The sequence below is a fragment of the Armatimonadota bacterium genome, assembly GCA_018268395.1.
Lineage (GTDB): Bacteria > Armatimonadota > Fimbriimonadia > Fimbriimonadales > Fimbriimonadaceae > JAEURO01.
The window spans coordinates 1-57,671 of record JAFDWQ010000006.1 but is presented as its reverse complement, the minus strand read 5'-3'; the positions used below and the strand labels follow the sequence as shown (position 1 = coordinate 57,671).

General features: G+C 62.5%; 47 protein-coding genes and 1 tRNA gene (1 of these 48 running past the window's edge). 20 read left to right on the top strand and 28 right to left on the bottom strand.

The window, feature by feature from the left end; all coding sequences use genetic code 11:
- Nucleotides 1-827 carry the 3' portion of a DUF1385 domain-containing protein gene (locus JST30_11880; protein MBS1715023.1) on the top strand. Its footprint begins 229 nt before the window's first position, so 827 of the gene's 1,056 nt are visible here — the last part of the coding sequence; the start codon falls outside the window, past its left edge; it ends in the stop codon at nt 825-827.
- A 4-nt stretch (nt 828-831) separates the two neighbouring features.
- Here JST30_11880 and JST30_11875 read toward each other — a convergent pair whose 3' ends face one another.
- Together JST30_11875 and JST30_11870 are read right to left on the bottom strand one after the other, a co-directional pair.
- Nucleotides 832-2,025, bottom strand: a complete 1,194-nt coding sequence (locus JST30_11875) for an ABC transporter permease (protein MBS1715022.1) — start codon at nt 2,023-2,025, stop codon at nt 832-834.
- Between the two features lie 45 nt (nt 2,026-2,070).
- Nucleotides 2,071-3,318 (bottom strand): AAA family ATPase, encoded by a 1,248-nt coding sequence (locus tag JST30_11870; GenBank protein ID MBS1715021.1) that lies wholly within the window; start codon nt 3,316-3,318, stop codon nt 2,071-2,073.
- Between the two features lie 118 nt (nt 3,319-3,436).
- Here JST30_11870 and JST30_11865 point away from each other — a divergent pair, with 118 nt between their 5' ends.
- The gene (locus JST30_11865; GenBank protein MBS1715020.1) at nt 3,437-4,153 is read left to right on the top strand and encodes a hypothetical protein; all 717 of its coding nucleotides are present in this window, start codon (nt 3,437-3,439) and stop codon (nt 4,151-4,153) included.
- Between the two features lie 4 nt (nt 4,154-4,157).
- Here JST30_11865 and JST30_11860 read toward each other — a convergent pair.
- The 14 genes from JST30_11860 to JST30_11795 form a co-directional block, all read right to left on the bottom strand.
- Nucleotides 4,158-4,233, bottom strand: a tRNA-Arg gene (locus tag JST30_11860).
- A 50-nt stretch (nt 4,234-4,283) separates the two neighbouring features.
- Complete coding sequence (gene nuoF / locus JST30_11855; GenBank protein MBS1715019.1) at nt 4,284-5,615, bottom strand: NADH-quinone oxidoreductase subunit NuoF; 1,332 nt, start codon at nt 5,613-5,615, stop codon at nt 4,284-4,286.
- 92 nt (nt 5,616-5,707) lie between these two features.
- Complete coding sequence (locus tag JST30_11850; GenBank protein MBS1715018.1) at nt 5,708-5,944, bottom strand: hypothetical protein; 237 nt, start codon at nt 5,942-5,944, stop codon at nt 5,708-5,710.
- 6 nt (nt 5,945-5,950) lie between these two features.
- Complete coding sequence (locus JST30_11845) at nt 5,951-6,847, bottom strand: prepilin-type N-terminal cleavage/methylation domain-containing protein (protein ID MBS1715017.1); 897 nt, start codon at nt 6,845-6,847, stop codon at nt 5,951-5,953.
- A gap of 132 nt (nt 6,848-6,979) precedes the next feature.
- Complete coding sequence (locus tag JST30_11840) at nt 6,980-7,579, bottom strand: NAD(P)H-dependent oxidoreductase subunit E (protein ID MBS1715016.1); 600 nt, start codon at nt 7,577-7,579, stop codon at nt 6,980-6,982.
- Nucleotides 7,580-7,598: 19 nt separating this feature from the next.
- Nucleotides 7,599-8,516, bottom strand: a complete 918-nt coding sequence (locus JST30_11835; GenBank protein MBS1715015.1) for a prepilin-type N-terminal cleavage/methylation domain-containing protein — start codon at nt 8,514-8,516, stop codon at nt 7,599-7,601.
- 35 nt (nt 8,517-8,551) lie between these two features.
- Nucleotides 8,552-9,769 (bottom strand): NADH dehydrogenase (quinone) subunit D, encoded by a 1,218-nt coding sequence (gene nuoD / locus JST30_11830; protein MBS1715014.1) that lies wholly within the window; start codon nt 9,767-9,769, stop codon nt 8,552-8,554.
- A 71-nt stretch (nt 9,770-9,840) separates the two neighbouring features.
- Nucleotides 9,841-10,536, bottom strand: a complete 696-nt coding sequence (locus JST30_11825; protein ID MBS1715013.1) for a hypothetical protein — start codon at nt 10,534-10,536, stop codon at nt 9,841-9,843.
- Nucleotides 10,533-10,712 carry a hypothetical protein gene (locus JST30_11820; GenBank protein ID MBS1715012.1) on the bottom strand — a complete coding sequence of 60 codons (180 nt, stop codon included), beginning with the start codon at nt 10,710-10,712 and terminating at the stop codon, nt 10,533-10,535. The genes JST30_11825 and JST30_11820 overlap by 4 nt, the downstream gene beginning before the upstream one ends.
- Before the next feature lie 99 nt (nt 10,713-10,811).
- Complete coding sequence (locus JST30_11815; GenBank protein ID MBS1715011.1) at nt 10,812-11,702, bottom strand: prepilin-type N-terminal cleavage/methylation domain-containing protein; 891 nt, start codon at nt 11,700-11,702, stop codon at nt 10,812-10,814.
- Between the two features lie 255 nt (nt 11,703-11,957).
- Entirely contained in the window at nt 11,958-12,851 is an 894-nt protein-coding gene (locus tag JST30_11810; protein ID MBS1715010.1) for a prepilin-type N-terminal cleavage/methylation domain-containing protein, read from the bottom strand.
- A gap of 378 nt (nt 12,852-13,229) precedes the next feature.
- Nucleotides 13,230-13,838 (bottom strand): NADH-quinone oxidoreductase subunit C, encoded by a 609-nt coding sequence (locus JST30_11805; GenBank protein MBS1715009.1) that lies wholly within the window; start codon nt 13,836-13,838, stop codon nt 13,230-13,232.
- A complete protein-coding gene (gene ndhC, locus JST30_11800) occupies nt 13,838-14,290 on the bottom strand; it encodes an NADH-quinone oxidoreductase subunit A (GenBank protein MBS1715008.1) in 453 nt (150 codons plus the stop codon). Before ndhC ends, JST30_11805 begins: the two co-directional genes overlap by 1 nt.
- Before the next feature lie 39 nt (nt 14,291-14,329).
- Nucleotides 14,330-15,202, bottom strand: coding sequence for a hypothetical protein (locus tag JST30_11795; GenBank protein MBS1715007.1), 873 nt, complete (start codon nt 15,200-15,202; stop codon nt 14,330-14,332).
- A gap of 116 nt (nt 15,203-15,318) precedes the next feature.
- Between JST30_11795 and trpD the strand changes: the two genes are divergently transcribed.
- The 3 genes from trpD to JST30_11780 are packed head-to-tail and all read left to right on the top strand — an operon-like array spanning nt 15,319 to nt 17,710.
- On the top strand, nt 15,319-16,329 hold the full coding sequence (gene trpD, locus JST30_11790) for an anthranilate phosphoribosyltransferase (GenBank protein MBS1715006.1): 1,011 nt from the start codon (nt 15,319-15,321) through the stop codon (nt 16,327-16,329).
- Nucleotides 16,326-17,108 carry an indole-3-glycerol phosphate synthase TrpC gene (trpC, locus tag JST30_11785; protein ID MBS1715005.1) on the top strand — a complete coding sequence of 261 codons (783 nt, stop codon included), beginning with the start codon at nt 16,326-16,328 and terminating at the stop codon, nt 17,106-17,108. The genes trpD and trpC overlap by 4 nt, the downstream gene beginning before the upstream one ends.
- Nucleotides 17,102-17,710, top strand: a complete 609-nt coding sequence (locus JST30_11780) for a phosphoribosylanthranilate isomerase (GenBank protein MBS1715004.1) — start codon at nt 17,102-17,104, stop codon at nt 17,708-17,710. The genes trpC and JST30_11780 overlap by 7 nt, the downstream gene beginning before the upstream one ends.
- Here JST30_11780 and JST30_11775 read toward each other — a convergent pair.
- Nucleotides 17,677-18,684 (bottom strand): Gfo/Idh/MocA family oxidoreductase, encoded by a 1,008-nt coding sequence (locus JST30_11775; GenBank protein MBS1715003.1) that lies wholly within the window; start codon nt 18,682-18,684, stop codon nt 17,677-17,679. The two genes, JST30_11780 and JST30_11775, sit on opposite strands and share 34 nt — an antisense overlap.
- 7 nt (nt 18,685-18,691) lie before the next feature.
- A complete protein-coding gene (locus JST30_11770; protein MBS1715002.1) occupies nt 18,692-21,757 on the bottom strand; it encodes a winged helix-turn-helix domain-containing protein in 3,066 nt (1,021 codons plus the stop codon).
- A gap of 97 nt (nt 21,758-21,854) precedes the next feature.
- On the opposite strand from JST30_11770, the gene JST30_11765 reads away from it, so the two are divergent.
- Complete coding sequence (locus JST30_11765; protein ID MBS1715001.1) at nt 21,855-23,207, top strand: extracellular solute-binding protein; 1,353 nt, start codon at nt 21,855-21,857, stop codon at nt 23,205-23,207.
- A gap of 9 nt (nt 23,208-23,216) precedes the next feature.
- On the opposite strand, the gene JST30_11760 is transcribed toward JST30_11765, so the two are convergent.
- Together JST30_11760 and JST30_11755 are read right to left on the bottom strand one after the other, a co-directional pair.
- Nucleotides 23,217-25,022, bottom strand: a complete 1,806-nt coding sequence (locus JST30_11760; protein MBS1715000.1) for a hypothetical protein — start codon at nt 25,020-25,022, stop codon at nt 23,217-23,219.
- Between the two features lie 7 nt (nt 25,023-25,029).
- On the bottom strand, nt 25,030-26,895 hold the full coding sequence (locus JST30_11755) for a WD40 repeat domain-containing protein (GenBank protein MBS1714999.1): 1,866 nt from the start codon (nt 26,893-26,895) through the stop codon (nt 25,030-25,032).
- A gap of 123 nt (nt 26,896-27,018) precedes the next feature.
- Between JST30_11755 and JST30_11750 the strand changes: the two genes are divergently transcribed.
- Complete coding sequence (locus JST30_11750) at nt 27,019-27,687, top strand: prolyl oligopeptidase family serine peptidase (protein ID MBS1714998.1); 669 nt, start codon at nt 27,019-27,021, stop codon at nt 27,685-27,687.
- A 42-nt stretch (nt 27,688-27,729) separates the two neighbouring features.
- Here the strand turns inward: JST30_11750 and JST30_11745 are convergent, their stop codons facing one another.
- From JST30_11745 to JST30_11735, 3 genes are all read right to left on the bottom strand, one after another.
- Nucleotides 27,730-28,137, bottom strand: a complete 408-nt coding sequence (locus JST30_11745) for a hypothetical protein (protein ID MBS1714997.1) — start codon at nt 28,135-28,137, stop codon at nt 27,730-27,732.
- A 359-nt stretch (nt 28,138-28,496) separates the two neighbouring features.
- Nucleotides 28,497-29,129 (bottom strand): PEP-CTERM sorting domain-containing protein, encoded by a 633-nt coding sequence (locus tag JST30_11740; protein ID MBS1714996.1) that lies wholly within the window; start codon nt 29,127-29,129, stop codon nt 28,497-28,499.
- Nucleotides 29,130-29,292: 163 nt separating this feature from the next.
- Nucleotides 29,293-32,040, bottom strand: coding sequence for a hypothetical protein (locus tag JST30_11735; GenBank protein ID MBS1714995.1), 2,748 nt, complete (start codon nt 32,038-32,040; stop codon nt 29,293-29,295).
- A gap of 36 nt (nt 32,041-32,076) precedes the next feature.
- Here JST30_11735 and JST30_11730 point away from each other — a divergent pair, with 36 nt between their 5' ends.
- The 6 genes from JST30_11730 to JST30_11705 all read left to right on the top strand — a co-directional run bounded on the left by JST30_11730 (nt 32,077) and on the right by JST30_11705 (nt 39,254).
- Nucleotides 32,077-34,263, top strand: a complete 2,187-nt coding sequence (locus JST30_11730; GenBank protein MBS1714994.1) for an alpha-galactosidase — start codon at nt 32,077-32,079, stop codon at nt 34,261-34,263.
- A 37-nt stretch (nt 34,264-34,300) separates the two neighbouring features.
- The gene (locus JST30_11725) at nt 34,301-35,185 is read left to right on the top strand and encodes a sugar ABC transporter permease (protein ID MBS1714993.1); all 885 of its coding nucleotides are present in this window, start codon (nt 34,301-34,303) and stop codon (nt 35,183-35,185) included.
- Nucleotides 35,182-36,000, top strand: a complete 819-nt coding sequence (locus tag JST30_11720) for a carbohydrate ABC transporter permease (protein MBS1714992.1) — start codon at nt 35,182-35,184, stop codon at nt 35,998-36,000. Before JST30_11725 ends, JST30_11720 begins: the two co-directional genes overlap by 4 nt.
- A gap of 581 nt (nt 36,001-36,581) precedes the next feature.
- Nucleotides 36,582-37,181, top strand: a complete 600-nt coding sequence (locus tag JST30_11715) for an ATP-dependent Clp protease proteolytic subunit (protein ID MBS1714991.1) — start codon at nt 36,582-36,584, stop codon at nt 37,179-37,181.
- A gap of 20 nt (nt 37,182-37,201) precedes the next feature.
- Nucleotides 37,202-38,533, top strand: a complete 1,332-nt coding sequence (clpX, locus tag JST30_11710) for an ATP-dependent Clp protease ATP-binding subunit ClpX (protein ID MBS1714990.1) — start codon at nt 37,202-37,204, stop codon at nt 38,531-38,533.
- A gap of 49 nt (nt 38,534-38,582) precedes the next feature.
- A complete protein-coding gene (locus JST30_11705; GenBank protein ID MBS1714989.1) occupies nt 38,583-39,254 on the top strand; it encodes a DUF1080 domain-containing protein in 672 nt (223 codons plus the stop codon).
- 36 nt (nt 39,255-39,290) lie between these two features.
- Here the strand turns inward: JST30_11705 and JST30_11700 are convergent, their stop codons facing one another.
- The 3 genes from JST30_11700 to JST30_11690 all read right to left on the bottom strand — a co-directional run bounded on the left by JST30_11700 (nt 39,291) and on the right by JST30_11690 (nt 42,462).
- The gene (locus JST30_11700) at nt 39,291-40,298 is read right to left on the bottom strand and encodes an ABC transporter substrate-binding protein (GenBank protein MBS1714988.1); all 1,008 of its coding nucleotides are present in this window, start codon (nt 40,296-40,298) and stop codon (nt 39,291-39,293) included.
- A 99-nt stretch (nt 40,299-40,397) separates the two neighbouring features.
- The gene (locus tag JST30_11695; protein MBS1714987.1) at nt 40,398-41,279 is read right to left on the bottom strand and encodes a hypothetical protein; all 882 of its coding nucleotides are present in this window, start codon (nt 41,277-41,279) and stop codon (nt 40,398-40,400) included.
- 181 nt (nt 41,280-41,460) lie between these two features.
- Nucleotides 41,461-42,462 (bottom strand): ABC transporter permease, encoded by a 1,002-nt coding sequence (locus JST30_11690; GenBank protein ID MBS1714986.1) that lies wholly within the window; start codon nt 42,460-42,462, stop codon nt 41,461-41,463.
- A gap of 89 nt (nt 42,463-42,551) precedes the next feature.
- Between JST30_11690 and JST30_11685 the strand changes: the two genes are divergently transcribed.
- The 3 genes from JST30_11685 to fdhF all read left to right on the top strand — a co-directional run bounded on the left by JST30_11685 (nt 42,552) and on the right by fdhF (nt 50,031).
- Nucleotides 42,552-45,560: a glycoside hydrolase gene (locus JST30_11685; GenBank protein MBS1714985.1), complete on the top strand. Its 3,009-nt coding sequence runs from the start codon at nt 42,552-42,554 to the stop codon at nt 45,558-45,560.
- Between the two features lie 153 nt (nt 45,561-45,713).
- Nucleotides 45,714-47,345 (top strand): formate--tetrahydrofolate ligase, encoded by a 1,632-nt coding sequence (locus JST30_11680; protein ID MBS1714984.1) that lies wholly within the window; start codon nt 45,714-45,716, stop codon nt 47,343-47,345.
- Nucleotides 47,346-47,355: 10 nt separating this feature from the next.
- A complete protein-coding gene (fdhF, locus tag JST30_11675; GenBank protein ID MBS1714983.1) occupies nt 47,356-50,031 on the top strand; it encodes a formate dehydrogenase subunit alpha in 2,676 nt (891 codons plus the stop codon).
- Here fdhF and JST30_11670 read toward each other — a convergent pair.
- On the bottom strand, nt 50,028-52,277 hold the full coding sequence (locus tag JST30_11670; protein MBS1714982.1) for an FdhF/YdeP family oxidoreductase: 2,250 nt from the start codon (nt 52,275-52,277) through the stop codon (nt 50,028-50,030). The two genes, fdhF and JST30_11670, sit on opposite strands and share 4 nt — an antisense overlap.
- Before the next feature lie 84 nt (nt 52,278-52,361).
- Here JST30_11670 and JST30_11665 point away from each other — a divergent pair, with 84 nt between their 5' ends.
- On the top strand, nt 52,362-54,146 hold the full coding sequence (locus JST30_11665; GenBank protein MBS1714981.1) for a CocE/NonD family hydrolase: 1,785 nt from the start codon (nt 52,362-52,364) through the stop codon (nt 54,144-54,146).
- Nucleotides 54,147-54,210: 64 nt separating this feature from the next.
- On the opposite strand, the gene JST30_11660 is transcribed toward JST30_11665, so the two are convergent.
- Nucleotides 54,211-55,425, bottom strand: coding sequence for a right-handed parallel beta-helix repeat-containing protein (locus JST30_11660; GenBank protein MBS1714980.1), 1,215 nt, complete (start codon nt 55,423-55,425; stop codon nt 54,211-54,213).
- Nucleotides 55,426-55,650: 225 nt separating this feature from the next.
- On the opposite strand from JST30_11660, the gene JST30_11655 reads away from it, so the two are divergent.
- The 3 genes from JST30_11655 (at nt 55,651) to JST30_11645 (ending at nt 57,623) form a co-directional block, all read left to right on the top strand.
- Entirely contained in the window at nt 55,651-56,280 is a 630-nt protein-coding gene (locus JST30_11655) for an SRPBCC family protein (GenBank protein MBS1714979.1), read from the top strand.
- A gap of 131 nt (nt 56,281-56,411) precedes the next feature.
- Nucleotides 56,412-57,074, top strand: a complete 663-nt coding sequence (locus tag JST30_11650; GenBank protein ID MBS1714978.1) for a DUF1080 domain-containing protein — start codon at nt 56,412-56,414, stop codon at nt 57,072-57,074.
- A 3-nt stretch (nt 57,075-57,077) separates the two neighbouring features.
- Nucleotides 57,078-57,623 (top strand): hypothetical protein, encoded by a 546-nt coding sequence (locus JST30_11645; protein MBS1714977.1) that lies wholly within the window; start codon nt 57,078-57,080, stop codon nt 57,621-57,623.
- Nucleotides 57,624-57,671: the final 48 nt, after the last annotated feature.

Sequence of the window (57,671 nt, the reverse complement as noted above, 5' to 3'; positions counted from 1 at the left end):
TCGACACGTCTGTCCTCGGATACAAAGCGATGAACTGGTCGGCCGACGTCCAGACCCGGGCCGACCTTTCCGACGGGACTCCGCAAGGCAAACCCGTTTCCAAGACCGTAGAAAACGCCCTCATCGTCGCTGCCGTCGTGGGAGGGCTCTTGCTTCAGTTCGTCATTTTCAGGGCGACGCCGGAGTTCATCGCCGAGTACCTGGTCCGATGGGCGACGAACCAACCCGACAAAAACCTGCACCTCACCGGCACGAACTATATCGCCGAGGTCATCAAGGTCGTCTTCTTCATCGGGTTCCTCGTCCTGATTTCAAGGTTCCCGACGACGATGGAGCTCTTCCGTTACCACGGGGCCGAGCACAAAGCGATCAACACGATCGAGCACAGGCAGGAGCTCACGCCAGAGAACTGTGCCGCCCAGACGCGGCTTCATCCTCGGTGCGGCACGAACTTCCTGATCATCATCACGGCCATCGCCTTTCTCGTGTTCCCTCTGATCCCGCGCGACCTGTTCGTACCGGCCGACTCGCCCTCATGGAAGATCGCCCTGAGCCGGGTACCCCTGCAACTGGTCGTGCTTCCCGTTCTGGCCGGCATCAGCTACGAAGTCATCCGCCTCGCCGGCAAGGCCCGCGACCAGAGATGGGTCAACGTGATCTTGAAGCCCGGCCTCATGACACAGCTCATCACGACCGCGGAGCCGGGGCCGAAACACATCGAAGTCGCGATCGCGTCGTTGAAGGCCGTCATCAAGGCCGAGGAATCCGGACACATGACGGTCTCGGACGACTACACGGGCGAAGAGCCCGGCGCCGAGATCGCCTGACGTCTCATTCGTTCCTTAGGGAGACCACGGGATCTTGCTTCGCCGCACGACCGGCGGGCAGGATCCCGAACAAGCAACCCAGCCCGAGTCCCATGGCGAAGGCGGTCAGGACGGTTCCCGGAGTCATCAAAGGCTTGATGTTCGTGAACGTGGCGAGGGCCCATACTGCGACCGCGCTGACGGCCAATCCGGAAAGGACGCCCGCGAGTCCGATCGTCGCCGCCTCGACCAGGAACTGCCAAAAAACGTCCGATCGCCGGGCACCGACGGCCATACGGACGCCGATCTCTTTCCGCCGTTCGTTGACCGACATCAGCATGACCGTCATGATCCCGACCCCACCGATGAAGAGGCCTATGCTGGTCAGGCCGACGACCAATGTTCCGAGGATGCCGATAACCTGATAGATCAGACCCAAGAGGTCCTCTTGGGTCAGGACACTGAACTGCTGCGGGTCGAGCGATCGGGCGAGCACCGACTCCACGCCCTTCACGAGAGCCTTGGGTTCAGCCTCCGGTGAGCTCGACATGACGATACGGTCGATCTGGACGTTCGGGCTTTGCTTCTTCAAAGCGCGATAAGGGATGTACGCGACGTTTTGAAAGCTCTGCATGGCGAACATGGACTGTCCGGCGAGCTTCTCCTTTGTCACGCCCACGATCTTGAACGGCCGTCCATTGATCTCGACGGACTTTCCGACGGCGGGGCCGGATCCGATCAACGTCTCTTTGGCGGCGCCTCCCAGTACGCACAGTGCGTTCTCTTCGTCGGGGTGGGTGAACGTCGCGCCCTCCGAAAGCTCGACGCGGTGGATCGAGAACCAGTCGGACGTGCACGCGATGACGAGGGGATAAGCGTCCTTCCCTTGATAGCGGACTCCGCCTCCCGCAAACGTGAGGATGCCCGCACGTTCGACGCCGGCGACGCTACGGACCTGACCGACAAGGTCCTCCGTGAACCAACTCTGGCCGCCCAGGTTGGGATTGAACCCGGAGGCCATGCTCACGTGTCCGGGGACGGCGACCAGGACGTTGACACCCAGATCGTCCACTTGCGACCGGACGTCCTTCTCGACGCCGAGTCCGATACTGACCAAAAGAAGGACGGCGATCGACGCGACCGCGACGCCAAGGGAGCTCAGGACGCCGCGTTGCCAGCTTTCCCTGAGCGACTGGAACGCCGCCGTCACGTTCGACATGGTTGACGTCTAGATTGCCGCCTCCTTCGGGCACGGTTGGGCCCGTTAGCCTAGCTTCGCTTTGGCTTCGAACTCAGCGACCCGAGGGTGGAGGACGATGTCCTCGGGCAGGACGGCCCTTGTCAAGGACAGACCTTCGATCGTCCGACAGCGGCTCAAAGCGACATAGACTTGACCGTGGGCGAAGGCCCGAGTGTCCAAGTCGACGACGGCGCTGTCCAGGGTCAGGCCCTGACACTTGTGAACGGTGACGGCCCAGGCCAAACGGAGCGGGATCTGCGTGTACGTCCCGACGACTTCCTTTCCGACGCGTTGCGAGTCGGCGTTCCAGGTGTAGCGGGTCTTTTCCCAGTTTTCCGCCTCGGCTTCGACCATGGAACCGTCATGGAGCCGTACGGTCACCGTGCCCTCGCCCAGTGCCGCGACGCTCCCCAACGTCCCGTTCGCCCACTCACGGCCGTTCTTGACGAACATGACTTGGGCTCCGGGCTTCAATTGCAGCAAGGGATCGGTGGGGAAGTCCCGCTCGAACGTCCCGGTCGCCTCGGCGCGGAACGTCCGGGCGGCGCCTGGAAGGGCGGCTAACCGACTGCGGTTGATCGCGTCGGCCTTAGCGTTCGTCGCGGTCAAGGTCACAGTGTTCGGATGGTCGAGGCCGGCGCCGACGCGATCGTTGAAGTACGACAGCTCCGACGTGGCTCCGGTCCTGACCTGCTCGAGCGCCCACAGGAACTCGGGGTCCTGTTGGCGGTAGACGGTTTCGAGCTGCCATACGTCGATCCCGGATTCCCGTAGGCACGGCGCGTCGAAGAAGAAGGGGCTCTCGAACCGGTCGGCGATCATGGCTTCGTCGCCGCCTCGGGTCACGACAGGCTCCAATTGGCGGATGTCGCCAAAGGCGACGATCGTTTTGCCCCCGAACGGAAGATCGAACCGGTCCGAATTGGCCCGAAGGGAAAAGTCGACCGCTTCCAAAACGTCGGCGCGGACCATCGAGACCTCGTCGATGACGAGGCACTGCATCTTTTCGATCAGCCGCCGTTTCGGATGCCCTCTGCGGAACACCGTCACGCACTCGGGGTCGCTGGTCAACGGGCCAAGCGGCAGTGCGAAAAAGCTGTGCAGGGTTTGGCCGCCGATCTGGACTGCGGCGAGCCCGGTCGGTGCCAGAACGACCGTGTGCAACGACGTTTCCTCGACGAACCTTCGCAGCAACGTCGACTTTCCGGTGCCTGCGCGGCCCGTCACGAAGACGAAACGGCCCTGAGGGCCTTGGGCGAGGTCGGTCAACACGGCCAGTTGTTCTGGACCGAGTTCGACCCCTAGTGCCGGAACGTGCGGTGTGATTCCCGTAATCCCTACAGTTTACTGGCGGGACCTGGGCCCGATGATCTTCGTAGGGAAGTCGCTTATGGGTCTCGTCCGCTCCGCCTTTGTCCTTGTTGCCGCCACGGTCGCGTGCCTTGCCGCCGCCCAGTACGGTCGGCCCAGCCGTCCGACGCTCGGGCGGGTCTTGACCGTCGGAGATTCGATCACCCAGGGCGCAGGCTCGGCCGGCGGGTACCGCGGCATCCTTGAACAACGGCTGCGGTCAGGGTCGTACGACTTCCGGTTCGTCGGTGCCAGGACGGACAATTCGACGGGGATGGTCTACCCGGCCCACGAAGGGCACGGCGGTTGGAACCTGACCGAACTCTTGAACGGACGGAAGAGCGAGCCTCAGGCAGGGAAGCTGGCCGATTGGCTGAGGAAGCACGATCCGAGCGTCGTCCTCCTGATGGCGGGAACGAACGACGACATTTGGGTCACCCGTACGGATTGGGTGCTCAAGTACAACCGATTGCTGAACGTGATCTACTCGTACGACCGAAGCATCAAAGTCGTGCTCGGGGCCGTTCCGAAGTCGGACAACGGTTATACGGGCAAAGCGTGGTCGGAAGCCGTGTGCTTCAGCGTCGTCAAGGACGTCGTGGCGGCTCGTAAGCGGGCCGGATATCCCATCGCCTTCGCCGATACGTATACGTCCTTCAACCCTTCCAGGGACTTGTCCGATCATTATCATCCGAACAAGTCGGGCTATCAGAAGATTTCGGACGCCTTCTACTTCGCGTTGACGAAGGGATTTTAGGAAGTGGCCCGGACGAAGGGATTCGAACCCCCGACTTCCTCCTCCGGAGGGAGGCGCTCTATCCACTGAGCTACGTCCGGGCGGGTCTCTATCTTACCCCGCACGGTTTACAGTTCAGGCCCCGGCCGCTTTATGCGGAGTATGCCGCTTGAAGGTGCCGTGGAGCCAGGGCTCGGGCTTCGGGGGAATCCACCATCGAACGTCCGTTCTTGATGTAGTACTCGAACTCCTCGGGGAAGACGCGGATCGCGGCGGCGACGGGCCACGCGGCTGCATCGCCCAGGCCGCAGAACGAGCGTCCGTCGATCTGCTTCGTAATGTCGACCAGCAGTTCGGCGTCACCAGGTTGGCCCTGACCGCGGACGATCCGGTCGAGGATCTGGAGCATCCACTTCGTCCCTTCGCGGCACGGGGTGCACTTGCCGCAACTTTCGTTAGCGTAGAACTGGGCGGTCCTCCAGGTGAAACCGACGATGCACGTGTGCTCGTTGAGGAACATGCAGCCGCCGGATCCGACCATGGATTTGACCTCCGCCATTTCTTCGTATCCAAGGACGGCTTTCTCGCACGCCTCGGCGTTGATGATCGGGACGCTGGATCCTCCGGGGACGCAGGCCTTGAGCTTGCCGCCCTTCATCCCACCTGCCAGTTCGAGCAGTTCCATCAGCGTCGTGCCGAATTCGATCTCGAAGTTGCCGGGCTTGGCGACGTGACCGCTGACCGAAAAGATCTTGGTTCCTCGAGAGTTCTTCGTCGACGCTCCGAGCGTGGCGTACCATTCACCGCCTTTGTCTAAGATGAATGGTGCACAGCTATACGTTTCGACGTTATTGATGATCGTCGGTTTGTCCCATAGGCCGGCAACGGTCGGTAGCGGTGCGTGGGGGAACTTGAGCCTTGGCATGCCCCGTTCGCCCATAAGGCTCGACATGAGGGCGCTTTCTTCACCGCACTCGTAGCTGCCGGCGCCCATATGGAGATAGAGGTCGAAGTCCAGGCCGCTTCCGAGGATGTTCTTTCCGAGATAGCCGTTGGCGTACGCCTCGTCGATGGCGGCCCTTAGCGCCTTGGCCGCGTCGACGAACTCGCCCCTGATGTAGATGTATCCGACGGCGGCCTGCGTCGCATGGGCCGCGATCGTCATGCCCTCGACGAGGAGGAACGGCGTCCGCTCCATCAGCTCCTTGTCCTTGAAAGTCCCCGGCTCACCTTCGTCAGCGTTGCAGACGAGGTAGTGCTCGCGGGTCTTGTCCTTTTCGATCCCGTTCCATTTGATCCACGTGGGGAATCCGGCTCCCCCGCGACCGCGAAGCCCGCTCGCTTTGACCTGGTCGATGACGGCTTGACGGTCGGACTTCAGGGCCTTCTTCAGGCCGGAGTATCCGCCTTTGGCCATGTACCCTCCGAGCGTGCGATAAGCGTCATCGTGAGCGTGCTCGAACAGGAGGCGGTATTCGGCCATTTCAGCCGTGCAGTCTACCTGGAGCCCCGTACGAAGAAAGGCGGCGGCTTCCTTTCGGAAGCCGCCGCCTCTGTTTCGCGCCGGACCGGGACTTACTTCTTGTCCCTCACGCCTTTCGGCATGATGTTGGATCCGCCGCCGCTGCCACCTGGCCCACCCATTTGGACGGTGTCGTTGATGGGGGCCACTTGGCCCTGGTCTACGCTCTGCTTCTTGATCTGATCGTTTTCCGTTTTCAGATCGCTCGACGAAGTCTCACCGGAACCGCACCCTGCGAGCAGCCCGGTCAGGGCTGCTGCAAGGCAAAGGGCTAACAGGTTTCTCAGCATGTGATCTTAGTTGTCCAGGTCCCAGATGTACTGAGCGCGGTCGAACACGTAGCCGCCCCAACCCGTCTTGACGTCACAGCCGCGAGCGACCTGAGACATCGAGAGGACCTTGGCGTGGCTGTCCGAGAAGCCGACGACGGCCTTACCGGCGTGATAGGGCCAAGCGCCGCCGAACTCGTTCCAACCCGTGGTGCCCGGGTTCCAGCCGCCCCACCACCAGCGACCCGTACAGCCGCCCTGGAGGGCCGGGAAGGTGTCCTTGATGACGCCCGTGTTCGGATCCTTGTACTGGCGGCACGGAGCGTCGAGGCCCCAGTTGCCACCGCCGACGACGGCGTTGCCAGAGCGGTCCCACAGCGAGTTGACGAACATCAGGGTGTTGCCCGGGTCGCCGACGGCGGTGTGGTTCGTACCGAACGCCTTGAACGGCAGGGTGACGCCGTTCTCAGGGCAGTTCGCGCCCATCACGCTGAAGTACTGCGTGTTGTAGCCGTAGTCGTTCTTGATCGCCAAGTTGAACAGGATCTGCTGCGTCTTGGTCGGCTCGGTCCAGGTGGTCGGGTCGAGCATGTCCTTGAGGATGCGCTCCTGTCGACCGATCGGGCTGTTCGGGTCGGCCCAGATGTCCTGGTTCTTCATGTACGGGTTGACGATCGTGCCGATCGCCTGGTCGCCCGCACGGACGTCGTACGTGTTGTTGTACTGGATGATCGGGCAGACGTCCTCGTTGTCCGTGAGGTACATGTGGACGGCCGTGTTGTACTGCTTCTGATTGCTGATGCTCGCCGTTTTCTTCGCCGCGATCTTAGCCTGGGCAAAGACCGGGAAGAGGATGGCCGCGAGAATCGCGATGATCGCGATTACGACCAGAAGCTCGATGAGAGTAAATGCATTGCGTCGCATGTTATGGGAGAAACCTCCTCAACCATAATGACACACAATACGGGCCAATTGTTTCATTTCCCGTATTTATACGGGGCTTGATTTCTCGTCGGCCGGGAACCTTAGGTTCGAATTGTCAGGTTTCCGAACTGCTTATCTGTCGAGGTGGACTTGGACGACGGAGTCCGCGAGTTGGACCACCGTCGAGTCTTCCCGACCCCTCAACTCGTCGAGCAGCGCGTCGACGGACTCCGGAGTCACCGGCCCGACATAACGGTCGCCGACCTGGAGGAGCGGGGCGCGGTCGCACGCGTCCAGGCACTCGACCTCATGGATCGTGAACACGCCGTCCGGGGTCGTCTCGCCCAGCTTGACGCCCAACCGGTCCTCGAGGTGGTCGACGATCCGGTAAGCCCCGCACAAATGGCAGGACAGGCAAGTGCAGACTTCGATGAGATGGCGTCCCGGCAGATGGTCGGTGTTGTACATCGAATAGAACGTGGCCACGCCCTCGACTTCTGCAAAACTGCGTCCGAGCCGGTGGGCGACCTCGGCGACGGCGGCCGGGGGCAGCCATCCGCCGTACTCGCGCTGGGCGATCCAGAGGCAGGGAAGGATGCAGCTCTTCAAGTCGGGATAGTGTCCCTTGAGCTTCTCGAGTTCCTCGCACGCCCGTTGGCCGAACTTCAGCTCCAGTTCCTCGGGCCTGGGGGCTTTCGGTCGTTCAGGGCTGAGCGTGACAACGTCGGACATCGCCCTTCGAGTGTACCGCTCAGTGGCAGAGGACGTCCTGACCGAAGTTGTAGTCGAATTCGGAGTCCGGACGGAAGAAACTCAAGTAGGCGTGGGAGGTCGGCGTGTCCTTGCACGTGTGGAAGGACTTCAACATCCCGTTCTTCCCGAAAGCCATTGTCGGGTGGTCGTACGACCGGACCATCTCGCCGGGTTTGGTCTCGGCGCCGCCCGGGTTCAAGGGTACGAATTTGACGTGGGCGTCGCACGCCACCATCGGCATGCCCCGTCCGACGACCCAACCCGTTTCGTTCTGAGGCATGTCGCCGCGCAGGTACCCATAGGTGTAGTCGCTGCGGTCACCGAACGTGTTCGCGCCTTTGAACGTGCAGGGCATCCGGCTACAGATCAGGAGCGGGTTCGTGTACACGTACCCCCGGATCTCTTCCTTCATGTTCCCGAACCAGACGAGCGTCAGCTTCGACGGGCTGGCGACGCCGGTCGCCGGATACGAGGCGAGGACCCCGTTCAAAGAGACCGAGCCGTTGAAGAAGGGCTGGGTGGCGTTCGCGTAGCGGGTGTCCTTGTACGACCAGACGTTCTGGCCGTTCAGGGTCATGACGGCATAGTTCTTCAAGTACGGTTGGACCGAATTGACCCAGGCGACGTTGTCCATGTCCCGGAACTGGCCGTTGAAGTCCCATCCCGCGGGAAGTCCGATCGACTCGTAATAGCGGACGACGCCGTTCGCCTGGACGCGTTGCATGATCGGGTAGGTGTCGTCCCAGTCCACCGTGTAGCCGACCGTCGCGAGCGCGACCTGCTTGACGTTGTTGATGCCCGTCGTCTTACGGGCGGCTTCTTTCGCTTGGACGAAAACGGGGAACAGGATCCCCGCCAGAATGGCGATGATCGCGATCACGACAAGGAGTTCGATCAGCGTGAAGGCGCGGCGCATCGCCTTCCATTATAGTCGACAGTGTCCAGAATCCCTCAGCGGTCGATTTCGCCGAGCACGATGTCGATCGAACCGATGATGGCGATCAGGTCGGCGATCAACTTGCCTTCGGCCAGCACTTCGAGCGCCTTCAGGTTCATAAAGCTGGACGGGCGTTCGTGCCACCGGTATGGCCTGTTCGTGCCGTCGCTGACGATGTAGAAGCCCAGTTCGCCTTTACTGCCTTCGACTCCGGCATAAGCTTCGCCGACCGGCGGGCGGTATCCCTCGGTCCACAGCTTGAAGTGGTGGATCACCGCTTCCATGGAACTGTCGAGCTCGGCCCTGGCGGGCGGCACGACCTTCCGGTCCGAAGAGTTCCAAGGCCCTTCGGGAAGGCCGTCGATCGCTTGAGTGATGATCTTGACCGACTCCTTCATTTCGGCGATGCGGACGAGGAAGCGGTCATAAACGTCCCCGACTTCGCCCACCGGGATCTGAAAGTCGAACTCGTCGTAGCAACAGTACGGACTGCTCTTACGGAGGTCCCACTCGACGCCGCTGGCCCGGGCGATCGGGCCCGAACAGCCCAGTTCCAAGGTCTCCTTTGCCGTGAGGATCCCGACGTTTTGGGTCCTCTCCTTCCAGATCGCGTTCTCGGCCAAGAGGTTCTCGACCACTTCCAGTTCGCTCAGGAAGCCGGCCAAGAACGTGCGGAGCCGGGTCTCGAACCCTTCCGGCGCGTCGCCCCTCAATCCGCCCGGCACGATCCAGGACGGCATCATCCGGACGCCGCTGAACATCTCGAACAGGTCGAGGATCAGCTCCCGTTGTTGCATGACGTAGAAGAAGGGCGTCATGGCGCCAAGGTCAAGGGCGTGAGTCCCCAACCAGACAAGGTGGCTCGCGACGCGGCTCAGTTCAGCGAGGACGACCCTGAGATAAGAGCCCCGGCGAGGGATTTCGATCCCCAAGAGTTTCTCGACGGCGAGGGCGTGAGCGAGGTTGTTGCCGTTCGCGTTGAGATAGTCCATGCGGTCGGTCATGACCACGCACTTCTGGTAGGTCTGGCTCTCCGCTTCCTTCTCCATCCCCGTGTGGAGGTAACCGATGACGTTTTTGGCCCTGACGATCGTTTCGCCTTCGAGTTCGAGGATCACGCGGAGCACGCCATGGGTGCTCGGGTGTTGGGGCCCCATGTTCACGATCATCGTGTTTTCGCCCGTCCGTTCGAACACGGTCTCGGTGCTGGGGATGAAGGTGTGGGTGCTCATCGGGCTTGCCAGATCGTACCCCCGCCCGGGGTCGAGGGGGGCGGGAGTCTTAAGCGCCGACGGGCCCGGCTTCAGTTGAAGTCCGACGTCTTCAGAGGTTCGGTCTTCGGCGAGTTGCCGAAAATGACGAACCGGGTCGGTGAACCGGGAAGGATGAAACCGGTGTTGGCTTCCATCGGGTTGAAGACTTGGGCCGTGGCCAAGGTCTTGCCGCCGGACACGAGCCGGAAGTTCGCTTCGAGGGTCATCGGTTCACCGGGCTGTGACAGTCCGCCCGGGACGACGCCGATGGTCATGCCGTTCTCGTCTTTGACCTCGAACCCTGCGGCTTTACCGGTGAGGTCGAAAACGACGAGTTTGTTCGAGCCTTTGGGAATGATCCTGGGTTCGCCGACGGCCGTCTTGAAAGCGACCTTTCCGCCTTGGTCGGTGACGACCACCGAGGTCCCCAGATCGGATTGGGCTTCGACTTCGCCGGTCAAGACTTCCGTGTCGCCCGATTTCAAGACGAACTTGTGCGCCTTCGGGCTGGTGCCGGAATAGCCAGAGGCTGCACCCGCCGCGACGGACCCTGACGACGGACGGTTGTCCATCCAGAGTTCGAGCGGCCTCGACGAAAAATTGACGAGCCGCACCCAACCCGGCTTGGGTCGGGCGCGGTTCTTGGCGATGATCGCCTCTTCCTGGGACGGCCCGCAGCCGCCTGCAGAAAGGGCCGCCACGACCGTCAGAAGGACCGACGGTGCGGACGTTCTGATCAGGTTCACTCCGGTGTTGCGGTCTTCGGCATGTCGCCGTTCGCGTTGCCTTGCGCTCCCGGCGGCAGCTTGGCGCCGGACGAACCCTTACCGGAGTCCGAAGCAGGCGGGGCGGTCGCTTGGTCGCAACCGATGACGACGAGGGTCAAGAAGCCGGCGAACGCCAGCAGGATGAGTCTCTTCATGAGGTTCCTTCGATAAGTTCCGTCTTTGGAATTGTGTCCTAAAACGGTCAGGCCCGGCAACCGAGACGGTCACCGAGCCCTCCCGCCTTCAACATTATATTAGTTGTTGAAGTTGTAGTCTGGGCGGAACAGCCAAGCGTGGCAACCGTCCCACCAGTAGAAGCCCGGGATGCCCGTGGCGTCATAGCCGGTGTAGGGGTCGGTCTTGTAGTCCGTGTCCTTCGGAGAGAGGACCGCGCCGAGGGTGCGGAACTTCGCGTGACCGTCGGTGAACGCCATGTTGGCGCCCTTGCCGTAGACCCAGAGCGAACCGCTGAGCGTGAACATCGCGCTCTGCTCGCCGTTCCGAGTGCTGGCGCAACCCGACTTCCACGGCACGTAGCTGCACGGCTTGTTGGCTTCGTTGCACTGCAGGGCCGGGTTCGAAAGGATCGCACCGTCCACGTTGGCCTTGCCGCGACCGGACCAGGCCATCGGCAGCATCGCAGGGTTCTGGACGCCGCTGGCGCCATAGGCCATGAGAAGGCCGTTGTACGTCATCGCGGTCGTACCCTTAGGAACGGTGCCCGGGGCGGCGTTGCTGACCGCACCGCCGGAGACGATCGGCAGGCCGGGGCCGCTGAACATCTGGATGTTCTTGGTATACGGCTGGATCGTGTTGGCCCAAGCGCTGGGGGAGGTGTACGCACGGATCGCGTACGAACCGTCGCCGCCTGCTCCCGAAGGCCAGTTGTGCGGGAAGTACTGGTTATAGTTCCAGGCCCACGGCTGGGCGTCGCCCCGCGGGCCGAAGCCGAGCGGGAACACGTCGTCGTTGTCAGGCAGGTATTGCATGAACGCAAGGGTGACCTGCTTGTGGTTGGACAAGTCCGCCGTCTTCTTCGCGGCCTCTTTGGCTTGGGCGAAGACAGGGAACAGGATGGCCGCAAGGATCGCGATGATCGCGATCACGACCAGAAGCTCGATGAGCGTAAACGCACGGCGTTTCATAATTGCTTCACTCACTTGAGGATTTTCAAGCGGGGTCGGATCCCGTGCGGTCTCCCGCGCGGAACGCGCCCTGTCTCACTTGATACCACAAAGATCGCTGGAACGCACCGATTGTTCCCGCGATTTGTCATAAAAACCGGGAACTCGGAGCGGTCAGCGCTCAATCAGGTTCAAAGCAAGGGAGCTTCGCCGTCGTATGAAGTTGTCCAGACCCGGCCGGAGCCCGAAAGCTCCGACCAGGCCCAGTCTCCGGACTTACTGGTTGAAGTTATAGTCCGGGCGGAACAGCCAAGCGTGGCAGCCGTCCCACCAGTAGGAGGCTCCGAACCCGTTGGTGTCGTACTGAGTGTACGGGTCGGTCTTGGCGTCCGTGTCCTTCGGGGCGAGGATCGCGCCGAGGGTGCGGAACTTCGAGTGGCCGTCGGTGAACGCCATGTTGGCGCCCTTGCCATAGACCCACAGCGAACCGCTGACCACGAACATCGCGCTCTGCTGACCGTTCTTGGTCGAAGCGCACGCCGCGGTGTATGGCACGTACGTGCAAGGAAGGTTGGCTTCGTTGCACTGCAGCGCCGGGTTGGACAGCACCGCGCCGTCCGTGTTGGCCTTGCCGCGACCGGACCAGACCATCGGCAGCATGGCCGGGTTCTGGACGCCGCTGGCGCCATAGCCCTGCAACAGGCCGTTGTACGTCATGTTGCTGTTACCGCGCGGCACGGTCGTGCTCGGTGCGGCGTTGCTGGCCGCGCCGGCCGAAACGACCGGGAGGCCCGGGCCGCTGAAGAGCTGGATGCTCTTGCTGTACGGCTGGACCGTGTTGGCCCAAGCGACAGGCGAAGAGTAGGCGCGGATCGCATAGGAACCGTCGCTGCCCGCTCCGCTCGGCCAGTTGTGCGGGAAGTATTGACTGTAGTTCCAGGCCCACGACTGGGCGTCGCCGCGGAGGCCGAAGCCCAGCGGGAAGACGTCGTCGTTGTCAGGAAGGTACTGCATGAAGGCCAGCGTGACCTGCTTATGGTTCGACAGGTCGGCCGTCTTCTTGGCAGCTTCCTTCGCCTGGGCGAAGACAGGGAAGAGGATCGCCGCAAGGATCGCGATGATCGCGATTACGACGAGGAGCTCGATCAGGGTAAATGCTCGACGTTTCATGGATGGCTTCACGATTGATGGGTTGACGTCCACCTTCCCTTTCCCCTCTCGGGCCGGTCAAGGCTCCGGGATTCAAAGACGGAATGCGTCCGACAGCTATGAGGAGCAAGTTTTGGCCCAAAGAGTTCGGTCGTCACCGAAGAAACCGTAAAAAACGGGACCACTGCAGTTCGCTTATGCGTCGAAAGTCCTGGAATTACCGGTATTCGTGAATATCAGTGAACTTTTCCGGAAAAGGTTTGGAAGGCAGCGGGCAAGTTCGAGACCGCACAGTCTGCTTGCTTTTGCTCCTGAACGAAACACGATAAGCGGACGGACCGGGCGCGTCGGACCGTTCGAAAGGTCCCAAAAAAAAGTCTTAGCCCGTCTCAAAGGGCCTTATCGACCGGACACGTCTTCCGTCCCTGTCCGCCCTTCGAAGCTCTCGCCGGCATGAGGGGCCTGAAGGTCTTCGACCGCGGGGCCTCGCGTTCCGTGGGCGAAGACGACGTCTTCACCGCCAAGAGGGACGTCTTTCCGCAAGGGGAACCCTGCCCAATCGTCCGGCAACAAGAACCGCTGGCCGGGCTCGGGCCCGTTCCCTTCGAAAACGACGCCGAACAGGTCCTGGACTTCGCGTTCGGGATATTCGGCACCGAGGAAGACGTCTTTCAAAGTCGGGACGGTCTCGCCGTCGTCGACCGAAACTTTAACGAAGATACGGGACGAGTGCTTCAGGCTGTACAGGTTGTAAACGACCTCGAACCGGCCGTCCATGTCCCGTTCGTGTCCCCAAGTACTGTAATCGACGCCCACGCACTCGGCGAAATAGGCGTACTCCAAGTCCGGGTCGTCCTTCAAGGTCCGGACGGCGTCGACGATCCGGTCGGTCGCGACGCACAGGTACGTCTCACCTCGGTATTCCTTGACCTTCAGGAGGGAAGCGCCAAGGGCGTCCCTGAGCTTGACGGCTTCAAGTCGCTCGGAACCGACCATCGGGGCGCCCATCAGGCTACGGCCTCCTGGGACTGGGTCGGTGCGGACACGGACGGTTCGTCGTGCCCGATCTTCTCAGGGGCGATGCTCGTCGCCTCGTCCCATTCCAGGGCGCCGATGCGGAGGATATAGACGTATCCCACGATCCAGAAGGCCATGTACACGGCGACGTCGATGGCGCTGAAAATCTGGAACTCGGTCGATGCGTCCTTGAAAACGGTCAGCCAACTCCACAGGAAGACGACTTCGATGTCGAACAGGACGAAGAGGATCGCGACCAGATAGAACTTGATCGGGAACCGTTCGTTCGCCGCACCCCTCGGAGCGACGCCGCACTCGTAAGGCGAAGACTTGAACCGGGTGACTTTCTTCGGCCCGAGAACGTAGCTTCCGACCACCATCACCGCGCAGATGAGCGAGGCGAAGCAGACCAGGATCAAGATCGGCAGGAATTCGCCCGACATACGTCCAGGATGTTACCCACCGATCTTGGACGCGCGCCGTCAGTGGTCGGGCCGGAACAACCAGGGGTGACAGCCGTCCCACCAGTAAAGCGTCCCAAAGCCGTTCGGGTCGTACTGGTTGAAGGGGTCGACGTTATAGTCCGTGTCGTCCGGTGCGATCACGGCGCCCAGCGCACGGTGCTCGGCATGTCCGTCGACAGCTAACCAAGCGGCGCGCTTTTGGTACACCCAGATCGTGTTCGGCGAGGTGAACAGGACGCTGGTCCGACCGTTCTGCCACGAACCGCACCCCGACTGCCAAGGCAAGTATGTGCACGGCTGACCTGCCGTCGGGCAATTGAGCGCGGGCGTCGAGAGTCCGGCCCCGTCGATCCTTGACTTACCGAGGCCGTGCCAGACGGTCGGAAGGGTCGCCGGCGATGCGACGGCACCGGCCGAGTAGGACATGAGGAGACCGTTGTAAGCGTAAGACAGTTGCGTCTTCCGCTTGCCTGCGCCGAGGTGGGCGCCACTGGCCCCGACCACGACCTGGTTCATTCCAGGCGCCTCGAACGCGATCGGTCCAGCCGTATAGGGGCGAAGACCGTTCGCCCAAAAGGACGGCGAAGCGACGATCCGACGGGCATAACTTCCGTCAGACCCTGGCCCGTCGGGCCAATCGTCCGGGACGTAGTGGTAACTGCTCCACATGTACGCGCCTGCGGAGTCTTTTCCGAAGGCCATGGGGTACAGGCCCGAGTTGTCTTCCAGATAGGCCTTGAACGCATGGTTCAAGAGCTTGAGTTGAAGAAAGTCGCGAGCCTCGAGCGCTTGGCCTCCCAAAGATTGGGCGAGGACGGCGGCCGTGACCAAGACGGACGCACTGGCGACGACGATGTCACGAAACTGAAGGCGGGGATGAGCGAAGGACATAAGAGTGCCTCTCAAGATAGGAGGGCCCGACACGGGTCGTTGGTTCACGTCGATGACGGTTTGTTGCCTGAGTCGGTCAAGGCAGGACAGAGGTTCATGCCGTACAATCTCGCTTCGTGCCCCTGGCGAGCCTTCTGAGCCGATTGATGTCCGGACTCGATTTGTTCGAGCCCGAAGCCCGAATGTTGGCCGAAAGGCTCCTGGGCGGAGACGTGTCCGAGGCGCAAGCGGCCGGGATCCTGGTGGCTCTCCAAGTGAAAGGCGCGACGGCTTCCGAGCTGGCGGGCATGGCAGGTGCCCTTCGGGACAGGGCCTTGACGTTGTCCCATGAGTTCCCAGCTCTCGTCGACACGTGCGGCACGGGCGGCGGGGCCCCGACGTGGAACCTCTCGACGGCGGCGGCTTTGATCGCGGCAGGCGCCGGAGCCAAGGTCGCGAAGCACGGCAACAGGTCGGTCACGAGCCATTGCGGGAGCGCGGACGTCTTGGAACACCTTGGCGTCAACCTGCACGCCGATCCGGAACAACTCGCCAAGTCGCTCAAGGACGTGGGTCTCGTGTTCCTCTTCGCACCCTCCCACCACTCGGCCATGAGGAACTTGGCCACGGTGAGAAAGGATCTCGGTGTCCGGACCGTGTTCAACCAACTCGGTCCCTTAGCGAACCCAGCGGGCGCAGCCAGGCAATTGATCGGTGTGTACGACCGCAGCCTCCTCCGGCCGATGGCCGAAGCTCTCGTCCTCCTCAAAACGGAGCGGGCGTTCGTCGTCCACGGACGGGACGGCATGGACGAGGTGTCTCCCTGCGCCCCGACCGACTACTGTGAAGTGCTGGACGGACGCGTGAAGGAAGGCACGTTCGACCCGACGGACTTTCTGACCGATGCGTTGTCACCTTCCGCGCTGCACGCAGGGACGACGGTCGGCGAAAACGCCGAGATCTTGAAGAAAGCGCTCGGTGGCGAGGCGCCTTGCTCTTTGGCCCCCGTGCCGAACGCGGCCGTCACGCTCATGGCGGCAGGTACGGCCGGATCGACCCAAGAAGCGGCCCGTGCCGCCGTCGCTTCGTTAAGTTCGGGTCGTGCCCGACATGCGCTCGACCGCTTGGTGGAGGCTTCGGGAGGATGACGATCCTGGACAAGATCTTTTCGGCCAAACGGACCGAGACGGAAGACATGTCGACAGCCTCGGCCCTTGCCGAGTGGAAGGCCAGGGCCGCAGACGCGCCACCGGTCCGTGGATTCGCGTCGGCGCTTCGGAACGCGGACCGTCCCGTCGCTTTGATCGCCGAGGTCAAAAAGGCCAGTCCTTCGCGAGGCGTCATCCGTGCCGATTTCGATCCGGGCGAAATCGCCCGCGCTTACGCTGAGGCCGGTGCGCACGCGCTCAGCGTCTTGACGGACGTCTCTTTTTTCCAAGGTTCAATCATAAACTTGAAAATATCTCGCGAAGCAACCTCCTTGCCCGTGCTTCGCAAGGACTTCACCGTCCGACTGGCACAGGTCTACGAGACCCGTGCCATCGGTGCCGACGCGGTCCTTCTGATCGTCAACGGCCTGTCGCTCGGCGAACTTCAAGAGTTCTACGGGGCGGCGCGAGAGACGGGGCTGGACGTTTTGGTCGAAGCCCACACGAGAGAAGAGGCCGAGACGGCCCTTTCCCTCGGGGCGGACCTTATCGGGATCAATAATCGAAATTTACAAACTTTCGAAGAAGACTTGAACGTATCGTGTTTGCTGATTCCCGAAATCGCGGACCGAGCGACGATCGTCAGCGAGAGCTCGATCCGAAACGTCTCGGAAGTGCGACGGGTTTCAGAGGCGGGGGCCAGGGCCGTCCTGATCGGAACGTCCTTCTGTGCGGCCCTCGATCCAGGGGCCAAAGTCAAAGAGGTCATGGGATGGTAAGGGTGAAGATCTGCGGATTGACCCGCCACGAGGACGTCGAGGCCGCCGTCGGAGCCGGCGCGGACGCCGTCGGCTTCGTGCGCCATCCAGCAAGCAAGAGGTTCGTCGAAGAGGGCGAGGCGCGGACCCTGGCTACGGTAGCGGGACCGTTCGTCGAACGGGTGCTCGTCTACGACGTCGCGGGACCGGTCGAAGACCCCGGGTTCTTGATCCAGGCCCGACAGTTCGAAGGTGGACTCGACCGCGCCGACGTCCGGCGCGTCCAAGTGCTGGCCGTCGCTCCGGAGACGACCCTTCAAGACCTGCTCGAATCCGCCCACCGGACCGCTCCGGGAGTCGAAGCCGTTCTGTTGGACGCGAGTCACGAGGGTCGGACGGGAGGTACGGGCCGACCCCTAGACTGGGGGCTCGCCGCCGCGTTCGTCGCTGAGTGGAACGGACCGGTCGTCCTGGCAGGCGGGCTGACTCCGGACAACGTTGCCGTGGCCGTCCGGACGGTCCAGCCCTATGCGGTCGACGTTTGTAGCGGGACAGAGTCCGGGCCTGGAATCAAAGACCTGATCAAGGTTCAGGACTTCATCGCTGCGGCCAGGTCCGCGTAACGGGCCTTGATCTGACCGATTTCCGACAACGTCGTGACGAGGCTGGTCCGCGAGGATTCGGGGGTCACGGTCTCGAGCGGCAAGCCGGACGCCACGCGGTCGACGAAGTACCGGAGCTCGTGGTAGTAGCCGCCCAAGTCGCTGATGTTGCCGCCACCGGACGCTTGCATCTTGGGGAACTCGGGAGTCCGTGGTTCATGGTCGTGAGAGTAAACGGTCAACGGGCCTCCGTCCATGATCGCCGCGCCACGTTCGAAAACGGCCCGGAAGGCCATCCGGAACGGCGTCTTGGGAGGCAGGTTCCACCCGCCTTCAAGATGTACGACCGTTTCGCCGAACGTCATCGTCGTGTGGACGTAGCACGGCCCCGTTCCGTCGATGTTCCCCGAGCTGACCACCGTGTCCGGCGTCCCCAAAAGGAAGTGGGCGAAGTCCGTGTCATGGATGTGCATGTCGAGGACGCCGCCACCTGCTTTGGACTCGTCCGCGAGCCAATTGTCCGTCGACCACGAGGGGAACTCCCCGTAGCGGACGAACGAGGCCGAGAGAAGGCGGCCGTAGCGGCCGTCGTCGACCATGTTCTTGAGCTCGACGTATTCCGGCCAAAACCTGATGCAGTGCCCGATCATCAAGGCCTTCCCCGCCTTGTCGCAAGCGGCGATCATGGAACGCGCCTCCTCGTCGGTCATGGCCATCGGCTTTTCGCAGAACACGTGCTTGGACGCCCGTGCGGCTTGGACCGTCGTCGAAGCGTGGAGGTACGTCGGGAGGCAGATATCGACGGCGTCGACGTCGGAAGCGAGGAGCTCCTCCAACGAGTTCGAGCTCCGGCAGCCGAACTCCGAGCAATAGGACGAGAGCTTGTCTGGGGCGGAGTCATAGGCGACGTCCAGACGCACGTCGGGCAACGTCGAATACACGTTCGCATGCATGCGGCCCATGAACCCGCATCCGACGAGACCGATCTTCAACATGACGGCTTTATGATGGCGTAGCCGCGACTTGCACAGAGGGCAGGTGGGCCTCGATGAGACGGTTGACCAATTGGTCGGCCGCCTCGTCGGAGAGCTGTCGGCCGAAAAGGGCCTGCTGCGAAAAACGTTCGGTCCCAAGGGCCGTCACGATGCCAGATTTGACGAACTCGAAGTAACTCTCTTCGATGTGGCTCCTCATTCCTGTCGACTGGACTTCTTCCGACTTTCCGAACAACTGGGCCGCTAGATCCGGATCACCCAGTTGGATCGCCGCTTCGGCGACTTCGAGGTACAGCTCGCTCTTCACGACTCGGAGTTCGATCTTGAACCGCATCGCCTCGGCGACCCAAGCAAGGGCTTCGACCGGACGATGGACCATGAGGTCGACGCGGACAAGGTTCGAAACGATCGTACCGAACATGAGGCCGGCTCCGACCGATTTGGCGAGGCTGAGGCTCTCCGAGAGCGCGAGCCTGGCCAGTTCGGGCTGACCGGTTTCGACCCCGTACATACCGATGTTGACGAGGGTCGCGGCGACGCGGAAGGAGTCGTGGGCGAGCCGCGACAGCCGCAAGCTTTCTTCGTACTCCGCCCGGGCACGGTCGAACTGCTTGCGCTCCATCGCCGTATTGCCGAGCCTCAAGTGCCAGCGCGACGCGATCGAATAATCCTTGAGGGCGAGCGCGGTTTCCAGCCCTTCGAGCGCTAAGCGGTCGGAAAGGTCGAAATCGCGTTCGGTGTGCGCAGCCTGTTGGACGACGAGAAGGGCCTCGCAGACGGCCAGTCCGTCGCCTGCAGATCGTGCCTTTTCCAGGGCCTGCTCGGACATCGCCTGGTAGATCGAACGGTTGCCGAAGTAATTCGTGAGCCGGGCGAGGCCGGTCGCGCACCTGCCTCGGTAAGGGCTGTCCGAGCCCAGCGCGTCCAAGATGGATTCGAGGGCATGGACGCCCTCCATGATACGGCTGGACGCTTCCCAGAACTCGACCATCGCGATCGCGATACGGGCGACCTTTTCCGGTTCGTCGTGCACGAAGAACCAGTTCATGGCCGACAGCAGGTTCATATAGTCGGCGTGGACGGCTGTGAACCACCGGTCACGGTTCTGCCTCTTCGACACCGCCGTACCTTCTGCGACCTCCAGGAAGTAGTCGGCGTGCAGCCATCCGACTTCTTCTTGCTGGTCGGGCGAGGCTTGTTCGCGGGCATAGTCGATCAGCGTTTCGAGGATCGTGAACCGGGCCCGGTCCCCATGGTTCGTAGTCCGTTGGACGATCCCTGCTTCTTGAAGGCTATCGAGAAGGTCGTCGGCGTCACAGTCCGGGCAGATTTGGGACACGGCGTCATGGTCGAAGCCGTCGGAAAAGACGCACATTCGGAAGAACGCCGCCCTGAGCTCGGGGGTCAAGAGGCCGATCGTGCTGTCGAGGACGGCCCGGATCGTCCGATGTCGCTGACTGATGTCCCGTCGACGCGACTCGAGGAAGTCGAGCCTTTGCGACAGTCTTTCCAGCATCTGGGCCGGAGTCAGCGAACGGATCCAAGACGCGGCGAGTTCGAGAGACAAGGGCAGACCCTCGAGCCGGACGCACAGTCGCGCGATCGCCTCACCGGTCCTTTCCGTCACGTGGAAGTCGGGTTTGACGGCTTGCGCCCGTTGGACGAACAGCATGACGGACGGGTTCTTAGCGACTTCGTCGGCCGGATCGAGAACGTTCGAGGGGACGGCCAGCGGGCCTAGTGCGAACTGTGTCTCACCGGGAAGGTGGAGCGCGCGCCTCGACGTCACGAGGACGCGAAGGTCAGGCAGTTCGGAAATCAAGACAGCGAGCTCGTCCAAGTCGCTTTCCTGGAGGTGCTCGGCGGAGTCTAAGACGAGCAAGGCTCGGCCGACCGTCTCCAAGTCCTCACGGATCGAAACGAACGTCCGACGGTCGGACGGTGTGCCGGGTGCCACGACGGCTCCGATCTGCTCGATGGCCGTGGGGGCTTGCCCGAGCGGCGAGCACGGGACGAAATAGACGCTGTCTTCGAAAGAGGGCAGAAGTTGGTTCGCGAGTTCGATCGCGAGCCTGGACTTGCCGCTGCCGCCGATTCCGACGACGGTCACCACGCGGGTGTCGTCTTCGGTCAAAAGCCGGTAAACGGCCGACATTTCCTCCTCACGGTCGATCATCCGGTTGAAAGACACCGGAATCCGGCGCTTGGTCGCGGTCGGGCGTTTGGGCGGCAACGGCTCGAGCGGTTCGACCTTGACCGTCGACGGGACATAGGCGGCAGGGCTGGGGATCGACGTGATCTTCGACCTCAGGACGAGCGACGCTTTGGACGGCGCGGAGCCCCGTTCGCGCAGAGCGACTTCCATGATCGAGAAGTGGCGCAAGGCCGCCTGGTGCCGACCGGCGTTGGCGAGCATCGTGATGAGGTCGAGATGGGCCTGCTCGTCTCCAGGTTCCAGTTCCACAAGCCTGTTCGCAAAGTCCGCTGCCTGCGCAAAGCGGCCCATGTCCGCGTTTTCGCGGATCAGTTCATGGAGGACCTGACGGATATCGGCGGCATAATGGGTGCGCTTGGGCAAGACCCATGGCTCTTGGATCCCTTCGAGCAGTTCGCCCCGGTAAAGGGACGCCGCTGTCTCGAGCGCTTTGAGCTTGTCGGCCCCCTTCGGCATCGATTGGGCCTTTTCGATCTGGGTTTCGAACTCGACGACGTCCGACGAGACGGAGTTCGGATCGAGTCCGAGGACTTGATGGTCGCTGATGAAGACCCGCCCCACGCCCGAGCCCGGCGCTTCCAACTGCCGCCTCAACGACGACACGGCTTGGTTCAGCCTGTTCCGGAGGGCCACGGTATCGCCGTCCGACCAGATCAGCGACGCCAGCTTGTCCCGAGGGACGGTCTTGCCGATTTCGAGCGCCAGGTAGGCGAGCAGCGCCCCCGTCTTCTGGGTCTGGAACTTCTGGACGACGATGTCGCTGTGGCGGGCCCGAAGGCCGCCCAACATCTCGATCCGCCACGGCAATACGAAATCGCCGGAGGATCCGAAGCCGGACGATGGATCGTGCCCTCTCATGAGCCCTCTTGGGTCCCCTCCCACGGGTGCGGTACGACGAGCATACCGACTCGGAAGATCAGACGTCCCCTTTTCCGTTGCCGAGGTATCTTGGGCCGTGCGTTTTCTGCCTCTTTTGACCCTGTCCTTCGCCGTCGTGTTGTCCGGGTGCGCCCCGTCAGGGCAAGGCGGTGACCCTGGGGCCTCGTCGACGAAACCGGGCGCGACGGGCAGCGGAGAACTGAAGGGCGACCTTGAAGTCGTGGCCTTTAAGGGTGGCTACGACGTCGACTTCTATTCTCAGGCGGGGAAGGAGTTTCAAGACAAGCATCCGGGCCTGAACGTCAAGGTCGACGGCGATCCGCACATTTGGGAAAAGATCCGCCCACGAATGGTGAGCGGCGACACGCCGGACATCATGTTCCCGGGTTGGGACATGGACCAGTGGGGGCTCGTCCAGGACGGCCAGTTGATGGAGCTTGACGCTGCTCTCGACTCTCCGGCGTTCGACGGCAAGACGAAGTGGCGCGACACGTTCGACCCGAACGTCCTCAAGCTTTGTCAGAAAGACGGCAAGACGTACATGTTGCCGCTGTACGTCATGGTGCTCGGATGGTGGTACGACCCCGGCGTCTTCGCAAAGAACGGATGGGCGCCGCCGAAAACGTACGGCGAACTGCTCGCTCTGTGCGAGAAGGTCAAGGCCAAGGGGATGGCTCCGATCACGTACCAAGGGCAGTACCCCTATTACATGATCGAAGGCATGCTGCTCCCATGGGCGGCTTCTGTGGGCGGCGTCGACGCCGTCAAGGCCGCCCAGAACCTCGAGCCCGGTGCCTGGAAGTCGCCGTCGATGCTCCAGGCCGCCAAGATGATCGCAGAACTCCGTGACAAGGGCTACTTCTTGGAAGGCTCGACGGGCATGAGCCACACGGAAGCGCAGACTCAGTTCCTGAACGGAAAAGCGGCCATGATCCCGTGCGGATCGTGGCTTGAAGCCGAGATGAAGAAGGTCACGCCCCCTGGCGTCACGATGAGGTTCTTCAACGCGCCGGTCGTCGAGGGCGGGCAAGGAGACCCGACGGCGGTCCTGATCGGGATCGAACCGTGGATGATCCCGGCCAAGGCCAAGAACCCTGACGCGGCGGTCGCCTATTACAAGTACATGACCTCGCTCGAAAAGGCCAAGCAGTTCGTCGAGCAAAAGGGGACGTTGATGTCGATCGTAGGCTCTGACGAAGCGAAGATGCCGGACACTCTCAAAGAGCCGGCCGCCGCCGTCAAAGGCGCAAAGACGGTGTGGGCGGTCCAGTACCGTCAGTGGTACAAGGCGATGCAGAAGAACATCGAAGGAGCCCTGACGTCGCTCTTGAACAAGGAACTCACGCCCGAGCAGTTTTGCGACCGTTGCGAAGCAGAGGCCGAGAAAGTGCGGAAGGACGACAGCATCGCCAAGTACAAGGTGCAGTAGGCAGGGCCGTCATTCCGTAACGTCGTAACAGACGAGCCCCCCGTCCATGACGAGAAGGCCGCGCCCTGAATCGACGAAGCACCCGCCACGGACGATCTTTGAATCAGAGGTCGTCTCATAAGAGCCTGTCGCCGTCGAACCGTCCGGGGAGAGCCGGAGAAACCGCCGCTTGGAAACGGCGGCCCACACGGAGCCGTCCAGGGCCTGTGCCAATAGCTTGGAGGATCCGTGTGTCAAGCCGGAGCCACCGTAATACCGTTTCCGCTCGACGCCAGACCAAGGATCGTGCACCGTTACAGCTCCCGGCAAGGCGTCGCAGAAGACCGCGGAATTGTCATGGGCAAAGAAGAGGTTCCAGTCGCCGGCGTTGAAAAAGGGGATCTGCCATGCCGTGTCCAATCTCATGGCGTTCAAGAACGTGAGGGTCGTTCCGTTGGAGACACAGACCGAGTAGGGGACAGCCGTGAGATAGGTGTTTGAGACCGGGAACGTCCGGTCGGCGGTCAGTCGCCCCGTCCGGACGTCAAACCTCCGGATCTTTTGGTGCAAGTTGATGCTCGAGCAGACGTAGAAGGAGCCCTCATCGGTCAATGCTGCGCGCTCCCAAGCCCCGGCTTTGAAGGTCGACACGGTGCGACGCTGTTGCGTGTCCCATACGAACGTGTTCGGAGAAAGCGCGTCGTCCGTTGACGCCACATAGCGCCCGTTCGGTGACACGGCCCGGAAGTACGCGGGAGGGACCGAGCTTTCGCCGATTCCCACGCCTGTCTTGACGTCGAAGAACTCGAACGCATTGCGGAATCCGGAAGCGACGATAGCGGTCGATGGGTCAGATGCCGTCACGAGTTGGGAATCCTGCGCGTACAAGTCCATCAACCATCGGCCGTTGACGGACGACCGCAGAGAGGCACTTCCGTAGATCGTGCCGTCCGCTGAAAGAATGCCTCCGCCGTGTGGAAGCAAGACCGTCTCGAACGACAATCCATGGTGCCTTTCTGAAACCCAGTCGATGCGTCCTTTTTGGAAGTTCCAGGCGACGACCGAACCGCGAGCGTCACCCTGAACGAGGATGGTGTGTTCGTCTTCGGCGAAAGCGACGCACGTGACCGTTAGGTCGGAGGCTCTGTACCTCCGCATGTCCTTGAAGTCGATGACCTCAAGACTGGTGGACGACCATGCGGCCAGGTAGCGGCCAGAGGGAGAGAAGAGGAGCGCACCCCCATAGTACGGCAGGCTATAAGTGGCGAAGAGTCGCCCGGTCTCTGCATTGCGGAACTTGTAGCATCTGACATCGTTATGGAACACGAACCGCCCGTCCTGACTCATGACGGACGCTCCGAACGAGGGCCGTTCCCAGAGCACCTTTTTCGACGCGACATCGGCGACGTAAAACGTGTTCGAACCACTTCCGAACACCCTTCGACCATCGTCGCTCACTTGGTACCTGCGTCCGACCGACGTTGCTCCGGTAAAGGAGCCTACGACCTTTCCTGAACCTGTGTCCCATTCGACCAATCGGCTGTTCGAGTCCTTTCCGTAGGCCCTTGTCCCGTCGGGAGACAGACCGACGTGATCGAGGATGGTGCCGTATTCGACCGGAATCGAGCAGCGGAGAGACCAGTCGGAGACGTTCCAGATGTCGACTTGGCGGTGTAACGTGACAGCTGCCGTTTTCCCGTCCGCTGACAACGCGATTCCCGTAACGTCTTGCGCCCGAGGGCGTTGCCAGCGGACAGGGAGCGTCTGTGCGACCGAGCCATAAGAGAAGAGGACGGTCACGGAAGAGACGAGTAGTTTCAAGAAGGATACGTTCATGGATGCATCAGCGATCGGTGTCTGTCCTTTGATTCGCGGTGAACATTAGTGGACGACCCGCGTTCAGCGACGTGAGCTCGAAGCACTCGAGGCCGTCCGAACTGACGATCAATCTCGACATTGCAGGATCGAACCAGACACCCCTGACGTACTTGGGCTCCGGCAATATCCAGACGTTGATAACTTTGGGAACTTCGAGATCGATACGGATCAACGCATTCGACGGACCCTGGGCGACGATCGTGCCGTCCGGAGCGATTCCTGCGAGCCTCGCATAGCGATCGTTCTCTGATAAGAACAAGTGGTCGGTGACGTAACCGAGGGGCTTACCATCGGATGCGTCGAAAAGGACCAACCGACCGAACGGCGCGTCCGTGGCGCCTAAAATATTGCCGCTTGAAAAGGAAATGTTCCAGTCTCCGGGCGCATAGAAGGGAATATCGTAGACGTCCGATAGATCGCCTTCCCTGATGAAGCCAAGACGCGTCGCCCGTGCCACGCAGAGCACAGAGGGATCGGCTGTCGGATAAACGTTCGCAGTCGAATGCGGCCGTTGGGACAAGACCGCTCCCGTGAAGAGATCAAACTTCCGCAACCGGCTCGAGGCGCCCAAGACTGTAGCGACAGTCATGGTTCCTTTCGTATCGTCGATCGCACACCTGCTCCAAACACCGGTTGTGAAAGCCGACACGCTCCTTTTCAAAGAACAGTCCCAAACCCGGGTCATGAACGCGTCGTTCCAAACGATGTACCGTTGCCGTGGCGACACCGTCCATGAGGAACCTGCGTTCACGTGTTCTTGAAACGTGTCCTGGCCCGTCGACATCGACGCGGAGTACACCGCGTTTTCAAAGTTCGCAACGTAAGTGAACTCGTCCAAGTCGTTCACGGCGATCGCCGAGACTTCAGGAGCGTAAAGGGAACGAAGGTGCCCTCCTCCAGGGCGGCCATGAACGTGGACGGTTCCGCCCCAGTTTTCGGAACTCAAGTAAAACGATGACCCGTCCGGAGCCGGTGCCATCCCAGAGAGGTTCACGGCCGTCTCGTAAGTACCTTCCCAGACCAAAGTGCCTGCCGAGAAATCCCACTCGACCGACCGCGATCCGTTGCGCTCTGTTATGAGCACGGTGGAGCCGTCCCAGGAGAAGGTCGATCGGCCAGCCTTAAAAAGCTCAAACTTGTACGTCCTACCGGTCGTCAGGTCGAGGACGTCGGCCGTGGGAGATTCCCTGTTCAGAAGAAATCGGTCGTTCGACGAGAGTTGGATCTCACCACCGACCGCACCGCTGCGAAAGGACGTGACGTTTCCGGTCTCGATGTCACGGAAACTAAGCCTTGGACCGTTCGAGGTGATCACGGTGTGGCCGTCGCTCGTGACGACGGCGTCTCTCCCGGCGTTGTAGCGCTCCCACAGCAGGCGTTTGACACCGCGTCGATAGACGGCGACCGATTGTTGTGTCCTGATCAGAATGTGGCGACCGTCCGGTGAAGACTTGGTGCTGACGGGCAAGTAGCCCGTGCGGGGAAGTGTTTCGACGGTCTCGCCCGTCCTTGTGTCGATGCCGACGACGTCCCAGGAATTGGTGGTCGTGCCATAGAACGTCGAACCGTCAGGGGTAACAGCGACCTGGTTCAAAGTTTGCGCAAGGTCTAAACGGATCGACCTTCGAAGCCTTTGTCCGTCGCGATCCCAGACGTCGTAAGTGAACGGTGTCGAAACGACAAGGGTCGAACCGTCCGCCGACTGTGACAGGCCCTGGGCGACCGTATCGGCAGGTCGTCGCCAGAGGCTACGCAGCTCTTGTGCGGTCGCAAAAGGCGATGACTGGAGGACGACCATCCCGATGATGCCGAAGAATCTCCCAGCGTTCATGTCCCCTTGGCCGACCCTGGCCATGCCCTTGGACAGTGGTCGCTCCTAGTGGTTCAGACCATGGTGGCCTCGTCGTTGTTCCAGGTTTGGACGCATTCCAGCGGTCGAGTAACCTGCCGCAAAATGACTCGTAGCGACCGTCAGGTCCCGAAGACTGTCTCGACCGAATATTGCACGCCCGTCGAGATCGACTACCTGTTGCACCTTCCCGCGGGTTACGGACTGGACGGGAGCGACCGCTGGCCCTTGCTCCTCTTCCTCCATGGTGCGGGCGAGTCCGGTCGTGACCTCGAAAGGGTCAAAGCCCATGGACCGCCCAGGGAGATCGAGAAGGGCCGAGACCTGCCGTTCATCGTCGTGTCCCCGCAGTGCCGAAGGGTTGAAGACTGGTGGCCGGTCACTCCACTCAAGGCCCTGCTCGACGTCGTGGAGCACGACTATCGTGTCGATCGCGAGAGGATCTACGTTACGGGACTGAGCATGGGCGGTTATGGGACGTGGGCGCTGGCGTGCGACCAACCTGACCGCTTCGCTGCGATTGCACCGGTCTGTGGAGGTGGCGTCCCTCGGCTCGCCCCGAGGTTGAAGCGGACTCCGGTCTGGGCGTTCCACGGAGCGAAGGACACGGTCGTGCCCTTGTCAGAGACCCAACGGATGGTGGATGCGCTCGCCGCGGCGGGCGGGGACGTCCGATCGACCGTTTATCCCGACGCCGGGCACGACGCTTGGTCGGTGCCCTATGCGGGTGGCGAACTCTACGCCTGGCTGTCGAGCCACCGCCGGAGCGCGTAAGCAGGCGCTCCCGGCGGGGCGGTCCAGGTGCTTCTCTCGAAGCTAGCCGTGTCGGTTACGGCCGTGCTTGACGAACTGGTAGTACTTCTTGCCACCGCGATAGACGGTGCGTCGGTCGTAGCGGACACCGTTGCGCGTGAAGCTCGATCGGCTGAACATCTCGGCTCGGGCGCGCCGTTCCCGGCTCGAGCTCTTGCGGTCCTCTTCATAGCGGTAGGCCGAGTAGAGGGCTCCGGCCGTGCCGAGGAACGTGATGGTCCCGTCCTTCTTGAGAAGTCCGAGGAGCGCGGCGACGCCCGACGCGATTCCCAGCGTCTTCCATTCGTCCTGCTTTTGCTTCCGGTGGCGGCTCTGTGGTTCCGGCGCCGTCGGTGCGGCCCACGCCGCATAGGGCGCCAGCGATGAAGCGATGATCGTGCCGACAAGCAATGTCATGGGGAGTCTTTTCATGTCGTCCTCCTACACGGATAGAAACGTCCAGGTTGGCCAGAAGGCACCGGGGGTCCCGGCGCGACTTCGGGGCCGGAACGGCCGAGCTGACACAAAGTCCGAGCACTGTCAGTTAGCAAAGGTTACAAATGTTTATTCGCTTTTGTGTGTTTGTTCATCACTTTCAGAGGGATCGATCTGGCGGTCCGACAAGAGCGGTTCCTACTCATTTGTCGGATAGGTGCCTTCCGTCTCGCCGAAAGATCGTCGGCTGATATCGGACAAGTCTCACGTTTTTTCGAACATCGATGGGCCAAAAGAGGACGGCCGCCCCTGAAACCAGGGACGGCCGTCGTTCCGGAACTTGGGAAGGAGTGTCCTTACGCCTTCTTATTGCGGCGGCGGAGCATGGCGGCGAGGCCGAGGCCCAGGGTCGCCATGGTGAACGGCTCCGGAACCATCTGGAACTCGATGTTGTCCGCGCCGACCCAGTCGCCGAAGTCGCCGATCGTCATGACGATCTCGCGAGCGTTGGCGAGGGCGCCGAGGTTGAGCTGCTGCACGTTCGTGCCGGCAGCGGCGACCGAACCGATCATCGTTCCGCCCGCGTTGAACGCGTAGAGAGCGGTCGCACCGGAGTCAAAGATGCCGCCCGCATAGAGGCTGAAGCTGGTGACGTCGCCGGAGAAGACCATCGTGAAGACCGGATCGCCGTCTTCGCCGAGCCAACCACCGAACGAGTGGAGCAGGTTGCCCGCCATCGGCGAACCGAGGCCGCCTCCGACGTCGGTCGACGTGATCGTCATGTCGGTGGCCGAGGCGAAGCCCTGGCTCGTGCCGGCCCAGTTCGGGACCGAATGGCCGTTGGCGCCCGAAAGGAACGTCACGCCGAGGCCGGCGTACTGGTTCGAGAGGGTCGAGCCTTCACTGACCGCGCCGTCGTCGAAGTTGATCGAAGTGGCGAACGACGCCGCAGAAGCCGCAGCGAACGCGATAAGAAGCACTTTCTTCATGAATACTCCTCCAGTTATGAACCCTGCGGCCATAGACCGCATGAAACTCAGAGGTTAACATCTTACCTGAAAAAGTTCTTAACCGCAAGAAACCCGGAAATTCTACTGGCCGGCCGGTCAAGGGCGGTCCAAAACCCACGAAGACTTGCGGTTACGAGAGGCGTCACCCGCCGCCGAGGTACAGGATCGACCCTCGGATACCGACCGTCCTCAGGAACGTCAGGTCGTCGTGGTCCGCCATCGGTTCGGACTGTATCCCCAGGCCCTTATAGCCGACGTGAAGCGTGTCGTCGGCGTCACCTCCGGTCCATCGGTAGGCGAACACGATGTCGTCACCGTCCCAGACGGCCGCCGGCGCCGAGCGGGACTGCGTCCACTCGTCGTACAGCCGGTGCACGGACCATCCGCCTCCCACGGACTTGTCGGCGATCTGTCGGGCCACGTAGGCGCACGAAGACCTTCCCGAGTCGGAGACCAGGCCCAGACCGTAAACGATCACCCGACCCTGTGGGCCGGCGTCCCGTGACGCGTCGAACAAGACCGTCAAACGGCCCGAGCCTTGGGCCGACCCTTTGTCGCCGCCGATCCTCTCCGCGCTTTTCGCCCGCAACCGTCCGGCAAAGGCCGAATACCGTCGGACGGTCCATCTCCGACTTCGGGCTGCGTCCTGCCTTTCGGTCGAAGCGACGATGAGATCGCCGTTCAGCGTGTCAGGACACGCGCCGACGGGCCCCTCGCTCCGTTCGGCCAAGTTCTCGGAAAGGACGACCTTTCCGGCCGCGTCGAAGACCGTGTATCGGACGATGCCTGTCGACGGCTCCCATAGGAAAAGGTAGAGCCTTCCGGCATAGACCGTGACCGTCGGGACGAGACCAGGCCGGGGATCGACGGTCTTCCCATCGCTGAGGTCGCCACCCCGCTCCGTCCACGTCTTTGTCACGGTGCCCTGCGCCGTAGGATAGAAGACGTGGACGCGGCCCTCAAGTTCGGCCGCGGCCGGATCGCCCAGGACGCCGTCCTGAGCGACGACCAATGGCGCCTCCCAGACCGTCGGCCGTTTCAACCGAAGCGAGACCAGTCGTCCAGGATGGTCCGCCGAAACAGTACGGTTGCGACCGACGGGCGGGTCGTCCGTCCTCAGGGTCGCCAGAACGTGGGTCTTGCCTGCGTGGGAGAACAGCCACGGCGCAGCCATGGTCTTCCCGACCGCGTCCCTTGGGCCTGCGTTGGTCGAATAAGACGTGTTGATGTCGGCGCGGACGTAGCGCTCACCGAACACGCCGTTCCAGTTCCAATCGACCAACGTGTTCGGACCTGATTCTTTCAGCCGGAACCGGTACGGGCCTTTCTCCAAGAACCGGACTTTGTCGATCGGCACGGGAAGGACTTCGTCGAGGTCCGTTTCGCGCAGGACGAGTCCGGACAGGGAACCGTCCGAGTACCGGATCTTGTTCGAATCGTCTTCGAACGCATAGCTGTAGGCGTAACTCATCAAGCTCGGGTACGTGGGACAAAGCCCGTTCCTCCAAAAGCCTTCATGGTCCAGACCGAGTTGGTGGCCGAGTTCATGGACGAAGACGGCCCAGAGGGCGTTCACCCCTACGGTTCCGCCGTCGCCAGACTGATCGGCTTGACCCCCTCCTCCCGGCGTGACTTGCATCCAATGGACGAGACCTTTCCAGTTCGCGGGCCGGACTTTGTCCCGGTTCGCCCACCAAGGGTTCTTCTGGTCGGCTTCGGAGACAGGTTCACACGGCACGGCGTGGAACAAGATGCCGGTCTTACCGTTAGGGTTCGGAACCTTGAGGGCCGCGTAGAACTTCTTGACCCGGTCTAGACCCGCCGCCAGTGTCGACTCCGCGACGGTCGAGAACCGGGACACGAGGCACACGACGTCCGTCTGTGCGGGGTCGCAGCCAATTTTCGGAAGGTCGAGTCCCCGGAATCCCAGGACTTCCCACCCGTCGAGGAGGCCATCGTTGTCGGTGTCCGGGTCCATGGGGTCGGAACCGGCCGATCGTTCGGCGTCCGCGTCCAAACCGTCCCGGTCAGGGTCGGGGTCGCCCTCGGCAACGGACCGCCATATCCTGACGAGCCGAGCCGTGTGGGCTTCGGACCCGTTTCGGAACCCCACGATGTCGGGAAACCCGTTACCGTCGACGTCCCCGATCGCGAAATCCGCGTCGGCAGGAGCCAAGTCGCCTTGGTCCAGGCTCAATCGGACGGAGCTTGTCCAGACCGAGCCGTCCGCGACCAAAAGCCCTTCGGAGGCAGCGGGAACGGAACCGGGCCGGCACGTTCCGATCGACCCGACGGGGAGGAACGTGTCGCGGTCGAGTGCGGTCAACTTTCCGTCGCGGCCCGCCGCGACAAGGACGTCGCCCCTGTCACCGATCCACGTCGTCTTGTCCGGAAGGACGATCGGACGGAAGCTCCTGTCCTTCAAGGACAGGAAGAAACCTCGGCCGTCGGTCCTGGAGAACGCCAATACGCCCTCCTTTCCCACCGCCGCGATGCGCGGAGACGATAAGGCCGAAGGGAGCCGGCTCCATTCGCCGAAGTCCACCCATGTGCCATTGAAGGAAGGCCCGGCCAGCCTTAAGATCCGTCCGCCGGACAAGCCCATGACCCCGGCTCCGTTTCGGCCCGGAACGGAGACGATACAAGCGGCCTGACAGTCTTTGCCCCAGTTGCTCAAGACGCGTACAGGGACGCCGCACTTCTGGCCGTCGACCGTCGTGGCGGCATCGATGAACGAATCCCCCTTTCCGCCGACGCGTACGATATCGGCGCGCCCGTCTCCATTGACGTCGACGACCAATGGGATCAGGTCTCTCGACGAAAATCCGGTCGCCCAAGCTTGGGGCTTCGTGAAACCGATGACGGCGGCCGCAGGAATAGCGATGAGCACTCGGTCAGTTTGGCCTGTGCACGCCGTATCGGGATAATGCCGAGACGAGACATGTTCGGATCTTGGATCCTCGCCGCTTCAGCCATGACCCTAGCCGCTACCCGCTCAGAACCGGACTGGATGCTGGACATCCACCCCGCACCGGCCGTCGTCACGTTCGACCGGAGTTCAGGCAGGCTCGAGCTCTCGAACGGGATCGTCCGGAGAGTCGTTTCGACGGTCCACAACGGGACGACCTTAAGCCTGAAGAACATGACGACGGGAGAAGAGTTCTTGAGGTCGCTCCGACCGGAGGCGACGTTCGTCGTGGACGGTCGTCCCGTGTCGGTCGGTGGGGTCGTCGGGCTACGCGACCATGCCTATTTGTCCCCGGACTGGCTCCCCGACTTAAAGCCCGACCCCATGTCCCTGCAATTCGTCGGATGGAGCGAGGCGTCCGTCCAAAAGCGTTTCGACTGGAAGCCGAGATCCGTCCGAAGACGCGAGGCGGGCGTCACCGGGTCGTTTCCGACCACGGACGCCGATTGGCCCCCTCGGGGACGGTCGCTGACCCTCGACTTTGAAGGTACCGGTAAGTTCAAGGGCTGGCAAGCGAAAGTCGTTTACGAACTGTACGACGGGCTTCCGGTGTTCATGAAGCGTGTTTCTGTGACCAACGGAACCCGGCAGACGGCGCGCATCGACTCGTTCAAAGCCGAAGTACTGGCCGTGGTCGAAGCCGAGTCGACCGTCGACTTCCAACCGACGTGGCGCGTCCCGAACATGACCGTCACGACGGACTACACCTTCGCCGGGATGTCGATGGGGGCTTCGAACCGGGCCGTCAATTGGCTTCCGGACCCCGAATACAAGACCCAGGTCAACTACGATCTGAAGACGCCGTGCCTCTTAGAGGTCTCGAGTCCGGTCGGGCCAGGAACAGACATCGTTCCAGGAGGGTCGTTTTCGACTTTCCGGGTGTTCGAACTGCTTCACGACTCGACCGACCGCGAACGCAAGGGCCTTCAGGTCCGCCGGATGCACCGGCTGTTGGCGCCTTGGTGCCTCGAGAACCCGATCATGCTCCACCTGACGTCAAGTGATCCCCAGGTCGTCCGAACCGCGATCGACCAGGCGTCCGAGTGCGGTTTCGAAATGGTCGTGATTTCGTTCTGGTCTGGGCTCGATATGGAGGACCTTTCGCCGACGAACATTAAAAAATGGAAGGAACTGGTCGACGATGCGCACCGGAAGGGCCTCGAGCTCGGGGGGTACTCGCTTTTGGCCAGTCGGAGCGTCGGACCAGAGACGGACGTGATCGATAAGACGACAGGCAAGCCGGGAGGTGCCGTTTTCGGCAGCTCGCCGTGCCTTGGATCGGCTTGGGGGCAGTCGTATTTCCAAAAGCTGAGAACGTTCATCGAACAGACCGGGTTCGACCTTCTGGAGCACGACGGAAGCTATCCTGGCGACGTCTGCGCGAGTACCGCCCATCCCGGGCACCGAGGCTATGAAGACTCCCAGTGGACGCAGTTCGCCACCGTTTCGGAGTTCTATCACTGGTGCCGGGCCCGCGGCGTGTTCCTCAACGTTCCGGACAACTATTTCCTGCAAGGGTCTAACAAAACGGGCATGGGGTACCGCGAAAGCAACTGGTCGCTGCCGCGTGAACAACAACACGTCCACGCCCGCCAGAACTTGTTCGACGGAACATGGGAAAAGACGCCGAGCATGGGGTGGATGATGGTGCCGCTCGTGGAGTATCAGGGCGGTGGCCCGGCTGCGACCATCGAACCCTTGCACGAGCACCTCGCCGATTACGAGCGGCACTTTGCGGCCAATTTCGGATTCGGCGCCCAAGCCTGCTATCGGGGCCCGAGGCTCTACGACACGCCGGAAGTGAAGACTGCGGTCGTGAAGTGGGTCTCATGGTTCAAGGAACACCGGCAGATCCTCGAAGCGGACGTCGTCCATCTCCGGCGCCCGGACGGTCGAGGGACGGACTACGTCCTGCACGTCGATCCGCGAGGCCCGATCAAGGCGATGCTCCTGAGTTGGAACCCGACGTCCGAAGACGTCGAGGAGGAGCTGACGGTCCCGCTCCGCTACTCGGGCCTTCGAGGTTCCGCGACCGTGGCGTTCGAGGGGTCGAAGCCCTCAAAAATCGCGGTCGGTCCGGAAGGGGCGTGCAGGATCCGATGGAACGTTCCGGCGCGGGGTATGCGCTGGGCGACGTTCAAGTGAAGGCTCACGTCGACCTGGCATAATCCTGTCCGGGACGATGGAGCGCCGAGGGAGGAACGGGTTCATTGCGGCGTTTCTGGCGCCGGCCGCGTTGCTTTACGGTTGGTTCGTGGTCGTGCCGTTCGTCCAAGCGGTGCAGTTTTCGGGCTATCGGTGGCGCGGCCTTTCCATGAACCGGAAGTTCGTCGGTTTCGAGAACTTCCAAAAGCTCGGCCAAGACGAGACTTTTTGGCAGGCTGTCGGTCACAACCTCTGGCTCTTGATCGTCGGCGGGCTCGTCGTGATGTCCGTGTCCGTCGCCTTAGCCCATGCCCTCCGAACAGGCGGACCGATGGCGAAGGCTTTGCGGGCGGTCTACCTCTTCCCCCAAGTCATCTCCCTGGTCGTCGTCGCGGTGTTGTGGCAGTTCGTCTTCAATCCTCAGGGCCTCTTGAACGGAGGACTTGCCGCAGTCGGGCTCAAGGGACTGAGCCAGACGTGGCTCGGCGATCCGAAAACGGCGTTGGGAGCGGTCGGCGTGGCGTTCGTCTGGTACGTCGCCGGCTTCTACGTCATGTTGTTCGCCGCGGGCATCCAGTCGGTATCGGCGGACGTCTTCGAGGCGGCCGAACTTGACGGTTCCCATGGCCTGCACCGGTTCTGGAAGGTGACTTGGCCGCTCTTGTGGTCGGTGAAACGGGTCGCGGCGGTCTATCTGATCGTCAACGTGATGAACGTCTTCGCCCTCGTCTTCCTGATGACCCGCGGGGGGCCGGACCGGAAGAGCGAGGTCATGCTGACCTACCTGTACGAACAAGCGTTCATGAACTCGCAGTTCGGATACGCGACAGCGATGGCGGTCGGCAACTTCGTCGTGATCCTGGTGTTGTCCCTTGCCGTCCTGACCGTCTTCCGCAAAGACCCGACGGAGAGAAGGGCATGAAGAAAGTGCTCGTCAACGCCGTGCTCGGCCTGTTCGTTCTGGCCGTTCTCGTGCCCCTGCTGTGGGTCGGATGGTCGTCGCTCAAGACGGGCGACCGGATCCTCGGATCGCCGTGGGAACTACCGACCGTGCTCCATTGGGAGAACTACGGTCATGCCTGGCGGGAGGCCGGGATCGACAAGGCGTTCGTCAACAGCATGGTCGCTACAGCGGGATCGCTCGTGCTACTCCTCCCGATCAGCGCGATGGCGGCGTACGTCTTGGCGAAGTACCCGTTCCGGGGTTCGAAACTGGTCCAGACGGTGTTCATGGGGCAGATGATGTTCCCCCATTTCCTGGTCATCGTCCCCCTCTTCTTTTTGCTCCGCGACATGCAGATGCTCGACCGGATGTCGGGGTTGATCGCGGTCTACGTCGCGTACTCGCTGTCCTTCACGATCTTCGTGCTGACCGGCTTCTTCCAGGCGCTCCCCAACGAGTTGATGGAAGCAGCGCGCATGGACGGTTGCGGGCACTCGAAAACGTTTTGGAAGATCATGCTTCCACTGGCCAAACCTGGACTGATCGTCGTCGGCATTTTCGACGGGATCGGCCTGTGGAACGAGTACAACCTGGCCCTGGTCTTCATGACGAGGCCCGAGAACAAGACCTTGCCGCTCGGCATCGCGAACCTGACGACGACGCAGCAGTACCAGAGTGACTGGGGCGCCCTGTTCGCCGGCCTGGTGATCGTGATGGTCCCCGTCTTGGTCGTGTACTGGTTCTTCCGGGACCGCATCCACGAAGCCATGCTCGCGGGCGCCGTCAAAGGTTGACGCCTCGTCCTGAAACCCGGATCGGCCTTGGGTCGCGGTACGGACCGTGTTCCCCTTGGTCTCCTACCTCCTGGTCGGTTTGATCGCCGGCGCGATCGCCAAAGGCCCTCGTGCCGGGCGACCGGAACGAGCCGAAAGGGTGTCGACGACGATGCTCCTTGGATGCCTCGGCCTTCGTCGTCGGGTTCGTGACGCACACGGTTTTGCGCGAGCCTCCCGGAGGTTTCGTCCGGTCGGTGTTCGGTGCGACGGTCGGTGCCAGCCTCTCCCTGTGGGCGTCCGGCAGAGCCACCTCAGAGAGGGATAGGAGGTTCTTATTCCGTTCTTATGGCTCCGGATTGAACACCGGTCGGACCCGGACGTCCATTCCAGATGACAACAAGGCTTAAGGTCCACGGACCTTAGGGTGAAGAGACATTGGCGGCCTTCGGGCCGCCATTTTTTTGCGGCCCGACCGATAGCCGAAGTCCAAGGTGTGCCGCCCCGCCGGACCGACCGACAATCCCTATAGCCGGCCCGTTCGGGGGCGGCGTCCCGGGCCGTAGGGAACTGCGACCTGGCAAGTACACTAGGAAGAGAACATGAAAGAAGTCGGCATGGGCGTTCCCTTCGTCATCGAACAGACCGCGCGCGGCGAGCGTAGTTACGACATCTGGTCGCGGCTCCTGAAAGACCGGATCGTCTTTCTCGGGACGGCCATCGACGACTATGTCTCCAACCTGCTGATCGCCCAGCTCCTTTTCTTGGAAAAGGAAGACCCCGACAAGGACATCGAGTTTTACATCCATAGCCCCGGAGGGAGCGTCAGTGCGGGTCTGGCCGTGTTCGACACGATGCAGATGATCAAGCCCGATGTGGCGACCTTCTGCGTCGGTCAGGCCGCGAGCATGGGAGCAGTGCTGCTTGCCGGCGGCAAAAAAGGAAAGAGGTTCTGTCTAGAAAACGCCCGGGTGATGATCCATCAGGTCAGCGGCGGCGCCCAGGGCACCGTGGCCGACATGAAGATCGCGATCCAGGAGGCCGACCGTTATATGGACATCCTCATGAAAATTCTGTCCGAGGCGACCGGTAAATCTACGGAGCAGGTCAAGAAGGATTGCGACCGCGACCACTTTATGTCGGCCGATGAGTCGCTGGAATACGGCTTGGTGGATAAAGTTTTGAAGCCGGGTGCGCGATAATAGGAAGGTAGGACGCGAATATGGCGAAACCTGACGAGCGGCGCGACCGCTGTTGCCTGTGCGGAAAGGCCAAAGAACAAGTCCCGAAACTGATCGTGGGCCTTCACGGCGCTGTCTGCTCGGATTGTATCGATCTGTGTAACGACATCCTTCAGAACGAAGGCGGGGCACCCCGGGAACCGAAGCAAGGGTCCGAAACGGCCAAGTCGAAAGCGGCGGCCGGTGCGGGCGCCGGCGGCGCCACGGCCCCGTCGGCACCGAGGCTGGCCAAGCTTCCGAAGCCGAAGGAAATCGTCTCGTTCTTGGACCAATACGTCATCGGCCAAGAAAACGCGAAGCGGGCGTTGAGCGTCGCGGTCTACAACCACTACAAACGCATCCACGACACCGACGAATCTGGAGTGGAGCTTCAAAAGAGCAACATCCTGATGGTCGGTCCGACGGGTTCTGGCAAGACTCTCCTAGCGCAGACGCTCGCCCGGATGCTCCAAGTCCCGTTCGCCATCGCCGACGCGACCGCGCTCACCGAAGCGGGTTACGTCGGAGAGGACGTCGAGAACATCCTGCTTAAACTTTGGCAATCTGCGGAACAGATGGATCCTCGAAACGCGAAGGAACTCTGCGAGCAAGGCATCATCTACGTCGACGAGATCGACAAGATCGGTCGCAAAGGCGACAATCCGTCGATCACTCGGGACGTGAGCGGGGAAGGCGTCCAGCAGGCGTTGCTGAAGATTCTGGAAGGGACGGTCGCCAACGTGCCGCCAGGCGGCGGGCGGAAGCACCCGCAGCAAGAGTACATCCAGATCGACACCAAGCACATCCTCTTCGTCTGCGGCGGTGCGTTCGAGGGCCTGGGCGAGATCATCCTCCGCAGGCAAAAGGAGAACGTCATGGGCTTCCGGGCAGAGCCTCAGAGCAAGGTCGAGCGGACAAAAGACGTTTTGCGCAACGTCACCCCAGAAGACTTGCTCAAATTCGGTCTCATTCCCGAGTTCATCGGCCGACTTCCCGTCATCACGACTTTGGACGAGCTCGACGAGGACTCGCTCATCACGATCTTGACCGAACCGAAGAACGCGATCCTCAAGCAGTATTCGAAGTTCTTCGAACTCGATGGTGTCGGCCTCGAAGTCGAACCGGGGGCTCTCCGGGAGATCGCTCAAGAGGCGCTGCGCCGGAAGACAGGCGCCCGGGCCCTGAGGTCGATCATCGAGCAGGTCATGCTCGAGGTCATGTACGAGGTCCCGAGCAACGACGACGTCAAACGTGTCGTCGTCCCGGCGGGCGTCCTGACCGAAGGGACCAAGCCTTTGCTCCTGAACGCGGAAGACCTCCGCGCGGCGAGCTAGTCCTCGAGAAGGTCGGTCCGGACAGGCATCGGTGTGCGACAATGCACCGATGCCTGTCGTTTTTGCCGCCCTTGCCCTTCTCGCCGTCGCCCAGGACCCGATCGAGGACTATGGCGCACCCCGGCCGTTCCGTCTCCTCTTCGACGGGCACACGTTGGCCGGCTGGCACGGCTATGGCGGCGAAAAGATCGGGCCAGGCTGGAAAGCCGAAGGCGGCGTTTTGAGCTGCCGCGACGGACAAGGCGGCGACATCGCGACCGACGGCACGTTCGGCGACTTTGAGTTGAGGCTGGAGTGGCGCATCGAGGCGGGCGGAAACTCGGGGATCATGTACCGCGTCGACGAGTCCGAACGGGCAGCCTGGTTCACGGGGCCGGAAATGCAGGTCCTCGACAATGCCAAACATCCTGACGGCCGGAGCCCGCTGACGTCGGCCGGAGCCTGCTATGCCATGTATCCGTGTTCCCAGACGACGGTCAAGCCGGCGGACGAGTGGAACGCTGTGCGGATCGTCTGCAAAGGGAACCACGTCGAGCACTGGCTGAACGGCGTGAAGGTCGTTACGTACGAGCTAGGTTCAACCGACTGGAAAGAGCGGGCCCACAAGGCTAAGTTCTCGGACCATCCGAATTACGGCAAAGTCGCAAAGGGCCACATCGTCCTTCAGGACCATGGCAACCGGGTCGAGTACCGGTCGATCCAGGTCCGCGAGTTGGGCTAGGCTCCGGACCGTTGCCGGCCCGGAGCCTGAACAAGGTCAATAGACCGAGTCGGGGAAGTAGTAGTTCTTCGCGTTGTCCGGCGTGACGAGTTCGACGTCGAGCATCAGGTGCCGGGGAAGGAACGGGCGCTTCTTGTCCAGATTGCCGCCGTTCAGCGCCGATACGGCGATGGACATTCCGGTCGCGATCATCGAAGGCGGGTAAGTGATGTCGGCCGGGAACATCTTGTCCCCGTCCATGACCCGCTTGACGACGTCTTTCATGCCTGCTCCGCCGAGCATCCAGACCTTGTCGGCACGGCCTGCTTCCTTCAGGGCCAGTTCCGCGCCGAGGGCCATGTCGTCGTCGCTCGCCCAGATCGCGTCGACTTCGGGATGTTTCAGCAGGAGGGTCTGAGTGACCTCCTGGGCCTTTTGTTTGTTCCACATCCCGCTCTGGGCGTCGAGCACCTGGATGCCAGGACTCGCCTTGAAGACTTCCATAGCCGCGTTGTAACGGTCGGTGTCGACCGTACACGGGATGCCCCGTAAGATGAGGACCTTGCCCTGGCCGTTCATCTTTTGGACCATGTACTCGGCCGACTTCCGCCCGAACGCCTTGTTGTCGCCCTCCAGGAAGACGTCCGCGACGGGTTCCAGGAATCCACGGTCGACGTTCACGAGGAACACCCCGCGCTCGTGGACCTTCTTTGCGGCCGGGGTGATCGGGGCGCTCTCGGTCGCCAGGACGACCATGCCGTCGACGCCCTTCGTCAGCATCGTCTCCATGTCTGCGATCTGCTTTTCCGGTGTCTGGGCCGGACTGATGATCCACTCGACGTCGGGATAGAGCTTGCTCGCTTCTTGGGCCCAGTAGTTGACTCCGGCCGTCCAACCGTGGTCGGCGGCCGGGATCGAGACGCCGATCTTGATCTTCTTCCCGCTTGCCCCGGACGAGGCCGAGCCTCCGGTCGTCGCGGCGCCGCCTGCGGGCGCCGGGGTCGGCGAACAACCTGCCGCCAAAAGGCCGGCCAGGGTCAGGCCGAGAATCCATCCTTTTGCCATCGAGCGTGTCCTCATATCAGGGCCCGATCTTGGCACTTCGCGGACTCGTTTGGCTATGCCGGACCCCGAGCCGACCGTATCGGGGCCCGGCGACGGCGGTCAGCGTCGACGGCGAGCCGCAAGCCCCGCGACCGCGACGGCGAAGAGACCGGCCGTCATCGGATCCGGAACGACGTCGAACCCGGGATCGTTCGAGAACTCGACCATGTGCTCGTCGCCGTGGTGGAAGCCCGCGATCACGCCACCGGGTGTCCGGTAATGACCGTTGGCCGTCCAACCTTGTGGCGTGTAGGACGAATGGAGCCTGGTGACAGGGACACCTGTGTCCAAAGGAACGTCCCACCAGCCGGGATCGAACTCCCAACCCCACTCCATGTTCTCGGCGGCCGTGTCCGGCCCGCCCCGGACGTACCAGGTCGTCGTGACCGCCGCGTCGGGCCCGACGTTTTCGACGGTCATGGACAAACGGACGGTTTCGCCCGTCGAAACGGACGCTTTGTCGAGCGATCCGCTCACCGAGAGGTCGAGCCTCGGGCGGACGTCGAGCCGGTAGTCCCAAGTCGCTAAGACGTCCATCGAAGCGTCCGTTTGCCCCCCAAGGACCTCAAGCGTGAAGTCGTAGACGCCGACAGGCACGTTGGGGTCGACGGAGCCAAAGTGGGTGGCGGCGGTGAAGTACGTCTGTACCTGGCCCGAAACGAGCGTCCCGAGCGGATTGCCGTTGAACGATCCGACCTCTTCGAGCCCGATCGCGCCGTTCCAGTTCCGGCCAGGTGTGACCGCGAACCGGTTGATGTAGAAGTCCGGGTCGGACGCCTCTTTGAGGAGCGTTCCCCCGAAGTTGGCTTGCGAATAGTACAAGTTCGAAACGTCGAGCAACCCGCTTCGGATCGAATCGCCTTGGTACCACTGTTGGGCCGTAGCCCACGGAGCGAGTCCGCAAAGGACAGCCCCGCATACGAGTCCTCTCGCCTTGTTCATGTCCGTTTCCTTCCTCGCGCAAAGGGGTGCGCGGGCTTTACGGGCTTGGGCGGCCCTCGGTGCCGAACGGGTCGACGCGACTTTCGCACCAGGCCCTTCTGAGTGTCCCTCGTTCAGGGTCGCTCGACAAGTCGGGCTTACGGTGTCCTCGAATCGTCGGACACGAGCTGACGCACGACTTTCAGCGGGACGACTGACCGCGCTGGATCAAAACGGCGAGCAGGATGATGACGCCTTTGACGAAGCCCTGCCAATACGGTGAGACCCCGCTCGTGACGAGCATGTTGGTGATGATCCCTAAGATCAAGACCCCGACGACGGTGCCCCAAACACGGCCGTATCCGCCCGCCATCGTCGTCCCTCCGATAGCGACGGCCGCGATGGCGTCCAGTTCGTAGTAGAGCCCGACCTGGGCCGAAGCGACCGAGTTCATCCGACCGGCGAGCCCGATGGCCGCGATGCCGGCGAACAGACCGAGCAACACGTAAGTGCCCAGTTTGACCGCAGGCGTCCGGATCCCGGCGAGGTAAGCGGCTTCCTCATTGGCGCCGACCGCGATGACGTTCCGGCCAAAGACGGTTCTCGAAAGGAGGAGGCCGCCGGCCACGGAGACGAGGATGAAGGCCAAGATCGGCCAATTGAACTCGAGGGGTTGACCTTGAGCGTTCGTCAAAAACGGGATCTTTGGACCGGTCTGGCCGATCGCGGGAAGGACCGTCGGGCTTTGAGAACGGATCTCACCGCCGTCGGCGAGGACCAACGCGAGGGACCGGTACCCCACCAGTCCGCCGAGGGTCGCGATGAACGGAGTCACGCGCCCGACGGTGACGAGGAGGCCGTTGACGAGGCCCCCGACCGTCGCCGCGACGATGCAGACGACGACCGCCAGAGCGACCGCCGCTCCTTCCGGACGACCACCCGTTACGGCGTCGTTCATCACTTTGACTCCGAGGCACGCGGCGACGGCCATCAGGCTCCCGACCGAAAGGTCGATGCCGCCGGCGATGATGACCATCGTCATGCCAACAGCGACCATTCCGACGGCCGCGTTCTGGTTCAGGAGGTTCCGAAGGTTCTCGGGACGGAGGAACAGGTCGGGTTGCCAGACCGAATTGAAGACGACGAGGGCGGCGAACGCTACGAGGACGCCGTACTTCTGCAAGAACGGGCCAAGTCCCTTCACCGATCCTCCCAGACGCGCATGGAACGCTGTTCTACCAAATCGCCGTCTCCCTTTGCCGAGCCCCGGTCTTGGACGGCCATACTCGGGCCATGCGTCCGCTCTGGACCTCTCTCGGCCTTGCCCCGTTCGTGATAGGCTCGGCCGTGGCCCAACCGATCGATCCGTTGCTGACGCGACATTTGAGTTGGCGGTGCATCGGCCCCCATCGGGGGGGCCGGACGGTCGGTGCAGTCGGTGTTCCGGGAAAGCCGAACGAGTTTCTGATCGGGGTCAATAACGGTGGGGTCTGGAAGACCACGGACTACGGTCGGACATGGGTTCCGGTCTTCGACGACCAGCCGACGGGTTCGGTCGGTTGGGTCTCGGTCGCCCCTTCGGACGGCGACACGGTCTATGTCGGCTGCGGTGAAGGCCTTCAACGTCCGGACCTCAGCGTCGGGGACGGCGTTTACAAAAGCAAGGACGGCGGTCGGACGTGGGTCCACGTCGGGTTGAGGGACGTCCAGCAGATCGCCTGCATGGCGGTCGACCCCCGGAGCGCCGATACCGTGTACGTCGCAGCCTTAGGACACCCCTATGGTCCGAACGCGGAGCGGGGCCTCTACAAGACCACGGACGGGGGCTCGACATGGCGCAAGGTCCTCGGCCCTGACGCCGAGACCGGGGCCGCCCAAGTCGTGATCGACCCGAAACGTCCGGACACGGTCTACTGCGCCCTTTGGGCCGGGCGGCAGGGCCCTTGGGAGAACGGTCGATGGCAAGGCCCGAAGAGCGGTCTGTACAAGTCGACCGACGGTGGCGAGACCTGGAACCCGGTGATGAACGGCATGCCGACGATCGCCCAAGGTCTGGGCAGGATCGGGATCGGTGTCGCGCCGTCCGATCCCGACCGCATCTATGCCACCGTCGACGCGCGCGAGAAAGGCGGCGTCTACAGGTCCGACGACGCCGGCCGTACGTGGAAACTCTTGGACGAGGACCACCGGCTTTGGGGTCGGGGCGACGATTTTGCCGAGATCAAGGTGGACCCGCTGAACGCGGACACGGTCTACTGTGCGAACACGGCGGCTTATAAGAGCACGGACGGCGGGCACACGTGGACGTGTTGGAAGGGCGCACCTGGGGGCGACGACTACCACACGGTCTGGATCGACCCCGTCAATCCACAGACCGTGCTCATGGCGAGCGACCAAGGGGCGACGATCACGGTCAACGGAGGTGCGACATGGAGCAGTTGGTACAACCAGCCGACCGCCCAGTTCTATCACGTCTCGACGGACGACCAGTGGCCGTACATGGTCTACGGCGGGCAGCAGGAGAGCGGTTCGGTCGGAATCCGCTCTCGCGGCGACGACGGCCAGGTGACGTTCCGCGAATGGCATCCCGTCGGGGTCGAGGAGTACGGCTACGTCGCGGTGGACCCGACCGATCCCGACATCGTCTTCGGGGGCAAGATCACGAAGTTCGACAAGCGGACCGGGCAAGTCCAGAACGTTTCGCCCGAAGCCGTCCGCTCGGGCAAGTACCGTTTCCTTCGGACGGCGCCGGTCTTGTTCTCGCCCGTCGACAAGAAACTCCTGTACTTTGCGGGAAACGTCCTGTTCGCTTCGACAGACCGTGGCGGAAGCTGGAAGGTCCTGTCTTCCGACCTGAGCCGGGAGAAGCCCGACGTGCCGTCGAGTTTTCAGACCGATGGGCGGCCGATGGCCGAACCCGGCCGACGAGGGGTCGTTTACTCGGTCGGCCCGAGCCACTTTACGACGGACACGGTCTGGTGCGGAACGGACGACGGGCTGGTTTGGGTGACCCAGAACGGTGGCAAGGACTGGAAGGACGTCACGCCTCCGGGCCTGACGTCGTGGAGCAAGGTCAGTCAGATCGACGCCGGCCACTTCGACGACGCCACGGCCTATGTCGCGGTCAACCGGATCCGGTGTGACGACCCCAAGCCTTACGTGTACGTCACCCACGACTATGGCCGCACCTGGAAGCTCGCCGTTTCCGGTTTGCCGGACGATCCGGTCAACGCCGTCCGCGAAGACCCTTCATGCCCGGGGCTGCTTTATGCGGCGACCGAGCGAATGGTCCACGTGTCGCTTGACGACGGCGCAAACTGGTCGCCGTTGCGGCTCAACATGCCGTGCACGTCGGTCCGCGACCTGGTCGTCCATGACGACGACCTGGTCATCGGGACGCACGGCCGGTCTTTCTGGATCTTGGACAACGTCTCATCGCTGCGGTCCGTCTGCAAGGACCGGCCATCGTCCAGTGCGCTCTTGTTCCCGCCTCAGCTCGCGACACGCGTCCGATGGAACATGAACACGGACACGCCGTTGCCCCCTGAGGAACCCGGCGGGAAGAACCCGCCGGACGGGGCGATCCTCGACTACTGGCTGCCGGCCGATGCGAAATCGGTCGTGATCGAAGTCTTGGACGGCGATCTCCATGTCGTCCGCCGTTACTCGAGCGACGACGTTCCGTTCCGCATCGATCCGAAGACCGTTCCCTCACCGACGTATTGGCTCCGAGAGCCCAAATCGGTCGGGACGACGAAGGGCGCCCACCGGTGGCTTTGGGACATGCGGCGCGACCCCTTGACGGTGGGAGGCGGCGTTCCCATGACCGCGGTCCTGCGCGACACGCCGTTCGGGGCGACGGGGCCGTGGGCTCCGATCGGGACGTACACGGTCAGATTGACGGTCGACGGGGCGTCGGTCGAGCAGCCGCTGACCCTGCGTCTTGACCCACGCGTCACGACGTCCCCAGAGGGGCTGACGGTCCAATCGGAGATGCTGACGACGACCTATAGGATCCTCAAGACCGTAGCCGCCTGGCGGAACGAGCTCCAAACGCTCGGACAAGCGCTGAAGTCAAGCTCTAAGGCAGAAGACGTCGCCCGCCTCAAGTCGATCGAACAGGCCCTCGGCGGCACAGGCCCTGGCCCGTCGATCCCGTCCCTGGAGCTGGGGTGCCGGACCGTGATGAGCGAAGCCGACGAGTCCGACATGTCGCCGACGGAAGCCGTCCGAAAGTTGTTCGACACCTGTTTGACCCAATACCTGGAGCTTGAAAAGACGATGAAGAACCTCCGGGGCTGAACCGCTTGTGGGGACGGACGCCTATCGCTTCCGTTTCTGTCCCCAAAAACAACCTCGCCGGTCGGGTCTGTTAATGGTCCCTCGCACCTTGTGCGGTCAAGGTGCCCTGCCAGACTTGGACTAAGGACACGACGGACCGTAAGGGAGTTATTTGTGACGAACCTCGACTTCGCAGAACAAGCGACCCTGGCACCCATCGCCGATATCGCCGCATGGGCCGGGTTGGAGCCGGACGACTACGACGCACTCGGGAAGAAGAAGGCCAAGCTGACGTCCCGCGGCGTCGACCGACTGACGGCGGCCGAAGCGAAAGGACGGTTGATCCTTGTCTCGGCCGTCACCCCGACGTCGGCCGGTGAAGGCAAGACGACCGTATCGGTCGGCCTGGCACAGGGCCTGAACCAGATCGGCCGAAGGGCGATGCCCGCCCTTCGAGAGCCCGCCTTGGGGCCCTTGTTCGGGGTGAAAGGCGGCGCGACCGGTGGCGGACGAAGTCAGGTCCTCCCCATGGAAGAGATCAACCTCTTCTTCACGGGCGATTTCCCGGCGATCACAGCCGCGCACAATTTGTTGTCGACGATCCTTGACCTGTCGCTGCACCAAAAGAACCCGCACGGTCTCGACCTGCAATCCATTTGGTGGCCTCGGACGATCGACATGGTCGACCGCTCGCTACGAGAGGTCATCGTCGGACTTGGTAAGGGCAACGGCCCGGTCCGGACCGACGGCTTCGTGATCACGCCTGCAAGCGAGGTCATGGCCATCCTCTGCCTGTCGTCTTCGCTCCACGACTTGAAGGAGCGCCTCGCACGGATCGTCGTCGGCATCAGCGTCGAGGGCAAGCCCGTCACAGCGGGCGACCTCGGTGCCGCCGCGCCGATGGCGGCGTTGCTCAAGGACGCCGTCCGTCCGAACCTGGCCCAGACCATGGAAGGCGGAGCAGCCTTCATCCACGGCGGTCCGTTCGGCAACATCGCGCACGGCTGTTCGTCCGTGCTCGGTACGCAGTGCGGCCTGAGGACGGCCGACTACCTGGTCACCGAAGGGGGTTTCGGCTCGGATCTTGGTGGGGAAAAATTCCTGAACATCGTCTGTCCGCAACTCGGGCAAGGGCCTGATGCGATCGTGCTCGTGGCGACCGTCCGGGCCCTGAAGCACCATGGTGCCGGCGAGTTGGAAAAGGGATGCGGCAACTTGGGACGACACATCGACCACTTGACGTCGTACGGGCCACCCGTCGTCGTGGCGGTCAACAAGTTTGCGGACGACACGGACGAAGAACTGGCGACGGTCCGCCGGTACGCGGAGTCCCGCGGCCTCCGGGCCGTCGTCTGTGACCCGTGGAACTCGGGCGGGCCAGGCTGTACCGATCTGGCCAACGTGGTCGCTGAAGAAGCCGAAAAGCCCTCTGCGTTCCACAACGTGTACGAGCGGACCGATCCGTTCTTGACAAAGCTCGAAAAGCTCGTGAAGAAGGTCTATGGCGGCGACGGCGTCAAGCTCGCTCCGGCAGCCCGGAAACAACTGGAATGGGCCCAGGCCAACGGGCTCGGAGACCTCCCGGTCTGCGTCGCCAAGACGCAGTCCAGCCTGAGCGACGACCCTAAGAAGATCAACGCTCCGACAGGGTTCGACCTGACGGTGAGGGAGATCCGCGTTTCGGCCGGCGCAGGTTTCTTGGTCGCGGTGTCGGGAGACATCATGCTCATGCCAGGAATGGGGTCGACCCCCGCCGCCTTCCGGATCAGCGTCGACGACGACGGAGGATTCCGGGGACTGAACTAGAGGAGCGCCAATGGCCACGGTTCGCTTGACGATCGACGGGAAGGCGGTCGAAGTCCACGAGGGCGGCTCGGCCCTGGACGCCCTTCGGGCTGCGGGTTTAGAGGTCCCGACCGCATGCCACGATCCGCGTCTCAAGCCGACGGGCTCTTGCCGCTTCTGTCTGGTCGGGCTCAAGGGCTCCTCACGACCGGTGACGGCCTGCGCGCTGCCTGCGACGGAGGGGATGGAGATCTTCGTCGACACTCCGGAACTGAACGAAGCGCGGAAGGCGAACGTCGCGCTCTTGGCCAAGGAGTACCCGGCCGAATATGTCGAAGAGTTTCCTGAGAAGAGCTTCCACCATTGGGTGAAGCACTTTGGGCTGGACTGTGCCTCCCGAAACGGTCGGCTCATTCAAGACGTCGACTCCACGAACCCCTATTTCCGCTTCGATCCGGCGGCGTGCATCAAGTGCTTCCGTTGCGTCAGGATCTGCTCCGAAGTCCAGGGCTCTTTCGTTTGGAACGTCTTCGAGCGGAGCGGGGAGACGCACGTCGCGCCGGATTCGCTCGGGAGCTTGGTCGACAGTACGTGCAAGAGCTGTGGCGCCTGTGTCGACGCTTGTCCGACTGGCGCGCTCGTCGACAAGACGCGCGAGGAAGCGGGAGCGCCGACGGCTTGGACGCGGACGACGTGCCCCTATTGCGGGGTCGGATGCGAGCTCTCGGTGGGGACGAAAGACGAGCGTATCGTCCAAGTGCTGCCTGTGTTGGACGCGCCCGTCAACAAGGGGCACCTGTGCGTCAAGGGGCGGTACGCATACGGCTATGTTCACGCACCGGACCGCGTGACCTCCCCTATGGTCCGAAAGGAAGGGCGGCTCGTGCCCGTTTCGTGGCCAGAAGCCCTTCGGGCTGCCGCTGACGGCTTCCGCTCGGCGCTCGGCTCGTACGGGACGGGATCCGTCGGCGTGCTGGGATCGGCGCGCGCGACGAACGAGGACAACTATCTCAGCCAGAAATTCGCCCGGGTCGTGCTCGGGACGAACAACGTCGACTGCTGTGCCCGTGTGTGCCACGGCCCGACCGCCGCAGCGATGAAGGCGATGCTCGGAACGGGCGCCGCGACGAACTCGTACGACGATCTCGACCTTGCCACGACCGTCATGGTCGTCGGCAGCAATCCGCTCGAGAACCACCCGATCGTCGGCGACCGTATCCTGCAGGCGAAGCTCGCAGGCGCGAACCTCATCGTCATCGACCCGAGACGGACGGAGATCGCGCGCTACGCCGACATCCACCTGGCCCTTCGACCAGGGACGAACGTGCCTCTGCTCAACGCGATGGCCAACGTTATGGTCACCGAAGGGTTGACAGACCCTGGGTTCCTCGCGACGAGGGTCGACGAGGTCGAGGAATACGTTTCGTTCGTTCGCGACTGGACTCCGGAGCGGGCCGCTGAAATCTGCGGCGTCAAGGCCGACGACATCCGTGCGGCAGCGCGGACGTACGCCACGGCCAAGCCGTCCATGTGCTTCCACGGGCTCGGTGTCACCGAACACCTGCAGGGGACCGAAGGCGTCATGACGCTGGTCAACCTCGCCCTCTTGACAGGCAACATGGGGCGGCCCGGCTGCGGGATCAACCCGTTGAGAGGACAGAACAACGTTCAAGGGTCAGCCCACATGGGTTGTGAACCCGGCAGTCTGACGGGCTACGTTCCCATCGCGGGTGCCAAAGCGCTGTTCGAGCAGGTCTGGAACGCCGCGGTGCCTGACGAGCCGGGTATGAACCTGCTCCAGATGCTCGACGCGGCCGAGGAAGGCCGGTTCAAGGCGCTTTGGGTCATCGGTTACGACGTGTACTACACGAACCCCATTGCCGACCGCACCCGTCGTGCTTTCGAAGGGATGGAGATGGTGATTGTCCAAGACCTCTTCTTGAACGAAACGGCCAAGGAGTTCGCCCACGTCTTCCTCCCGGCATGCTCCTCGTTCGAGCACGACGGAACGTTCATGAACGCCGAGCGGCGCGTCCAGCGGGTCCGGAAGGCGATCGAACCGATCGGTGAATCGAAGGCGGACTGGGAGATCGTCCAACTGATGGCGGCGGAAATGGGCAAGCCGGAAGGGTTCACGTTCTCCAGCGTCGAGGAGGTTTGGGAGGAAGTCCGGAAGGTCTGGAAGCCGGGTGCAGGCATGGCATGGAGCCGCCTGGAACAGCAGGGACTCCAGTGGCCGTGCCCGACCGAAGACCACCCGGGGACAAGGATCCTCCATGCCGAAAGTTTCCCGATCGGCGTCAAAGCGGCCCTGAAAAGGATCGACTTCGTGCCGACTCCGGAGCAACCGGACGGTGAATACCCCTTCGTCCTCAACACCGGACGGACGCTCGTCCACTTCAATGCGGGAACGATGACCGCGCGGACGAAGAACAGCGAGATCCGGCCTTCGGACACTCTTGACATGAATCCGGTGGACGCCGCCCGGTTGGGCCTGCAAGACGGATCGCGCGCCAAGGTCCGTAGTCCTTACGGCGAAGCCGTCTTGCCGGTCCGGAGAGATCCGGGAGTCCGCGAAGGCGAACTTTTCGCGACGTTCCATACGGTCGAAGTCTTTATCAACCGTTTGACGAACCCGGTCCGAGACCGGGTGTTCGATACGCCGTCGTACAAAGTGACGGCGGTCGCGGTCGAGTCGGCGGACTAGCAGGCCTTCATCTTCCCGCGCTCGACGGGAACGCCGTCCTGTTTATCGGCATCAAGCCGTTTCGCGTCACGACCGGAAGGCGAAACGGTCACGAAGACGTTCTTGAACGCCGGGGTCTTGGACCGCCCGTCTGCGTCCTTCGGCACGAGCACGTTCGCTTCGGGGAAGTACATCAGCGCGCATCGGCGGGCGATGTCGAACGGACGCGCAAGGACGGGGCCGACCTGGCCCGTCGCGCTCGATACGTCCACCGGTTGGTCAGGGACCAAGCCGAGTGCTTCCATGTCGTCAGGGTGCATCAGGACGACGTCCCGCCTCTCTTGACCGCGATAAATGTCGGTCTCTTCGTAGACGACCGTATTGAACTGGCCTTCGCTCCGAACGGTCATAAGTGCAAGCTCCCGTTCACCAAGAGGTGGACGACGGGGAATGGGGGAAGTGATGAACCTGGCTCGTCCGTCGTCCGTCGCAAAACGAGAGACGTGCCGAATGCGTCCTTGGACCGTGAACTCCTGCCTCGATACGCCGATGTCGGCGATCGGACCCAGTTCCGGAACGAACTCGGCGACGAGCTTTCTTACGTCGTTGTGGTCGCGCAATGCCTCCCAATCGACCGTCCCGCCCCCGCCGAGTACGGCGGATCCGATGGACGCAAGCACGTCGGTTTCGCTCCGCGGGCCATGGAACCGGGACCGGCCGCCGTCGCTCAGACGGACATAAGAGAACATCGATTCCTGGGTCGTCGATTGCGGCTCCTCGTCGCGGGCGAGGACGGGCAGGACGACGGTCCTCTCCCCCAGGCCATGGACGTGGCCCGTGTTCAACGTCGTCGTCATGTAAACGAGGGTCCTGACCCGACCCAGGGCACCGCCGACGAAGGTCGCGTCCGGACTGGCGCCGTAGAGGTTTCCACCCAGGCACAGGCCGAAGTCGCTATCGCCTCGTGCCGCCGCTTCAAGGGCGGCGAGAGTATCGCGCCCTTCGTGCGACGGCGGGACGACGCCGAGTCGCTCGAGCGCGGCGAGGGCGGTCGCCGTCATGGCGGGCGTCACGCCGACTGTGCCCAAGCCCTGGACGTTGCTGTGACCGCGGATCGGAAGAAGCCCTGCTCCGGGTTTGCCGACCATCCCGCGTAACAAGGCCAGATTGACGATCCACTGGACGTTTTCGACGCCGTGGACATGGTGCGTGATCCCCATGGTCCAAGCGAAGACCGTCCGTTCTGACCCGGCATAGACCCGAGCGACTTCCTCGATCTCGTGGCGAGTCACGCCGCTCGCGGCTTCGATCTCGGACCAAGACAACGACTTGACCATGTGGTCGAATTCGTGAAAGCCGATCGTCGACGCGGTGATGAAACCGTCGTCCTTGGCTCCAAGGGCCAAGGTCGCTTTCGCCAGGCCTGCTAAGAAGGCGATGTCGCCACCGATCTTGACCTGAACGTAGTGCGAAGCGATCGGCGAGCCTTTGAGCATGCTGACGAGGTTCGACGGAATCTTGAAGGACTCCAAACCCACTTCGCGGACGGGGTTGACCACCACGACGTGTCCGCCGTTCTCGCGGATCCGCGCGAGGGTCGCCATGAAGCGCGGATGGTTCGAAGAGGGGTTGCCACCGATAAGGAACAGGAGGTCGGCCTCTTCGACGTCGTCGAGCGCGACCGTCGCCGTGCTCTGTCCGATCGACTCCTTGAGCCCCACCCCGCTCGCCTGGTGACAATAGAACGAGCAGTTGCTGACGTGGTTCGTGCCATAGGCACGGGCGAATAGTTGCAGGAGGAAACCCGCCTCGTTCGAACTGCGTCCGCTGCAATAGAAGAAGCTCCGTTCCGGGCGGCACTCGCGGAGCGCCCCGACCGTGACGGCGAGCGCCTCGTCCCAGGTCGCGCTTCGGAAGTGCGTGGCGCCAGGATCGAGGACGATAGGTCCGCACAACCTGCCGAGCGCCTCCAACTCGCGCGGAGAGAGACCGCGGAGCTGCTCGACGGAATACTCTTCGAAGAACCGGGGCTCGATCTTGCCGCGCATGTCCGCGACCATCGCCTGCATCGACTTCTTGCAGACTTCGGGGAAGTGCCCGGCCTCGTTCCGCATGCCGCCTTGCTGTCCGCCCATCCCCAAAGCGCAGGTCTTGCACGCGTTCTTCGAGTGCATCGCCTGCCACAGCCGCAAAGGGCCGACCTCCCCGGCTTTCTTCACGCTATAGCGGACGGCTTGCCATCCGCCCCCGCTGGTCGGCTTCTTCATGTCGGCCCGGGCATTGTACATTCCGTTGGAGACGATCCAGGTTTCTGGACCTTGGGCTATCCTCCGGCCGTGCTCGCTGCAGCTTTGACGACCGTCTTCCTCCCAGACGCGCGGACGTTCCAGACCTTTCAGGCCTCTGACTACGTCCGGACCGAACACCGGATCAAGGCCCGCGACGGCGTCGAGCTCTTCACCGTCACGTTCGCGCCGCGCAACGCGAACGGCCCGCTCCCTGTCCTGATGACGCGCACGCCTTACAATGCGGGATCCGAAGGCATCGGTTCGCCTTACCTCTCGGAGTTCGTCCGCGACGGGTACGTCTTCTGCTTCCAGGACGTCCGCGGCCACTATGGCTCAGGCGGCACCTTCGTCATGCAGCGCCCCATGCGGGACCCCCGGGTCAAGGGCGCGGTCGACGAGGCCACCGACGCCTACGACACCGTCGACTGGCTGGTCAAAAAACTCCCCGGCACGAACGGCAAAGTCGGCATGCTCGGGATCAGCTATGACGGCTGGACCGCGCTCGTCGCCGGGCTCGACCCCCATCCCGCCCTCAAAGCCGTCTCCCCCCAGGCCGCGCCCGTCGACATGTGGGAGAACGATGATTTCCACCGCAACGGCGCCTTCCGTCTCAGTTACGGATTCGAATATGCCTTCTCGATGGAGAGTCAGCGCGGGTTCACGCCTTTCGACTTCAAAGCCGCCGACATGTACGACTGGTACCTGCGCCTCGGCCCGCTCTCCAACGTCGATGGCCGCTACTTCAAGGGCCAGATCCCGACCTGGACCGACTTCGTCGAACACCCCGACCACGACCGCTATTGGCTGGACCGCAGTGCCGTCTCGTGGATGAAGAAGCCGAAAATCCCGTTCCTCTTCGTCGGCGGATGGTGGGACCAAGAAGACCCGATCGGCCCCTACACCGCCTATCACACGCTGAGCAAGAACGACCCGGACGGTCTCGTCCGACTCGCGCTTGGCCCGTGGAACCACGGCGGGTGGGCGGGCAAAGGCGACGTCCTTGGGCCGTTTTCCTTCGGATCCGATACTGGAGCGACGTTCCGGGCCGACGTCCAAAAGCCGTTCTTCGACCACTATCTTAAGGAGCAGGTGACGAAACTCGATCGGTGCACGGTCTTCCGCACCGGTGCGAACGCTTGGCAGAAGTACGATCAGTGGCCGCCTAAGAAGAAGGACAGGAACGCGACGCTCTACCTCCAATCGGGCGGGCTTGCTCTCTTCGACCCTCCAAAGACAGGCGGCTATGACGAGTTCGTCTCCGATCCGGCCAAGCCCGTCCCCTATCGCACCCGTCCCATCGAACCGCACTACGCCAACGGCAGCAGGTGGTGGAGCTGGATGGTCGAGGACCAGCGCTTCGTCGACGGCCGTCCCGACGTCCTCACGTGGCTAACGGAGCCGCTGAAGGATCCCGTTACGCTCACAGGCGACGCTTTCGCCCGCCTCTTCGCCTCGACGAGCGGCACCGACTCCGACTGGATCGTGAAGCTCATCGACGTTTATCCCGACACCGTCAAGGGCCAACCCAAGCTCGGTGGCTACCAGTTGATGGTGCGCTCCGAAGTCGTCCGCGCTCGCTACCGCAACGGCGGCGCCAAAGCCGTCCCCGTGCCGGCAGGGAAGCCCTTAAAGTACGACGTCGACCTCCACTGGATCGACCACACCTTCGCCAGGGGCCACCGCATCATGGTGCAAGTCCAGTCCACATGGTTCCCCTTGATCGACCGTAACCCGCAGACGTTCGTGCCGAACATCTTTAAGGCTAAGCCTACGGACTTCCACAAAGCGACGCAACGGGTCTTCCAAAGTAAGGCCATGCCCTCGCGCATCGAGGTGGCCTCGGGCTGACCCTTTGGTCTCGCACTGCGGGCACCCTTCCGAACCTGATTACGCTGACCCCTGAAGTAAGGTCTTAGGGAAGGTTCCTTACTCTTGTATTGCTACCTTGGTCGAACATCGGTGTCGAAGTAAAACGATAGCTGTTGTCCAAAACATAGGTATCGACCGCGTCTTGGATCCAGATGCCGTTCACCGCTCCGCTGATCGTGTTGCCTTCGATGCGCGTGTAACGAGGTGTCCCAGACTTGAATCCTCCGATTACGATGGCGTTATAGTCGTTCAGCCCCAAGTGTTGGTCGAACTTGTTGCCAACGATACGGCAGTCGGTGACCTGACCGTCGACGTAGATGCTGGCTCTAAAGCTTGAAGCGCCGTCTCGCGGATAAAAGAGGTTGTGGTGGATCACGGACTCGGAGCAGTTCCAAGCTTCGATCCCAGGAGAGACCGTATCGAAGTGGCAGTCGGCCACGAAAAGTCCAGGTCTGGGATGTGCCGTGTCCCAGACGACACCCTTATGCCCTATCGTGACGCACTCGGAGAACACGACCCCTTCGACTTCGCCGATGACATGGAGACTGGCGGCTGTTCCGGCAAACGTGCAGTTGTTGACGAGGTGCGTGGTGACTCCCCCGTCACCACCGATCGTGATCCCTGTCATGCTAGGAAGGGCGCCGCCTTCCTTGCCCCTGAAATCGCAATCACGGACCGTGGTGTCCCTCATGTTTGTCATGCTAATGCCGTTCGACCAGTACGCTCCGTCGACGTCCTGGGTGAAATGGCAATTGGAGACGAGCACACTCTTTCCAATATTTCCGGCCCCGACGCTGGACTCGATGGTCAGCCCGGAGCCGCCGTCTGGCGTCTTGGTAGCGAACGTCATTCCTGTGACCGTCGCCGTAAGGCGCGTCCGACCACCTTCGGGGCCGAAACTGCAACGCAACCCTCCTTGTGTCGCAGTCCAGACCAAACGCGTGACTTGTGGCCCTTCGCCGACGAAGTTTGCCGACGACGTCACCACAATTTGGGACGCGATCAAGTAAGTCCCTCTGGGCACGAAGAGCGTTCCCCCTCCGGCGGCGTTCAGGGCGCCTGCGGCTGCCATGAAAGCCGAAGTATCGTCTGTCAGGCCGTCGCCCTTAGCTCCGAAAGAACTGACGTTGAAGTACGACGTTACCGACGTGGCCCTGGACTGACGCGAACCGTCTTGGAATCGGACGCCTTGGGCGCCCGTCACAAGTTCGTTCGCAATCAGCGTTCCGGAAAGGTGGGCGTTTCCCTGATCCGTCAACCCTGGAGTCGAAGTTTGCAGGCGTACGAAGGCCGGGAGCGTGCTCTGAAGTTGTGTCCACCCCGGACGCGAGGTCAGGGCCAAAAGGCAAAGGCCGACCGACACGGTGATCAGCGTGGTGGACGGTTGTCGGAATCGCGACTTCTCATGCATACAGCGTGAGGATACACCTCGACACTTTCGAGATTGAAGTGTAGAGAGGAATCTCGTTGTGGTGGAGAACGAATGCTGGTTCTTCCCGCAGCCCAGCGGACTCATCCTCCTCCCTCTCCGATTCAAGACGAGGGCACTCGACAAAAGTGGGTTCCGGACTTATCATGCATTTTCGATCCCTGGTCACACTTCCTTCGTCCCCATAACCGTTCCTGGCCGGGAAGACCGCATCACAATCAACCCGTGCGCACGTATCGGCTGGAAACGGAGACGCTCGTCCCCGCGCCCCTCGACGACGTTTTCGACTTCTTCAGTCGGGCCGAAAACCTGGAAGCCATCACGCCCGAGTTCCTGCGCTTCAAGATCCTGACGCCGCTGCCCATCGAGATGAAGCCGGGCGCGTTGATCGAGTACCGGCTCCGGCTCTTCGGGCTGCCCGTCCGGTGGGTGACGAAGATCACGGTCTGGGAGCCGGGCGTCCGGTTCGTCGACGTCCAGCTAAACGGCCCTTACGCGAAGTGGGAGCACGAACACCGGTTCGCCGCAGAGGGGGACGCGACGAGGATGTGGGACACGGTCGACTACGCGTTGCCTGGCGGGCCGTTCGGGCCCCTCGCCCACGCGATGTTCGTGCGGCGACAGGTCGGGTCGATCTTCTCGCACCGGGGAGAAGTCATCCGCCGGCGGTTCGGAGACGGCTGAACCCCCGTTCCGGGCGTCGCACGAACGCTTGGCAACCCTTTCGCGACCTTCTCGCGCTTTGCATGAAACCTGTGCCTTGCGCCTTGGCGTGAAACCTTTTGCGATGCGGAGATTTGCGCCACAATAACACCGTGACCGCGATCCTCGCCGCCGCCATCGTCCTTCTGCCCGACAACGCCCTCTCCGCCGCCGAAAAGCGCGCCGGATGGCAACTGATGTTCGACGGCAAGACGACCAAGGGCTGGAAGAACTTCAAGTCGACCACCCTCAACAAGGGTTGGCAGGCCAAGGACGGAACCCTCGCCGTCGTCGACGAGAACAACGCGGGCGACATCGTCTCGGACGGCAAGTACGACTGGTTCGAACTGAGCCTGGATTTCATGCTCGGCCCCGGCCAGAACAGCGGCGTCATGTTCCGCGTCGCCGACAGCGGGGAAGCGACATGGCACAGCGGCCCCGAGGTCCAGCTCTACGACCACAAGATGGAGGCGGGCACCCAGATCACGGGCTTCCTCTACGAGCTCTATCCCTCGAAAGTCGACGCGGCCAAGCCGGGCGGGCAGTGGAACCACCTCCGCATGCTCGTCTCGCCAAAGAGCTGCGTCACCGAAGTCAACGGCGTGAAGTACTACGAGTACGTCATCGACAGCCCCGACTTCTGGTCGCGCGTCGCCAAGAGCAAGTTCAACGCCTTTCCCGGCTTCGCCAAGACCAAGAAGGGCCGCATCGCGATCCAGGGCGACCACGGCGTCGTCTCGTTCAAGAACATGAAGATCCGTCCGATCAAGGCGTAGCCCATGGCCGTTCGGGCCGGGATCTGGCCGCTCGCCGTTACCCTCTTCGGAGTGACGATAACGGGCTGCGCACCGAAAAACGAGGCGTCGACGGACGGACAAGGGCCCCAAGCGAGGTCGATGAACGGGCTGCCAAGCCAAGACGGTCTGGTCAAGACTCCGGCCGCGCCGGACTTCCAGAAGGCGCTCGTCGGCACCTGGTCGGGCACAGTCTCCGGCCGACAGGTCGAGGTGACGTTCGCACCGGGTCGCGAAGGCCACCTCGATTACCGTACGAAGCGCGGACTTCCCGGGTTCAGCGACGGATATTTCGAGGAGACGGGCTTTGCCGAGATCGAGAAGGGACGGATCACTTGGGTGCCGAGCGAGTTGACCGACCACCCCAAGGACGGCAGCCGCACGGAGTCCGCCCGCTACCGCGACTGGCGGAAGAAGATGGACGAAGGCGCCTGGAAGCCGTTCCCGCCGTACATCACATCGATCGGTGCATCGCGGCTCGTGCTGAAAGACCATCTCGGCCAAGAGACCGCGTACCGTCGGCTTCACTGAGCGACAGACCTCGTTCGGCGAATCGTCCGCCGATGTCGGGGAACGGTC

Coding starts and splice junctions, on each gene's coding strand:
- JST30_11875 (MBS1715022.1), bottom strand. CDS start 2,025: ATGTCGAACGTGACGGCGGCGTTCCAGTCGCTCAGGGAAAGCTGGCAA.
- JST30_11865 (MBS1715020.1), top strand. CDS start 3,437: ATGGGTCTCGTCCGCTCCGCCTTTGTCCTTGTTGCCGCCACGGTCGCG.
- nuoF (MBS1715019.1), bottom strand. CDS start 5,615: ATGGCCGAATACCGCCTCCTGTTCGAGCACGCTCACGATGACGCTTAT.
- JST30_11850 (MBS1715018.1), bottom strand. CDS start 5,944: ATGCTGAGAAACCTGTTAGCCCTTTGCCTTGCAGCAGCCCTGACCGGG.
- JST30_11845 (MBS1715017.1), bottom strand. CDS start 6,847: ATGCGACGCAATGCATTTACTCTCATCGAGCTTCTGGTCGTAATCGCG.
- JST30_11840 (MBS1715016.1), bottom strand. CDS start 7,579: ATGTCCGACGTTGTCACGCTCAGCCCTGAACGACCGAAAGCCCCCAGG.
- JST30_11835 (MBS1715015.1), bottom strand. CDS start 8,516: ATGCGCCGCGCCTTCACGCTGATCGAACTCCTTGTCGTGATCGCGATC.
- nuoD (MBS1715014.1), bottom strand. CDS start 9,769: ATGAGCACCCACACCTTCATCCCCAGCACCGAGACCGTGTTCGAACGG.
- JST30_11820 (MBS1715012.1), bottom strand. CDS start 10,712: ATGAAGAGACTCATCCTGCTGGCGTTCGCCGGCTTCTTGACCCTCGTC.
- JST30_11815 (MBS1715011.1), bottom strand. CDS start 11,702: ATGAAACGCCGTGCGTTTACGCTCATCGAGCTTCTGGTCGTGATCGCG.
- JST30_11810 (MBS1715010.1), bottom strand. CDS start 12,851: ATGAAACGTCGAGCATTTACCCTGATCGAGCTCCTCGTCGTAATCGCG.
- JST30_11805 (MBS1715009.1), bottom strand. CDS start 13,838: ATGGGCGCCCCGATGGTCGGTTCCGAGCGACTTGAAGCCGTCAAGCTC.
- ndhC (MBS1715008.1), bottom strand. CDS start 14,290: ATGTCGGGCGAATTCCTGCCGATCTTGATCCTGGTCTGCTTCGCCTCG.
- JST30_11795 (MBS1715007.1), bottom strand. CDS start 15,202: ATGTCCTTCGCTCATCCCCGCCTTCAGTTTCGTGACATCGTCGTCGCC.
- trpC (MBS1715005.1), top strand. CDS start 16,326: ATGACGATCCTGGACAAGATCTTTTCGGCCAAACGGACCGAGACGGAA.
- JST30_11780 (MBS1715004.1), top strand. CDS start 17,102: ATGGTAAGGGTGAAGATCTGCGGATTGACCCGCCACGAGGACGTCGAG.
- JST30_11775 (MBS1715003.1), bottom strand. CDS start 18,684: ATGTTGAAGATCGGTCTCGTCGGATGCGGGTTCATGGGCCGCATGCAT.
- JST30_11770 (MBS1715002.1), bottom strand. CDS start 21,757: ATGAGAGGGCACGATCCATCGTCCGGCTTCGGATCCTCCGGCGATTTC.
- JST30_11760 (MBS1715000.1), bottom strand. CDS start 25,022: ATGAACGTATCCTTCTTGAAACTACTCGTCTCTTCCGTGACCGTCCTC.
- JST30_11755 (MBS1714999.1), bottom strand. CDS start 26,895: ATGAACGCTGGGAGATTCTTCGGCATCATCGGGATGGTCGTCCTCCAG.
- JST30_11750 (MBS1714998.1), top strand. CDS start 27,019: ATGACTCGTAGCGACCGTCAGGTCCCGAAGACTGTCTCGACCGAATAT.
- JST30_11745 (MBS1714997.1), bottom strand. CDS start 28,137: ATGAAAAGACTCCCCATGACATTGCTTGTCGGCACGATCATCGCTTCA.
- JST30_11740 (MBS1714996.1), bottom strand. CDS start 29,129: ATGAAGAAAGTGCTTCTTATCGCGTTCGCTGCGGCTTCTGCGGCGTCG.
- JST30_11730 (MBS1714994.1), top strand. CDS start 32,077: ATGCCGAGACGAGACATGTTCGGATCTTGGATCCTCGCCGCTTCAGCC.
- JST30_11725 (MBS1714993.1), top strand. CDS start 34,301: ATGGAGCGCCGAGGGAGGAACGGGTTCATTGCGGCGTTTCTGGCGCCG.
- JST30_11720 (MBS1714992.1), top strand. CDS start 35,182: ATGAAGAAAGTGCTCGTCAACGCCGTGCTCGGCCTGTTCGTTCTGGCC.
- JST30_11715 (MBS1714991.1), top strand. CDS start 36,582: ATGAAAGAAGTCGGCATGGGCGTTCCCTTCGTCATCGAACAGACCGCG.
- clpX (MBS1714990.1), top strand. CDS start 37,202: ATGGCGAAACCTGACGAGCGGCGCGACCGCTGTTGCCTGTGCGGAAAG.
- JST30_11705 (MBS1714989.1), top strand. CDS start 38,583: ATGCCTGTCGTTTTTGCCGCCCTTGCCCTTCTCGCCGTCGCCCAGGAC.
- JST30_11700 (MBS1714988.1), bottom strand. CDS start 40,298: ATGGCAAAAGGATGGATTCTCGGCCTGACCCTGGCCGGCCTTTTGGCG.
- JST30_11695 (MBS1714987.1), bottom strand. CDS start 41,279: ATGAACAAGGCGAGAGGACTCGTATGCGGGGCTGTCCTTTGCGGACTC.
- JST30_11685 (MBS1714985.1), top strand. CDS start 42,552: ATGCGTCCGCTCTGGACCTCTCTCGGCCTTGCCCCGTTCGTGATAGGC.
- fdhF (MBS1714983.1), top strand. CDS start 47,356: ATGGCCACGGTTCGCTTGACGATCGACGGGAAGGCGGTCGAAGTCCAC.
- JST30_11670 (MBS1714982.1), bottom strand. CDS start 52,277: ATGAAGAAGCCGACCAGCGGGGGCGGATGGCAAGCCGTCCGCTATAGC.
- JST30_11655 (MBS1714979.1), top strand. CDS start 55,651: ATGCTGGTTCTTCCCGCAGCCCAGCGGACTCATCCTCCTCCCTCTCCG.
- JST30_11645 (MBS1714977.1), top strand. CDS start 57,078: ATGGCCGTTCGGGCCGGGATCTGGCCGCTCGCCGTTACCCTCTTCGGA.